Raw genomic sequence first — 57,671 nt, 5'->3', positions numbered from 1 at the left:
CCACTCAGGCTATCTACACCTATCTAGATGAGCATTGGCATTCCGACGAGACTTGCCCAGCGTTATTAGAAAAAGCCTTCTTGGATGCAAATCAGGCGATTTTACAAGATCAAGCGAATCATCCAGAACGCTCAGATATGGGCACAACAGGCGTTGTAGTGATGTTTCGCCAACAGCAGCCTTGGGTCGCTCATGTGGGGGACTCTCGCCTTTATCGAATGCGAGGGGCAACTCTAGAGCAAATCACTGAGGATCATACTTGGGTGGCACGGGCGATGAAAGCCGGGGAGCTGACTTCCGAACAAGCTAAAATGCACCCGTGGCGTCACGTATTGTCTCAGTGTCTGGGTCGTAAAGATTTGCGTCTGATTGAGATCCAACCGCTGGATGTGCAAGCAGGCGACAGACTGCTGCTGTGTAGCGATGGACTTACAGAAGAACTCTCGGATCAGTTGATTGCAACTCACCTCAAGGTTACTTCCTTGGAAAAGGCAGCCGACGCCCTTGTCGAGTCCGCTAAAGATAAAGGGGGCAGAGACAATATTACAGTGGTGCTGGTAGCGATTGAGGGGGGCGACTGAGCAGGAATAGCGGTCAGGTGATTCCCCGTCCTTAAAAAACTCACGCCACCATCGCCTGCGGCTCCCTGCCCCTAATCCCCGCCAATGGGGATTAGCTGTCTCATTCCGTTGAGCGCTGAATAACTCGTTCGCAGAAAGGGAATAAGATCCTGGGTTTTTCAAATTTTTCCTGAATTAAACGAAATCCCTCTAGGTTAGACAAAACGTTAAGGGAATCAGATTCACAACTGAGCGATCGCATTTTAGACTTTAGACTTTAAACAGTCCTAGTAGCAATTCTTTAGAGTCCCTTGAGACGTCTTCTTTTTCTCACGGAACGGTTTCCCCCAGATATTGGTGGGTTAGCGAGTAGCGCCGGACGCATCGCCGCCGCCCTCTGCCAGTTGGGCATTGAAGTAGACGTTGTGGCGTGGAGTCGTTACTTGCAACCGGGAGAAGTCCAGAGTTCAGACGTAGCTAGCAAGGCAACTGGGCACGCCGAAAGTCAAAATTTCCAAACTATCAAACATCTCAAAGTCTATCGGGTGGGGCTATATCGCCACTGGGATATGACGATGCCTCATACGCTTAACGTCCTCGACTGGCTGCATCAGTGCCGTGGGTACGATGCTGTTTGGGGGCACTATGTCTTCCCCAGTGGGTTCTTAGCTACTTGGTTTGCAGCGACAAATGGCCTTCCCAGCACGGTAAGCGCCCGTGGGAATGATATCGATCGAGCCATGTTTCCACCGGGAGATTTTGCGCGACTGCAATGGACGTTGTTAAATGCCCGTTTGATTACGGCGGTGAGTGCTGATATGGCCCGAAAGATTCAGCTACTCGCCCAGCGGGATAATGTGATGGTTTTGAAAAATGGCGTCAACGAGCGGGTATTTTCGCCCCCCATTATCGGCGCAACTCATGAATCATCCCTTCTGAGAGCATCTTTAGGCATTGCTCCTGATGAAGCGGTACTGGGATTTTCCGGAGAATTACGAGAAAAGAAGGGGCAGCAGTTTCTTCTGAATGCCTTAACAATAGTCCGCGCTCAGCGTCCTGCGTGTTTGTTAATTATCGGGGAAGTGCGGGCGTCTCAAGAAGCAGCACTACAACTGTATGCGACTCAGCATCCAGAAGACGCCAAGCGGGTGATTATTACCGGACATTTAGCGAGTCCTGCGGCGGTAGCGGGGCATCTGCGGCTGTGTGATGTCTATCTGCAACCTTCTGTATGGGAGGGGATGCCGAATGCGCTGCTAGAAGCGATCGCTTGTGGTTGTTGCTGTATTGCCAGCGATGCCGGTGGAATTCCAGAGGTGATTGAGCATGGGAAAAGTGGATTTTTGCTTCCTCGTTCCCAGTTACATCGACTGGGTGAGGCGGTGCTGGAGTGTTTAGATTTAGAGCCAAGTGCTAGGCGTCAGATTGGGATGGCAGGGCGCGATCGCATTCTCGCTGAATTTTCTCTAAAACATGAAAATCAGCGGCTTCAAACTGTTATCGATCGTTTAATCCCAATTTCCTCATAAGCTGCCACCAAAGCATCACCCGCGTGTTTCCAAGTGTAAGCATTTTCGATCTGCTGACGGGCATTCCTCGCCAAATTTCTTGCCAATTCTGGTTCTGTTTTCAACCTCAGTAAAGCATCTTTAATTGCCTTTGCAGAACCCGGTTTCACGAGTAGAAAATGCACCCCATCCTCACCCAATTCTCTCGCTACTGGTAAATCGCTAGCAATCACTGGCGTACCTGTCGCCATTCCTTCCAAAATCTTTAAAGGACAACAACCCTGAACCAGATTTCGGTCATTGGGCGTCAACGGAGCCAAAATTACATCAGATGCATGAATTTTTTGGACGAGTTCCGCTTGCGATACAGGGTCTAAAATCGTGAGAGACTCTGCTACTCCTAGTTTTAAAGCTAGCTGTTTTAAGGCTAAGATCTGAAAGTCGCGACCTTGTCCAAGGACTGTTAATTGAGTAGGAAAATCCCGGTCAGCAAGTGCCAGTGCTTCAACAGCAAGATTAATCCCTTGCCAAGGGGAAAACGTCCCAAAATATAACACCTGAAATCGAGGCTGAGTCTTTATTGAATCATTTTCAATCTGTAGGGGTGACGTTTCCTTGTCCTGATAGGGAAGATTTGGATACTCGGCATCCCTAAATTTTGAAGGACGATAAGTAAATATATCTAAATCAACTCCATTGGGAATGACGCGGATTTTTGAGCCGGGAACCCCTCTTGTTTGGAGATAGTCTCTGGTTACGGAACTAGGCGTTAAAATTAAATCTGATGCTTCTAAACAAATTTTTTCTTGCGCCTTTAATTTGTGCAATAATTCCCGATCTTCTGCCACTGCTGGATAGCGATATTTGAGTTCAATGGATGGCAATCCATTAACTTCAAAAATTAAATACTTACATAATTTTCCTTTGCTCAGGGCAATGGGAAATCCTTCATAAATAGAACGGATATGCACTGTCTCAAACCACTGATTCTGCCACCAATTGCCCAGCATCGCGCGAAAATAAAGCACTCGATTAATTAACGTATCTCCTAGCGCAGGTAACATGGATTGGATAACATGAGGTGATTCCCTCTGATTTACTGCGTAGGCTGTCGGGGAAACTGTCACTAGCTGAATGTCGCCAAAAGCATCTGCCAAAGCTTGAGTAAAAGCAGAAATATGAATTGCGGCTCCCTTGGGCGCTGGTACGGTATCAAAAGAAACGTAAACTATTCTAGAATCGTTCATCAACTAAACTATGACTCAATTTTGCCCTAAGATTCTAACTTTTTGTAACGATAATTACCACTTCCGAGAACGTATCTGTTATCAAAGCGTTTGAGTGTGATTTTAGGTAAGCGATCGCTACCTTCCGTAATTCCCGATTCATTGATATTGAATTTTTATTACAAATGTCAATAAATTTAGAAACCTTTCGCAAATCTCTGACTTATTCGGTGACGGCTGCTGTTTCTGATATTGTCAAAGACTTAAGGGAAATGGCAACCCTAGATAGAGCCTCGGAGGCAAAGCAAACAAAGTTTGGAAGTTTAGCAACCAAATGTGTTATTGGTGCGATTACTTCAATTGTTATAGCGTTCATTTTAATGATAGTTGTAGGAGAGATGGGAGATGGGATTCAATTATTTGGAAATATTGTAACTGTTTTCTTATTGTTTGTTGGATTAGGATGTACGATCGTAGCGATTTATGCAGGAATAAGGAGGAGTAAATATAGCCGATTAAATTTACCAAATCATCGCTATGCATTAACGGAAAAAATTTTGGAAATGCTGGAGCGAGATATGGATAAGGAAGCTAAGGTCAGTGTTCATTTAGATCTCAGTCCAGCCCATCAAAAATCTAAGCAGATTAAAACAGTTGCCCATCCCTCGAAATCAGGATTTAAAATAGATATTTTCCAAGATGATTGGCTAAAAATGGAAGGACAATTTTTAGATAAAACTCGTTTTGTATTAACAACTTCTGAGCTAAATCAGACCGCTTATGGATGGAAAACTTCTAGAAGCGGCAAATCAAAATACAAAACGAAATCGAAAGCCAAGGGATTAGATATCAGTCTGGATTTAACTTATCCGCAACGACGGTACGGGGCAATCAAAGTTCTGAACAATGAAGCTGTGAATGCAGTAAAAATTCCAAAACTGACTAAGGTAAAACGGATGAGAGTGACGGATAAGGGAATAAACTTAGTCGTGAAAATGCCACCTTCGATGCCTTGGAACGAAGAAACATTATATCAAACTATCACGATGATGTTTCTCAGCCTGTATCAAGTTCTAAATTTAGCTCGGATGTTATCTAAGGCAAAGTAAGTAAAAGTAAAAACATATTTAGTTTGTTTGCAAAAATCCGGAACATTAATTATGCAAACTGTTACTAGATAGAGAAAGGATTTTGGTGGAAACTTGAACAATGAATAACATGAACAGAACATTTTTTTCCGGCTTAGCTTTGGCAGCGGTAATACTGCTAGGTTCTTGTAGTAATTCTGTTAAGCAGGCACCAGAAGTATCTACAACATCTAACCCGCAAACATCTCCAATTACTCAAAATAATTCGTCAGCGGTGACGACTAATACAGAGAAGATAAAATTTAAGCAAGAGGGGGGTGCGGAAGATTTTGCCCTGAAACCAGAGGCGGATGGGGCAAAATTGCTTGATGGAAAGGACAAAGAATTAGCTCGATTTAATGTTGATGGTGGGGGAAAAGTAAAAATCAAGAATCCTGCCGATCAAGTTTTAGGCTACATTGTAACAAAAGAGGGTTACTGGAAGATTGAGAATGCAGATCAAACAAAAGAATTGTATGTTTTGCGAAGACAGAATGATGGAGATTACAAGTTAGAAGATGCGGCAGATAAAGAAATTTACAGGATTAAGGCGCGAGATTACGGTTTTGAGGTTGAGTCACCGGATAAACAGTCGCTTTACAAGGTGAAAGTAAAGAATGGTAAAACTTCTCTGATAAATGCAGCGGACAAACCAGTTTTTTCTACAAAATCTCAGGTAAACCCAGCTGCGATCGCTAGCTTCGGATTCGACGTTTTAAGCAAAGAACAACAAGCCGCTTTAGCTTATGCAGTTAATCGTTCGGGAGGGAAATAATCCTTGCAAATTCAACTGAGTTGGATAGATCTAGCCACCGGCGAAAGACGAGAACCCATGTTAGAAACGCCTGTCGCCTTGGGTCGAGAATTTGCCTCAATGCCGCAGGAAATTGATGGTAATCGGGTTGCTAGAATTGTGCTAGCCAACGAGCAAGTGGCTGAATACCATGCTCTAATTGATGTAGCGAATGGCGAGTTAATCGTAGTCGATCAAAATAGCAGTACTGGCACCTTAATTAACAGCGTCCGGTTGCCCAGTAGTACGCTAATAGATGGCGATCGCTTGCAAATTGGCCCCTACGAAATTCAACTCAATCCCAGCAGCAGTCAGGCTACCAGTTCATCGGGGATGGCTGCAAGTGGAGAATGCGATCGTATGGTGGGATTTCTCTTCAAACGTCGCTGCGGACGCACTACAAACATTGGCTGTCCTTATTGTAGTTACCCAGATAATAACCCCTATTACTACGATTATTCCTATTACTCTGGATATGGTAACTACAATCGCGGTTATTGGGGCAGCAACTACTATGACAACCGCGATCGCTATGATTATGACCCGGACACTGGCAATGTCGATTTCACCGAAGCAGACAATATGAGTCTAGAAGGAGAAATGGATGCCGATTTTGAGATGGATATGGGGGCAAGTTAAATTTTTAACGCAGAAGTACGCCAAGGATAACGCAGAGGTACGCTAAGAAAAAAGGATTCCTTAGCGTACTTTTGCATTTACCTTTGTATTCTTTGCGTTGAAAACTCCGAAAATGTCAACTTGGTTAATTTATGCTTTGGGAGGCGGTTGGGGACATCTTACCCGTAGCTTATCTCTCGGACGAATGGCTACCCGTTACCATAACGTCAGAATTCTTACGAATAGCCCTTATGCAACTTACTTGCGCGGGGAAGATTGCGATGTGCAAATCATTGCACCTGACGCTGGTTTTGGGGCGACTTGCGAACAAGTGCGGGATGTTTTATTAAACACCCGTTACGACTGTTTAATTGTCGATACTTTTCCTCGCGGGTTGGGTGGTGAGTTGGCAGATATTTTGCCCCAGTTAAAGCACATTCCCCGAATTTTAGTTCACCGCGATATCACCCCAGCTTATATTCACCGTTTTGAGTTGCGTTCTTTTGTTAAAGAAAACTTTGATGCGGTTATTGTGCCGGGAGATGGAGAAGATTCGCCGCTAGCAGATTTACCAATTGTCTATTACACCAGTCCCTGGTTAATTCGCAATGCTGAGGAACTGCCAGATAGAAAAAAGGCGCGATCGCTACTTGGTCTTGATGCTTTGTGTCATAAACCTGGCGATTGTAAGTCGCAGCTACACAAACAAACCCCACCAGCGGAGGTTAGAAAAAAGATTATCCTTGTCTGTGCCGCCGGACAAGCTTCCGAATTATCTTTCTTTGGTAAGTTATCAACTCACCTAGATGCAGCGTTTCCAGAGGCAGCGGTGCGTGTCTTAGCACCTGTCTGTCCAGATGGATGTCCGCCGCAGTTGTGGGTGTCTCACTCGCCAGGAATCGAATGCCTCCTAGCGGCTGATGTCGTTGTCGGCGGCGCTGGTTATAACACGGTTTATGAATGTGCTGCGGTGGGCGTCCCGTTAGTCGCTTTTGCCTTTAAGCGACTATATGACCGTCAAAAAGTTAGGGCTTTACGATGCGCCTACTGTGTTGAAGAGATTGAGGACGCGATCGCGACTGTGGCAATGCTGCAAAATCAGGTATCCAATCGCCCTGCGGATTATCCTAATGGTGCTGTAGAGGCAGTACGGCTAATTGAGAAACAATTTACCTGAACGCACAGATTTCCATTATAAAAATATACTATCAAAAAATCATTTGTACAAGCTGCTTTAGGTAATTTAAAGCCTAAAAAAGCCTTAGCAAAAGATTGTTAAATTCAATTCTTAAGCAACCAGTTCTGCTTGTTAGACAACTGAGTATAAAGCTATTAAGTATCGCTGTATACATTTATTTGATAATTCTTAAGTTAGATGAAGTTTCTGGCAGTTGTAGCAAACTGGGTAATAAATAACCATAAACCATTAACAACCATGAAAACTAACGAAGCAACCAATCGTGGGGCTACCACTGAGCAAGGTGAAAGCAAACAGGAGCTTAATCAAAAAACCTCTAAGCAATTTCTTATCAGCACGACAATCGGAGTATTAACAATTCTCGTAGTTGCTGCAAGTTATTATTTCGGACTCATGGGATCTTAATGCTACTGAGGAAGGTGGATCAAATCACTTACACTCATTCCCATTCTGGAGGGGATGGCAGCGCCATCTCCCTATGCAAAATGGGAGGTTAATTAAATCCCGTTCCTTATTCAATGGAAGCGCTTGTTGCTTCTCGTTCCAAGCTCAGCTTGGGAACGAGCAATTTAGCCGCAGCTTTCCAACTCGCTAAATCGGCAAAAGAGCGATCGCGATAAACTCCATATCGCTCCTGCTTATTGCGAATCCGAGTCGGCAGTTCCGGCAAAATTCCGAAATTAGGCGGCATTGGTTGAAAATGCTTTGATGACGCCGAACTAATAAATTCAAACAACGCCCCCATCATCGTCGTTCCTGGTAGCGTTAGCGGATCTTTGCCCAAAGCCAGCCGCGCCGCATTCGTCCCTGCCAGCCAGCCACCCGCCGCCGCTGCCGTATAGCCCTCAGTCCCCACCAATTGCCCCGCCGCTAGCAACGTGGCGCGTTTGTGGAATTGCAAAGAAGGTTTTAACAGTTGGGGCGCATTAATAAACGTGTTGCGGTGCATCACGCCCAGCCGCACAAACTCAGCATTTTCCAACCCTGGAATCAGATGAAACACTCTCTTTTGTTCGCCCCAGCGCAAATTCGTCTGAAATCCTACCAGATTCCACAACTGCCCCGCCTTATCTTCTTGACGCAACTGCACCACCGCATAAGGACGTTGCGACTGATTTTCTGGGGCGCGGAAATCGCCTTTACGGGCATCAAACAATCCCACCGGCTTTAACGGGCCATAACGCATCGTATCTTCCCCCCGCTGCGCCAGTTCTTCAATCGGCAGACAAGCTTCAAAAAACTTAGCCGTTTCCCGCTCAAAGTCTTTCAATTCGGTTTGTTCAGCCTTACAAAGTTCCTGCCTAAAGTGGAGATACTGCTCCCGATTCATCGGGCAATTGAGATAAGCCGCGTCTCCCTTGTCGTAACGAGAAGCCAAGAAAGCCACATCCCGATTAATCGATTCTCCCACCACAATCGGGCTGGCGGCATCGAAAAAGCTCATGTATTCCATGCCCGTGAACTGCTGCAAATCTTCAGCCAAATCGGGACTGGTGAGCGGGCCACTGGTGAGGACGACAATGCCTTCTGTGGGGATTTGGCGCAATTCACCGCGTCGTAACTCAATCAGGGGATGATTCGCGAGGATTTCTGTCAATTCGCGGCTAAATACGCCCCTATCCACCGCCAAGGCACCCCCAGCGGGAACCGCGTGTTCGTCGGCTTTATTAATAATCATTGAGCCGAGACGACGTAATTCTTCATGCAAAAGACCGGCTGCGCGATCGCTCGACATTGCCCCAAAGGAATTACTGCACACCAATTCTGCCAGGTGTTCGGAGTGATGGGCGGGGCTAAACCGTAACGGTCGCATTTCGTGCAGCACCACTGGCACACCCGCATTCGCAATTTGCCACGCCGCTTCCGTCCCCGCTAAACCACCACCTATCACCTGAATCGGCTGTTTTTCCATTGTTCTTATTCCTTGGCTAATGGCTAATGAGAGTGATGAGTTACAAGAAAATTCTTGAATTCACAACTCATAACTCAGACACGATTAATCGCGTCTCCCTTAAAACTTTTTACCAATTCCCAATTACCTTTTACTCAATTATCTGAATCAAACCTTCAACAACTGCGCGAGATTTCCTGGCACTGGCAATAAAATGCTCACTAAAAGCGCCAAAACTAACAATCCCCAGAAATCGCGCTTGTTGTCAAGTTCGCTCACATCATTCAGCGCCGGTTCATCAGAAACTGGCATCAAGAATAAGAATATTGCCCAAATAAACAAATCTGGCTGAACAAGAGACAATCCCAGCATCAACAGTCTGCTAATTTGACCAATCATCGCCCCATTTCGTTGCCCAAACATGGCATGGACAATGTGACCGCCATCCAGATGTCCTACCGGCATCAACTTAAACGCTGTCCAGATAAAACCGATATAAGCCGCCACTCCCACTGGGTGAAGCTTGATTGCCGTGTTTGCTGTCAGTTCAGATCCCAGGGCCCCTTTACTTAGCAAAGTTAATAACAGGGAAAACCGGGGATTCAAAGAAGTGAAGTTTAAGATACTCGACTGCTCCGACACAGCAACCACATCCGAGTGCGCTAATCCCCAAAACAATAGCGGTAACGTCACCAAAAAACCAGCAACGGAACTAGCAATGCCCAAATCGAATAACGCTTTGCGACTGGGTACGGGCGATCGCCGCCCAATGAACGCTCCAAATGTGCCCAAGAAAAAAGGAACGGGGATAAAGTAAGGCAGCGTGGTGCGAATTTTGTAATATTGGGCACTCAGGTAATGACCGAGTTCGTGGATGCCTAAGATAGCCACCAATGCCAAAGCATAGGGCAGTCCTTTTAACAGCAAAGCTGGGTTAGATTGCAGTGCGGCGTTAGAAACTTCTGAAATTTCCACCCCAACTAAAGTAGTGGTAAACAAAGTTACAAGCAGCAGCCCTAAGGCTAAAGCCGGTCGTTTTAAAGGTTCGGTTTGCTGCTGTGCCTGCGAGTGAGCTTGGGGATTGGGAACCAGTGCGAAGAACGGACTCCCATTCAAACCTTCTTGAAAGACAACAAAGAAGCGATCGCCAAATAATTTCTCAATATTCTCCCGAATTGTCTGGTACGCCACCTCCGGATTCGTTCGCAACTTCCCGCGACAAATCACCGCTTGGGGTCGGTAATCGATGTTTTGGAGGTAATAGATAGACCAGGGAAAGCAATTGCGAAGATTTGTTTCCTCCGTTTTATCAATCGGACGGACGGTACTCCCTGCATCGCCCGCAGAAACAGGCTGTACCTCAGATGGATTCTGAGCTTGTTCCGCCACCATTTCTTGCGGTTTTGGCGGCGGGGTAAAATCTCGACGCCCCCACTGAATCAGCAGCCAGTACAATATCGGGCAAATGATAAACGGGGCAATCTCCAAAGCTGGCGGCATTCGCTTATCTTCACCGTAGACCAAAATCCAGGCACTCCAAATGAATGCCGGTGTCATCATCACCATCCACAAAAGCCAGATTGGGGTTCGGGTGATGCTGGCAACACTGCGCTTCACGATGAAGTAAGTAAACAGTCCTAGTAACAGTAGGAGCAACCAGAGTTCCATGATCTAAATCTGAATTGGTCTACAGGAGAATTAACTGGCTAGCAATTAGCCATTCCAGATTGGCAATTAACGTGCCAGCCAATTGCTTAAAAGAGCAAAGTGCAAGCAGATTCTCCAGAATACAGCGCCACCATCCCGACTTATAACCCCTCGAAGGAACAGCCGCATCCAGCACGTAAAACTTCAACTGGCTGTCCTTGACACCATCCTTAACACCATTTGTGCATCTCCACCCAATCGGGACACATCGGATGGAACACCCCATTCCATTGTAGAAAACCCAGGGGATATCCCGACCGATTGTTTTGAAGGTTTGCCGAAAACAAAGTCGGGAGTCGCTAGATGTCGCTAGATTTTATTTATTCTTTGCGACCGATTCTCCCTCACCCCTTCACTTTGGATTTTGGGCTAGAAGATAAACCACGAATACCGTTCCCGCATCTACCTCTGAATGGAAGCTAATCGTGCCGCCATGCATCTCCACCAACTGGCGAGTTAAAGCCAATCCCAACCCAGTCCCTTCGTGCTGCCGATGCAGAGAGCTATCAATTTGTTGAAACGCCTCAAACAAAAGATGCTGTTTCTCCATCGGAATCCCAATTCCCGTGTCTGCCACCTCAATCATCGCCTGGTTACTTTCACACTGCATCCGCAGCCATACCTCACCCCCTGGTGGTGTGAACTTTACCGCATTCGAGAGTAGATTCAGCAAGATTTGCCGCACGCGCCGTTCATCCCCCCAAAATTCATCGGTGGGAGGCAACTCAGCGAAATCCCCTGTTAGCTTCACCTGTTGGACTTGAGCCTTTTCTTGCAGCAGTTCCAAACTTTCAATCCCTACCTGACGCAGAGAAAACTGACTGAGGGTTAAAGACGCCTTACCGGATTCAATCTTAGATAAATCGAGAATATCGTTAATCAGCTGCAACAGGTGCTGTCCGCTATTGTGAATAATCTTGAGATATTCTTTCTGTTTTCCGCTCAGTTCGCCAAAATACGGTTGCATTAAAGCGGAGGACATCCCAATCACAGATGTGAGCGGTGTCCGCAATTCATGACTCATGGTTGCTAGAAACTCAGTTTTCGCCTGAGAAGCTGCATTCGCAGCAGTCAAGGCATCTTGCAACTGCTCGGTTCTCAGAGATAGCGCCTGCTTCGTCTCCACTAGCTCCGTAATTTCACGGAAAGTCCCCAAGCAAGCATAAACCTCACCATTAGAGTGCTTCAACGGCACTCTGGAAGTGTCGAAGTGGTGAATCCCATCTGGGAAAACTAGGGTTTCCTGTTCGTGTAGCGTTTCTCCCGATTCAAAAACCCGCAAATTTTGTTTGGCAAACGACTTAGCAATCAGAGGCGGGAAGCATTCTAGAATCGACCGATCCTGAACGGCATATCGGTTGTCAAACCCCATCCTTTGAGCAAAAGCATGATTGCAAAAGCGCAGACGCAGATTCTCGCGCTCGACCACAAAAATGTAGTCTGGGTGAGCATCAAAGAAACTTTCCAGCTCAGCGGTGCGTTCTCGTACCAAGGCTTCTAGGGTTTGGTTTTGCGCCTGAATTTGTTGGTAAAGGGTTGCTTGGTAGATAGCGATCGCTAGTTGGTCGGCAACGGTCGTGATAAATCTTAACTCCGACTCGTGCCAGTAACGGGGAAATTGATCCTGAGCGAAGGTTAAGCAGCCCCAAATCTTTTGCTGTCGGTGAATTGGCACCATTAACCAAGCGCCCGGATATTTTGCCGCCAAAGAGCGATTCATCGGGTCATCCACTAAGCGCGTATCGCTCACCTGGACAACCTGTAGATTTCGCAGCGTTCTGGAACAACAGTTTTTTTGATCGGGAACGATCAAGTTCATGGCTGTGAGGATATCAGCATGAGCGCGATATTCAGTCAGCGGCTTCCAACACTGCTGTTCCTCTAAATACTGAAAAATCAAACATCGATCTGCCACCAAAAGATGACCCAGTTCCAGCGTCACCGTTTCAAAGATATGGGACAGTTCTAAAGAGGCCCGGATTTGGGCAACCAGCCGATTTAATAGCGCCGCATGAGTAATTCGTTCCTCCGCTTGCTGGTAAAGCGTCGCCAGGTTGTGTCCTCGCTCTACCAATTGCAGCGCCAGATGCAGTAATTGCCGCTCTCCCGGTTGCCACTCCCGCTTCTCATCCCATTGCTCAAGCAGTAGCAAACCAACCAGTCCAGACGCACCGTGTAGAGATGCCATCTCTCGCGGCTCGATTTTCTGCGGGTGTGTATGCAACCAGGTCAAAAAGATAGATTCGGCAGCCGTTGAGCCAATGTTTCGCTCAGTTGCCCAAGGATTGCCCTGATGATGTTTGAGAAGGCACTGTTCGATGTTTGCCCATTCAGGATCGTGAGTTTGCCGAGCCGAAAGGGGGATAGATGAATCGTGGGCGATCGCACTCCACAAGGTACGCTCATCTTTGGCGCTATAGAACGCAATTAAACACCGACTAACCCCAAAAGTCTCTTGAATCAACACCGCCGAACGCTGCAAAATTACCTGCGCTCCCTGGCTTGACCAGCTAATTCGTAGCAGTTCTTGGAGTAACTTTTCTGGCTGTTGCCAACTCGGCACTACAGCCTGGGGAATGGGGGGTTGGACAAGGTGCGCCTGGATTCCCGGCTCCCTCAACAAGGCGGTTTTAATCTGAATGTCGGTTGTAGGATTGCCGATTAAACTCGCCCCAGCACTGCTACAAGCATTTGTATCTGCTTTTTCTGGAGTCTGAGTGCTAATTTGACTGGTTAAGATAGCACTCACCAGCGTTGATGTGAATTCGCTCTGCAAAGCTGGGAGATTGGGTTGAGGGAACCAATCGGCAATGGCTCGCTCGAAAAGAGGGGAGATTTCTGGGGTTAAGTGCAACCCGCGAGAAATTTCGGCGCAAATACTGCCCACAATCGCCGGATCGAAGCCAAAACACAGCTCGTAAGGATTGGCGTTTAGTTCAGAATTCTCAGTGGTTTTGTAGCTGTGCAACATCACATTGAAGCGATCGCCCAGTCCCAAAATTACCAACGAGGGCACCTTGCTTTGAGTCTCTGGAGTTGAGCTAAGGGTTCGAGTTAACTTCCGCAGCTTCAACGAACAAGGCAACCATCTGTGTTGATTCTCACATTTATTCTCGCAATGGGTTGCTGATGGCTTCCCCATTGCCAGATTCAAAAAACAGTTGGGCGGGGTCAGCAGCTCCGGCAAGCCCAAAGCACCTGCTTCTGGGGATGCATACCCGCACCGCGCTCCTTTTGATTGTCTCTCCGGGCACAGGTCGCTCGGAGTAAAGTCAGACTTACCCCCGGCGATGAGTACCACTCTGGAATCTGGTTGTGAAGCTAAAAACTTCAGCAATGAGTGGGCAACAGATAAAACTGTTGACCGACTGATAGAGTATCTAAGATCGTTTGCCAGGAAAACCATGAGCGCGATCGCTATATTTAGGGGTAAAAACTCTCACCAGTGGTAGGCGTGCCTTAAAAATTAAGCAATCGCATGGGCCCGTGCGATCGCAGTTAAAACTCACTCAGCCTCAGATTTTTCTAGAATCTATTTCCACTCAAGCCGAGCATTGCTTGATTCCCAATTTACACTGCTCTTTCATTGTGGAATCAAACTTACTGCACTCGCTTCGGTAAATGCACTATTAAGTTTTATCTAGATTTTCTTTTTTTGCGATTTTGGTATTACTCACAACAGAAATCAAAGAACTGAAGGCTGTTATTATCAGCCGTTAGGCGATATCCGTTAATGTTTATAGTCGTTGTGTTCGGTGCGAAGCACGGACTAAGCACTAAGCAAGAATTCTCTCAATCCATCTGCCCCTGAAGCACCTGTGCCTCTTCAGTTCCTCAGTCCTAACTCCTAACTCCTCAGCCCTCAGCCCTAACTCCTCAGCCCTCAGCCCTCAGTCCTCAGTCCTCAGCCCTCAGCCCTCAGTCTTCAGTCCTGACTCCTGAATCAAGCCGCATCCGCAACGACCGCATTAGCGGTTAACACCTCCAACGCCGTTTTATATTGCTGGTCTGCTTCCGTACCCACCTGATCAAGCGTAATTGGCTCCAGAGGCACTTCCCGATCTGGCGTAATGCCAAGCTTGTTGATATCGTGATGGTTTGGCGTTTCGTACTTGGCAACCGTCACCGCCAATCCTGACCCATCTGAGAGGTCAAACAAAGATTGAATTAGGCCTTTGCCAAAAGTTCGAGCGCCTACCAATTGGGCACGACCATTGTCTTGAAGTGCCCCAGCCAGAATCTCGCTAGCACTGGCGCTTCCCTGATTCACTAAAACAACGAGAGGAGCGTGGGTAAGAGCTGGTGCAGACGCCTCAAAACTGCCCAGAATGCCTTGTCGGTTGACCGTATAGACAATCGTGCCTTCATCCAACCACATCCGCGCAATCTCAATGCCTGCCTGCAAAAGCCCTCCTGGATTATTTCTCAAATCGAGCAGATAAGCTTGTGCCCCTTGTTTCTCCAACTTGGTGACGGCATTCGCCAGCTCAGTTGGGGCATTGGCACTAAACTGACTCAGGCGAATGTAACCCACCGGGAGGCGAGAACTGCTGGAATCTAAGACTGCATAAACGGGGTTGAGGGCAATTCGCGATCGCACTAGGGTAATTTCTTCAGGCGTTTTTGTCTCCCGTTGCATCAGGAGCCTCACCTCTGTGCCCGCAGCGCCCCGCATCCTCGCGGCGGCTTCATCGAGGGTCAGTTGGGCACTCTGGATGCCATCAATTTCCAGGATGCGATCGCGCGATCGGATTCCCGCCTTCGCAGCAGGCGAACCGTCAATTGGTGCCACCACTTGCAACTCGCCCGTTTCGGCATCAAGGGCAATTTGCAGTCCCACCCCTTGAAGCTCTCCGGAAGTATTCACCTGTAAACTTCGGTACTGGTCGGGTTTTAAAAACCGCGTGAACGGATCTTCCAGAGTTTTGAGCATATTTTGAATTGCCGTGTAAGTCGCCTCACGATTAGACAGAGGCTGCTTGATCGCCTTCTGACGAGCCATCCACCAGTTTTGTTGATTGAAACTGTCATCCACGTAAGCATAGTTGACAATTCGCCATGCTTCCGATAAAAGCTGCTGTTCCTCCGTTAAAGCGATCGCTGGCGAAGTCCACCAACTTAACGTAAAGATAGTTTGTATGATTAGTACGAATACAACCCTTAACACTCGTTTGTGCATGACACAGAATCCCCCTTTCGGGCTATGTTACATTTTTTGTAGAGGCTACGCCTAGACTTCTCTCTATCGCGGTGTCTACTGATCCCCATTGCAGCTTCATGCCCCCGAAAAGAGCGGAAAACTGTCTCATGGGGTTGGCTCGTGTCAAAAACAGCAATAAATTTTTAGGAACTCTGGGTTCATGTTTTCTAAGCAGGTAACTGATTCAAAAGCCTACAACTGGTTTGAGGAGCGTCTGGAGATTCAGGCGCTTGCCGATGACGTCAGCAGCAAGTATGTGCCTCCCCACGTAAATATCTTCTACTGCCTGGGTGGAATTACACTGACTTGCTTTTTGATCCAGTTTGCCACTGGATTCGCCATGACGTTTTACTACAAGCCGACCGTCACCGAGGCTTTTTCCTCCATCCAGTACCTGATGACGGACGTCAACTTCGGTTGGCTGATTCGCTCCATCCACCGCTGGTCTGCCAGCATGATGGTGCTGATGATGATTTTGCACACCTTTCGGGTTTACCTCACCGGCGGTTTCAAAAAGCCCCGCGAGTTGACCTGGGTAACGGGTGTCACTCTGGCTGTGATCACCGTTTCTTTCGGCGTCACCGGCTATTCACTTCCTTGGGATCAGGTTGGTTACTGGGCCGTTAAGATTGTCTCTGGCGTCCCTGCTGCGATTCCCTTGGTCGGCGATCAAATCGTCGAGCTGATGCGCGGGAGTTCCAGCGTTGGACAAGCCACTCTGACACGCTTCTACAGCCTGCATACCTTTGTGCTGCCCTGGCTGATTGCCGTCTTCATGTTGCTACACTTCTTGATGATTCGCAAGCAAGGCATCTCTGGCCCATTGTAAAGAGTACTGAGTGCTGTAGAGACGGGATATCTCCGTCCCTACAGCAGGGCAGGAGATATCCAGCCCCTGTCCAGCGCCTAATGGGGAGAGGAGAGAAAGTGGGAAAGTCATTTTTCTTCCCTGCATTATCTATCTCTCTATTACCCCCTGACCACTTTGCCTCTTGCTTAGCTCAAAGCTTTCAAAACGCATAGGAGAACACATACAACAATGGGAACCCAAAAAAAGCCGGATCTAACCGATCCGCAGTTACGTGAAAAACTTGCCAAAGGCATGGGTCATAACTACTATGGCGAACCCGCTTGGCCCAACGACCTACTCTACATTTTCCCTGTAGTAATTATGGGGACGATTGCACTGTGTACGGGTCTGGCTGTGCTTGACCCAGCGATGATTGGCGAACCGGCAAACCCCTTTGCCACCCCTCTGGAAATTCTCCCAGAATGGTACTTCTGGCCTGTTTTCCAAATTCTGCGGATTCTACCCAATAAACTCCTGGGTATCGCCTGCATGGCAGGGATTCCTTTGGGCTTGATTCTCGTTCCCTTCATTGAGAACGTTAACAAATTCCAAAATCCCTTCCGTCGCCCAGTCGCCACGGCGGTTTTCCTGTTTGGAACCTTCTTTACCCTCTGGTTGGGTATCGGTGCCACCTTCCCCATTGACAAATCTCTGACATTGGGTCTGTTTTAAGACAATTATTTGTTACCTTTGACGCCTGTGGGTTTCAAAAGCAGTGCTTTTGTGCTGCTTTTGAAGCATCTACAGGCGTTAAGTATTATCTGGTCGCTTCCGAAAAAGCAAAGTATAAAAGAACATAGGATGTAGCTGCCTGAACCCAACTCCAGCCCGAACGCAACATTAAGTGGTTAAACTCGACTCATGGCAAAGACAGCGCTAATTACAGGAATCACTGGGCAAGACGGCTACTATCTCAGCCGTTTACTCTTGAAACGGGGTTATCGGGTGGCTGGGTTGGTACCGCTGCACCGCCAATCCAGTCTGGCTAAACTGGGTTCCCTCGCCAGCCAAATTGAGGTTTGTGCGGTTGATATGAGGGATAGCGCGACTCTGTTGGAAGTAGTGGAACAACTACAGCCTCAAGAAATTTATAATTTAGCCGCTCCCAGTTTCGTCCCAGATTCGTGGCAAGACCCGCTGGGAACGCTGGACTTGGTAACGGGTACGGCGACCAGGCTGTTAGATGCAGTGCGTCTGGCTGGATTGAACACGCGGTTTTATCAAGCCAGCAGTTCCGAGATGTTTGGGCAGGTGGATCGGTCGCCTCAAGATGAGAATACACCTTTTCGTCCGATGAACCCTTACGCAGCGGCAAAGTTGCACGCTCATTGGACGATGGTACATCACCGACAGCGCTACGGTTGGTTTGCCTGTAGCGGTATTTTATACAACCACGAGTCATCGAGACGACCTCCAAATTTTGTCACGCGGAAGGTGTCTTTAGCGGCAGCATCGATTAAATTGGGATTAAGCGATCGCCTGGAAATGGGCAACCTGGACGCCAAACGCGACTGGGGTTATGCTGGCGATCATGTGGAAGCAATGTGGCGGATGTTGCAGGCAGATGAACCAGAAGACTACGTGATTGGGACGGGTCAGTTACACAGCGTTCGGGAATTGGTGGCGACTGCTTTTGAGTGTGTGGGGCTAGATTGGACTCGTTATGTCGTTGTCGATCCCAAGTTTCTGCGATCGGATGAACATTTCCATCTGGTGGCAAATCCAGAAAAAGCCAAGCGCCAACTCAACTGGGAACCGCAAGTTAGCTTCGAGGGTCTTTTGGAAAAAATGGTGTTGAAGGACTTGGAACGTTTACAAAGTGCTGAGGTGCCGTCCATCGCCCAGATGGAACAAAACTCCTAAAATTCAGGGATTATTGAAGTGGGAGAAAAGATAGATTATTTAGAGCCGACTGTTAAACCAGTCGCAAACCATATATTTATTTTTCTGGAAGTTTTTGGATGCGAAGGGGGCATCCAATCCTACGTTAAGGATATTTTGCAGTCTTATACCTCATTGGGAAATCAAGCCAAAGGCGAGGTATTTTTGCTACGGGATGGCGTTGGCTGCCCAAATCCCTTTGAGGGAAAAAACCTCAAATTTCATTATCTCAAAAACCAAAATCCCCAAAAGGGACGCTTAAGGCTAGCAACTTCACTGCTAGCTTGTCTGTTACAACGCCGTCCCCACCATGTTTTTTGCGGTCATATTAATCTGTCACCCTTGGTAAGGCTGCTATGTCAGCCGCTGGGGATTCCCTATACGGTGCTGACTTACGGAAAAGAATTTTGGGAACCCTTAGCCAATCAAGAACGAAGGGCACTCAAGCAGGCGGAGGGAATTTGGACAATTAGTCGCTATAGCCGCGATCGCGCCTGCGCGGTGAATGACCTAGACCCTAAGAAAGTGCAAATGCTACCCTGTGCGGTGGATGGGAATTACTTTACTCCAGGCCCCAAGCCACCCGTATTGATCGAACGGTATAATCTTGGCGGTGCCAAAGTTTTGATGACTGTAGCGCGGCTGTGGTCGGGCGATATCTACAAAGGCGTAGACGTTACCATTCGAGCCATCCCTGCGATCGCTCAAGTATTCCCAGAAGTCAAATATTTGGTGATCGGTCGCGGCGACGATCAACCCCGACTAGCACAGCTTGCCCAAGATTTAGGAGTTGCCGACCGGGTTATCTTTGCTGGGTTCGTTCCCACCGAAGACCTGGTAGACCATTACCGCGTCGCTGATGCTTACATCATGCCTTCCCAAGAAGGCTTTGGCATTGTCTATTTAGAGGCAATGGCTTGTGGCATCCCCGTCCTATCCGGTAACGATGATGGCTCTGCTGACCCCCTTCAGGATGGACGTTTAGGCTGGCGCGTCCCCCATCGCAATCCAGAAGCCGTGGCAAATGCCTGTATTGAAATCCTCAAAGGGGACGACCAGCGCTGCGACCCTCAGTGGTTGCGAGAACAAAGCCTCGCTTTGTTTGGAAAAGATGCCCTTGCCCAGCAATTAAAACAGCTGCTTGTTTGAATTGAATGCGATTAGGCACGTTTGAAAATCAATACTGAACGGCCTCTGTTCTCAGAGAGAATCGATTCTGATTTAGGATGGAAGTAGTCCATACTACCTTGCTTTTGTTGGAGACTGCCGTGAACCAGAACAGCCCCAATTCCTTTCAATTCAAGCTTTCTGGCGTCGGCTCTTGGCTTACCCTGGTGCTAATCATTTGGTTGCTAGGGTCGATTGGGCTTGGCTGGTTGGTGAAATCTTTTCTGATTCTGATAGGTTTAATCCTCGTTGCACCAGTCCTTGCTTTCCTAGGCTTTCGCTGGTGGTTGCAACGCAACCTCATTGCCGACCAATGTCCCGTCTGTAGCTATGAATTTACAGCTTTGAATCGAACCGAGTGCCAGTGCCCCAATTGTGGCGAGTCGCTCAAAATCGAACAGGGACACTTTAACCGTTTGACGCCTCCCGGAACGATTGACGTTGAAGCCGTTGAGGTATCCGCCCGCTCTCTGGAAGACTAGAAAAAAATCAAGTGATTCGTCACTCGTTTTTGATTAATTACGACTGACGAATGACCGATTATTTATTCTGTCCAGTAATCGATAGAGTATAAGGATGGGTGCCACCCGCGCGATCGCCGACATAAACGTTATAATCCCCCCGAAGCCAAACTCCTGAAATCTCCGGCTTATCTCCAGAAACACTATCTGCCAACACGCAGAATCGTCCTCCTGGGCCATCAACCAGAAGCGTAGGCTCGCCACTGCTTTGGATACTCAACCGCAAGTAATCGATCCGATCTGCCGTTACCCGAACAACTTGATTCGGGGTTTGGGAGATATAACCGCAATTACTACTTGTTTGACCGCCAGAAGCCCCGTTGAGGACGACCGGATCGTTCGACAACTTCGACGACAGTTCTAACACTGGGGCATCACTACGAGCCGCCCCAGCGCCTGTTAAGATTAACGCCAAGGTTGTGGGAATAACTATCCATTTGCGAAGCATCTTCATTTCGTCATCCCCTTGCCTTTTTAAGGAAGTCTTACTATAAGTGTCCTACAGAAGTAAATAAAGGTGTTTCGAGTGTGTTCCTTTTCTTAAAGTGTCACGTATCTGAGAGGGCGCTAAAATTTCTTCTTTTTTAAGTCATGGTGTTGCTAAAACAAACTTTTGTTTAAATCACCAAGACAATACATGCTTGACTGTCAGTTTTTCATTTGTAACCGTCATTTTCGTCACTCACTATAAAAACAAAAGATGAATCCTCAAGAAAATCAAGACTGGGAGCGTAAACTCCAAGAACTAGATGCTCAAATCAATCAGAGCAACCCTCCCGCGCCAATGATAGAAACCGAACCGGGGAAACCTCTCCAGGTTCAACCTAAAGAATCTCAATCAATTCAGTCTCTGTTCAACAAAATTGCTAACTGGTTTCAAGGGCTTCCTGGTGCTGGTAAAGTTGCTGTTGTCGCCGTCGCGGCTTTGGTTGGTTTTGGGCTAATCAGAAGCGTTTTGTATCTAGTTGCATCCCTGATTAGTCTCGGCATCTTGGCAGGGTTAGTGTATTTGGCGTACAAACTGTTTATTGCCCCCAAGTCCCCCGATTAGCAAGTCTTAATTTTTTGGGTAGCAATGAGGACTATGGACTCCGGACGGGTATAGTCGTCTAAGGACGTAGGGCAGGTTCATTACTAATGCGGCTCTTTACCAGCAAAATAAGGGTTGCCTGCCCGGACAAAATTTGCTAGAAGCGAACAGCTAACTGCTATTTGTGGAATGCTCGAATGGCTACCCAAAGCGTGAAAAAAAGCTCGAATCGCAAAAGCCCGTCTTGGCGGATACAGATGCACCGACTACCACTGGGTACCCGACGGGGTGCTGCCACGATTGTGGAAGTCTCGTTGGTGGTTGCGAGTGCTTTAGTTCCCTATAGCATCGGTCTTGCCGCCAAGTTTTGTACGAATGCTGGTGCGTGTGTCTCTCCGGAAACCGTTCCTCTCAACCCAGTGCTAGCAACCACCGAGGATGCGATCGCTCAAACGTTGGCAATTCCCCGGCGCGCAAGCAACCAACGGGTTGCTCCACTCACCAATTTGTTTTGGTGCGGGGCGCTGGTGGCTCCTGTCCTGGTCGTAGGCTGGCAACTGTATAAATTGGGAAAAACCGGACAAACCTCGCCCAAGCGCTGGCTAGGCGTCCAAGTCGTGCAAGAATCAGGCGACCCGCCAGGATTGATGCGCGCGATTTGGAGAGAGGGAGTCGGCAGGTGGGGATTGCCGCTTTCGACGGCTTATCTGATTTGGCGCTACAGCGGTGCTTTTCCGGATTTGGGGATTTTGCTGGGATTGTCTGCTTTGATGTGGCTGGGGGAAAATGCGATCGCGCTGTTCAATCCCGAACGTCGCACCTTGCACGATAGAATCGCTGGAACCTTTGTCATCGATGGAGCCAGGGCTTTTGTACCCGATCGGTCGCGGAATGCTCCTCAGTTAAACCAATTGCCGGGAACCGAACAGCCAGCGAAGCGAGCAAGGGAAACCATCACAAGCATTGCCCTGACTTCTCAATCTTCCAAACCCTCTTCCAAGCGATCGCTGCGTCTTTGGGATTGGATGCGCCAAAACCCCAGTCTGACGCTGATAATTGTCGGCTTTTCTTGCATGAGTGCTGTCTTGGGAACCTTCGTCGGCACTCAAATGTACATTCAAAGTCAGGCAAATTGGCGCTCGTCCAAGCAACAGAATAACAAAGTGTTTTTGGCGCTGGTCGAGCGGTTAAGTCAATCTTCCCCTAACCAATTAGAAGAACGACGGAGTGCTATTCTGGCGCTGGCAAGGTTGGACGACTCGCGGGCGATTCCCTTCTTAGTAGATTTGCTGGGTCAAGAAAGGGTACCTGCTTTGATGGAGACAATTGGGCAAACCTTAGTCAGTACGGGTCCGGAAGCTTTACCCTACTTGCAGCGCTTAAATCTTTCCCTGCAAAAGGACGAAGCGCTGCTGCAAGGGAGTGGATTCGTAGAGCGACAGTTAATAGCAAGGCGACTGGTGGGCACTCAACGCGCGATCGCTAAAATTCTCAGCATCTACCCCACTCAAGTCCACAAGGTCGATCTCAGTCGCACCGACCTCGCACAGGTGCGCCAAGAGCCTGCTCCATTTACTCTGGTTCTAGACAAAGCTGACCTTTCTGGGATTCTCTTCAAAGGAGCCTCCCTCACAGGTGCCAGTTTACGGAATAGCCGCTTCTTGGGTGCCGGTGAGGATGGGCGTCTGGGCACCTTTGACGATTGGATTACCGACTTCAATGGAGCCGATCTTAAAGAAGCGAACCTCAGTGGCGCTCTTTTGAGCCGTGTCCCCCTGAATCGCACCAACCTAATCCGTGCCACCTTGAATCGGGCTAATTTGTCCCAGGCTCAACTCGTGGGTGCAAATCTCAGTAGTGCCAAGCTAATTGGTGCAGATTTGCGTCAAGCCGTCTTAGAAAATGCCAGCCTGACGGGTGCAGATTTAGCCAATGCCAACTTTACCCAATCCAATCTCTCTAGCGCCCGTCTCGGACAAGTTAGCGCTGTCGGGGCTAAGTTTCCCTTTGCGCTGCTGACGAACTCCAACTGGCAAGGAGCAGACCTTTCGGAAGCAGATTTTCGGAACGCCAATCTCCAAAAAGCCGATCTCAGCGCCACCAGACTGGTTGGTGCCAATCTCGCTCAGGCTCAGCTGCAAAATGCCAATTTACAAAACACAAATCTGAGTGCGGCAGACCTGCGCGGGGCGAATTTAGCAGGAGCTAATTTGAAGGGGGCAACCTTTGCCGCCCCAAAACCCGTGCAGTCGGATCAATTCATTCAAGAGGCACCCAATGCCGCATCCTTGGCTCGTGTTAAGGGCGTCGATTTTTCTCAAGCCAAGAATTTAGATGCCAAGCAAATTGACTTAATTTGCGACCAAGGAGGGCGTCATCCTCGCTGTCAGTAAATCAGGCAGAAGGGCACCTAGAAACCGCAAGATCCAGCGAGCAGGAAAGTGCTCTAGGGTAGATTGGGCATATGAACCAATTCCAGTTTGATCCCATCGGGATCGGCAAAGAAGACAGCGTAGTAGCCCGGTGCATACTGGTTGTATTCGGCTGGCGGATCGAGGACTGTAGCGCCTAGTTCAAGAATCAGGTTGTATAAGTTATCTACCTGTTCGCGGCTGTCGGCGTTAAAGGCAAGATGGTGTAGTCCTGGCGAGTAGCGATCGTGTAGTTTGTTCGGGGAATCTGGATTCGCGGCATAAATCAAAATTGCCCCGACATCCTTTGACCACCACATAATAAACTCATCATTTTTCTCCACCTGCTGGTAGCCCATGAATTCCAAAATTGCGTTATAAAACGGTTCCGATCTCGAGCGATCGCTAACCGTCAAGCTTAGGTGATTCAAGGTACCAAGGGTCATACAAGTTTACCCTGTTTCGGAAGAACAAATGTATTATAAACTCCCGTTTTGCAAGTTGGTTCAGAGCAGGAAATCCAATTTTTAGCCAGGAGCCGAAATTTTGTATGCTGTTACACATCAAAAATATATAAGTTTTGATCCCTATCTACCGAAGGGCAGGCAAAAAAAGAATTCTTTTTTTACTGTTTAATTAGCTTGATGCGATCGCATTTAAAATACCACGAGTCCCTTAAGCCAGTTCATGGTGTCAAATGAAGCTAAGCTTCTGCATGATTGTTAAAAACGAAGAATCGTCTTTACCACAATGCTTGAATAGTGTCAAAGATGTGGTAGATGAAATGGTGGTGCTGGATACCGGCTCCACTGACAAAACTGTTGAAATTGCCAGAGAATTTGGGGCGAAGGTTTATCACTTTGAATGGTGCAATGACTTTTCAGCAGCGCGGAATGAGTCGTTGAAGTACGTTCAGGGAGATTGGGTGCTGGTGCTGGATGCGGATGAAGTGCTGACACCGGAAATTGTGCCGCAGATGAAGCAAGCGATGGAAAGCGATCGCAACCTCGTTATCAACCTAATTCGGCAAGAAGTCGGAGCATCCCAATCGCCCTATTCCCTGGTTTCTCGTCTATTTCGCAATCACCCAGACGTGCGCTTTTCTCGTCCTTACCATTCCCTAGTGGATGATAGCGTTGCCGAATTGTTGCAGAGAGAACCCCAGTGGCAGATCGTTTCTCTGTCGGATGTCGCAATTTTGCACTATGGCTATCAACCGGGAGCGATCGCATCTTTAAACAAATTCGATAGGGCACAGGCGGCGATGGAAGGCTATCTGGCAAGCCATCCCAACGATCCCTATGATTGTTGTAAATTGGGGGCGCTTTATATAGAAACAGGGAAAATTAGTAAGGGAATTGGAATCCTAAAGCGCGGCTTAAAATCAACACAGATGGATGCTTCTATTTTATACGAGCTGCACTACCATCTGGGCAATGCCTATATTCGTGTGAACGATCTTGCACAAGCAGCGACACACTATCAAGTCGCCATTCAACAGCCAATTCTGCCCAAACTTAAACTAGGGGCTTATAACAATTTAGGCAACTTGTTGATAGCATCTGGGGATTTTACTAATGCTCAAAAAGCTTATGAAACTACCTTGCAGATTGACCCTAGTTTTGCGGTCGGAAAGTACAATCTAGGCATGGCATTAAAAGCAATGGGGCGTTTGCCGGATGCGATCGCTGCTTACCGCCAAGCGATTCAACTGAACCCAGACTATGCAGAGGCGTATCAAAATCTGGGAGTTGCCCTGTTGAAAATGGGGAACGTAATCGAAAGTTTAGAAGCATTTGGGAAAGCGATCGCCCTTCACGAGCAACACAACCCAGAGGAAGCCGCTAGACTCCGCCAAGGATTGCAAGAAATGGGGTTCCAGGTTTAATCTCATCTCTAACCCGACTGAATACCATCGTGGATAACGCTCTGCCGCTTAGTCTGATAAACCCGTATCGGTCGGTCAATACCTTTAAAACGGTACTCTCCCATCGGAAACAAATCTTTCGGTTGACTGAGCAAAGAATAGCTGGCTTCACTCACAACACATTCACCGGGGGGACAAATTCCTTCCATGCGGGAGGCAAGATTAATCGTAGCGCCTAAGACGGTATAGTCTACTCTCTGAGAGCTGCCCACATCTCCAACCACCGCTTTACCGCTGTTAATCGCTATCCGCAATTGCAGCGGTTGTTGAAAGAACTGACGAGCATTCAGACGCTCCAGACGTTCCAGCATTCCCCAAGCGGCGGCAAAAGCTCGGTCGGCATGATCCGGCTGGGGTTCTGGAGCGCCAAAAAATGCCATAATGCAATCTCCAATAAATTTATCTAGCGTTCCTCTGGCGGCAAAAACTTCTTTGAGCATCTCCTCAAAGAAACTATTGAGCAAATCGGCAATTTCTGTCGGAGTTAAACGTTCCGAAAGCGCAGTAAAGCCAACAATATCGGCAAAAAGAATGCTGATTTCGCCTTCTGTGGGGGTAAGACGACCGCCTTCTAATCCTCCTACATTCATAATATGCTGCACAACTGAAGGAGAGTGATAGCGTTCTAATCGGTGTCGAATGTTGGCTTCGCTTCTGAGTTTCTCTGCTAACAGCCAACGTTGCACCGCCGACGCCACCAAATTCGCTAAAGCTGAAAAAAAGCTGAGGTCTTCATCTCCTCCTTTGTTCCAATGGGTAAAAGAAAGATGGGCATCGGCATAAAGAACGCCGACTACCTGATTTTCATCCCACAGAGGAACCGCTAGAGCGCTGCGAATGCCTTTGGCTAAAATACTATGTTCGCCTTCAAACCGTTCATCCATCTGGGCATCAGCAGTTTTAATCGCGACTTTATCCGTAAATACTTTTTGACAAATGGTGCGGCTAATCCAACTGCCATCTGCGGCGAGATTTTCCTGCTGAGAAATATCTCTCGCTGCTGCTTGAAGTAATTCAAGTTCCCCCGAACAATCGACATCAATCAACAATGCCAACCGATCGATACTAATGAGATCGCGGAAAACAATTTCTTGTATCTGCTGGAAAATTGCTTCGATCGATTCGGCAGAATTCAGACATCTAGCGATATCAACCAAGTCTTTCAGCCGAGCGATCGCTTTGTGGGGATTCGCAATATTACTCCCTTCATCATCCGCTTGTATCCATTGCTGTTGCAGTTCTTTGGCATTGCGAAGAATCGTCACTTCTTCGGGGATCGGATCTGCATTGATGGGATTGAGTTGAGTTTTTTGTTGAGGAGAACTGGCTAAAAGAACGTGGATGAAAACATGACCCATCTGAATAACATCCCCATGATTCACTCTTTGGGGCGCTGCTAGCAGACGGTCATTTAACCGCGTTCCGTTTGTGCTATGCATATCTTCGACTACCCACACGCCATCCGGTGTATTTAACAACCGGGCATGACAGCGGGAAATTTCAAAATAAGGCAAGTACAGATCGCATTCTGGCAAACGACCAATAATAAATTCCTCTTTATCCACCGTGACGGTGCTTTCAGCATTTTCCTCAACTTGTAGGCGCAGCTTGAGTTCAGCCATGACTCTAAACCTCCTTGAACCAAGGCGAACAAGGCTTGCTAAAACTCCTGGACAAAGCAATAGTCAAAGAAAGCACCCACAAATATATGCGTTTTCCCGGCAATTACTGCCACCATCTTAACTCTGACGAAATCCTTCGACAGATGATACGCTGTGTTGCCATAGGTCGCAACGACCGGGAAATCGCACCCAGCTCCTTTTCGGTTAACCTTCTGCTCAACCTCTTGCCACCTCTGGCTAACCCACCCCGATACGGGGAAGGTGAGGAATAAATTTTTTGGGCTGGTGAGCAGAAGCGATAAACTCCTCGATTTCGTCGTCGAGAAAGGGTTTGGCTTGGTCTTAGCCGAAAACTCAAAATCCGCCCTTTCGCTCCACTAAAACTCAGAGGGGAGCCAGCACTTTAATGCCGCTTGGTTTGATAAACTCTGACAGGTCGGTCTATGCCTTTGAAATGGTGTTCTCCTACCGTCTGCAAGTCTTGGGATCGCTTCAGCAATGAATACGTGGCTTCACTGACGACACATTCACCAGGGGGGCAGATTCCTTCCATGCGGGAGGCTAGATTAATCGTTGCTCCTAAAGCGGTATAGTCTACTCTTTGAGAGCTACCGACATCTCCAATCACGGCTCTACCGCTGTTGATGGCAACTCGAATTTGCAGCGGTTCGCGCCAGACTCGAGCGGCATTTAATTTCTCTAGACGAGTCAGCATTCCTTTGGCGGCGACGAAAGCTCGGTCGGCATGATCCGGTTGAGGTTCAGGAGCGCCAAAAAATGCCATGATGCAGTCTCCAATATACTTGTCTAACGTTCCTCCGGCAGTAAAAACCTCCTGTAGCATTTCCTCGAAGAAATCATTGAGTAATTGGGCAATTTCTGTAGGACTCAACCGTTCCGAAAGGGCGGTGAAGCCAACAATATCGGCAAAGAGAATGCTGATATCAACCTCAGCAGGCGTGAGACGACCGTTGTCTAAGGCCCCTAAGGTCATAATGTGCTGTACAACGGCAGGGGAGTGATAGCGCTCTAGTCGAGTCCGAATGGTTTCTTCGTTTCTCAGTTTCCGTGTTAACAGCCAACGTTGGACTGCGGATGCGACCAGATTTGCTAAAGCCGAAAAAAAGCTGAGGTCTTCCTCGCCTCCTTTCGTCCAATGGCTAGAGGAAAGATGAGCATCGGCATAAAGAACACCGACTACTTTATTTTCATCCCAAAGCGGGACGGCGATCGCGCTCTTGATCCCTTTGACTAAAATGCTCTGTTGCCCCTCAAACCTTTTATCCATCTGGGCATCAGCGGTTTGAATTGCGACTTTCTCGGCAAATACCTTTTGACAAATGGTGCGGCTAATCCAACTGCCATTTGCCGTTAGATTCTGTTGTTCCAAAATATCTCTAGCGGCGGCATTCAGCAATTCCAGTTTGCCGGAACCCTCTACATCAATTAACAATGCCAAGCGCTCAATGCTTTGAAGTTCGCGGAAAACGACTTCCTGCACCTGGTAGAAAATTGCTTCGATCGATTCAGCTGCGCTCAAATTCTTGGCGATATTCACTAAATCTTTGAGCCGAGCGATCGCTTTTTCCTTATTGCTAACTACGTCTAGCGTCCCTTCCGCTTGTATCCACTGCTGTTGCAGCTCTTGAACATTGCGAAAGATGGTGGTTCCTTGAGCCACGGGTTCCACCAGCTGTGTTAGATGGGGTTGAGCAGGATGGCTCAAAAGAATATTCAGGCTAATATCTCCCAGCCAAAGAATATCGCCGTGATTTACCTGTTGAGGCGAGATGACAGGGCGTTCATTCAATCGCGTTCCGTTTTTGCTGCCCATATCCTCAATTGTCCACGCCCCAGAAGGCGTTTTCAAAAAGCGGGCATGACACCGGGAAATTCCCTCGAAAGGCAAATGCAAGTTGCATTCTGGCAAACGACCGATCGTAAATTCATCCCGATTCACCGTAATCGTTCTTTCTGTATCTCCCTCTCGTAGACGCAGATTGAGTTCAGCCATGACTCCTATCCCTTTTTGAAGCGAAGCGAACGAGGCGTGCAAAAACTCAGCAAAGTAAGGGGCTTTTGATTGGTTTCCCTCACTTCCCCTCAAGGTTATGGCATTCTCAAAGGCATTTATGCAACCCTGCCCAAGCTACACGCTTAGGGCAGCTTAATCGGCAAATCGTTTGAGTTTTAGCGTTAATGCCTCTGCGCCCTTCAGCCTTACCTTATATAAATGGGGGGTCATACCCCTCATTCCTTGAACAACAGTATCATAGTATTCGCTGGTTCCCGATGTCAGGTCGAGGTTTTAGCGAGACCGTCGAAGCCTTGACAACTGGGCACCAGAGAAGACGCGAAAGTGCGGTTTTCATACGCAGTCAATCAAGAGTGCGGCGGGAGAGAGCGATTCCCTGAAAGGGGGTAGCTCTTTCATCAGATATGCAATCCGTGCATATCTGATGAAACATCCGGAAAACACTGCTTCCTTTTTGGAAAAACTCAATTATGTTAAACGGTTTACCTCAGCTCAGGGCAGCGACACCATGATAGGCATATTACTAGACCAGCGCTACCAGGTGATCCAGGCGCTAGGCCAAGGTGGATTTGGTCATACTTACATTGCCCAAGACACTCGCCGACCTGGGAACCCTACCTGCGTTGTTAAACACCTCAAACCCGCGACTAGCAATCCCGAATTTTTACAAACAGCGAGACGCCTGTTTAATAGCGAAGCCGAAACTCTGGAAAAGTTGGGGAACCACGACCAAATTCCCCGGCTGTTAGCTTACTTTGAGGAGCAGGAAGAGTTTTACTTAGTGCAGGAATTTATCGACGGACAGCCTCTAAGTGTAGAACTGCCACCAGGACAGCAGTGGAGCGAAAGTCAGGTGATTCAACTGCTGTCTGAAGTATTATCTATTCTGGAATTTGTACACGAGAACGGGGTGATTCATCGGGATCTCAAACCGGATAATTTAATTCGCCGTTCTTCCGATAAGAAGTTAGTTTTGGTAGATTTTGGTGCCGTCAAACAGGTGCAGATGCAATCCGTCATCGCTCAAGAAGGGATGAATGAGACGGTTGCGATTGGTACCCCAGGCTATATGCCTAGCGAACAGGGACAAGGCAGACCCCGCCCTAGCAGCGATCTTTACGCACTGGGCATGATTGGTATCCAAGCCTTGACCGGGCTGAATCCCAGGCAATTAGCAGAAGATCCCGACAGCGGGGAGATTCTCTGGCGGCACTTGGCTCAAGTTAGCGATGGGTTAGCCGCTGTCCTGAGCCAGATGGTACGCCACTACTTCAAATTCCGCTACCAGTCAGCAACCGAGGCATTGCGATCGCTTGCTTCCCTAACCAATCCGAATTCCCCGGCAGCGATCGCCGCAGTCTTGGGACAGAAGGTGCGTGGTTACTGGAAAGACGGTTCCGTGTCGGCAAATAAGGCACTGCGCTCGCTCCAAGAACGCACCAATCCCCACGTCTCGCCCAATAACGCCCCTGCTCCTATTTCCACCCCGGCGATCGCGCCCCCTACGGACAATACCGTAACCATTGCTACAGGCAATTCATCGGAAAAGACAGTGGATTCTCCGGCTAGCGTCGTAGATGAAGCAACGCCTCCAACCGCGCCCGCCACGCAGAACACGGTGACAATTGCTCCTGGGAATCCCGCCCCAGCTCCAATTAGTTCGTCGTCCAGCCTAGATTCTGGACTTAAATCTCCTAACAAATTGCCGCTGTTAATTGGAGCAGGCACTGCTATCTTTGTGATTGCAATCGGGGGAATTTTTGCAAGTCGTCAAGTCCCGTCCTCTCCTGAAACGGCTAAAAATCAAATTACTGCGCCAGCTAAAAATGAAGTGAAAAACACTTGTGTTGTTGTTCTTAGTTCATCCAATGTCCGCTCTGTGGATGGACGAAAGAAAACAGGGGATGTTGTGAAAGCAGGAACCAAAGTCTCTGTCACTGGAAAAGAAGAAGGTGGCTGGATAGAAATTAATTCTCCAGTCTCCGGTTGGATTTGGAAGGGTCGGACAAAAAATACCTGTCCTTCTAAATAGGAATAGTTCTTACTCCAAGACATTTAATTGTCCGGAGCTTTTGCGATTCAGACTGGCGGCAATTCTAGGGGAATCGCACCTAATAAACCCGTGCGAAAATCATTTAATAGCTGTCGTGCTGTGCGCTCTACATCGCCTTTATGACGTTCATCTGCCACAGCTTGTAGATATTCGTCGCCTGCAAACGAAGTGGGATCTACTCCATAGCGAGACTGTAAAGACTTCAATAGAAATAAATCGGCATCGGGGGCGTTGAGCGTTTTGAGCAAATCGACTAACGCAGATGCCACTCGTTGATTGTCGTAAGACGCCTCACCAATATCATCACAAATCGCCAACTTGAAGGCAGCAGGCTGATTTTCTAATTTGGAAGGCAAAACGCCAGGGGCATCTAAAAGTTCAATCTCATCGGAAATGCGTATCCAGCGCAGCTGGCGCGTTACACCCGCACGACGGGCGCTTTCTACCACTCGCTTTCCTAATAAACGATTAATCAGCGCCGATTTGCCCACATTGGGAAACCCAATCGCAACGGCACGGACTGGACGAGGAAGCATCCCGCGATCGCTTCTTCGTTGATTCATCTCTACACCCGCTGCCTGCGCCGCCTGTGCCACTGCTGCAACACCCTTCCCATGCTGGGCATCTGTGAAGTATGGCGTTTCCCCCCGATCCCTAAACCACTCAGTCCACAGTTGCCGGACTGCGGGAGAAATCATATCCGTGCGGTTAAGTACCAATACCTTTGCCTTGCCGCCTATCCACTCTGGCACGCGGGGATGGTGCGTAGAGATGGGAATTCGGGCGTCTCGCACTTCCAACACCACATCCACACGCTTGAGCTGTTCTTTAAGCGCTTTCTCAGCCTTGGCAATGTGTCCGGGATACCACTGAATTGAAGGAGTCGTCATAAGATTTTAGATTTTAGATTTTAGATTTTAGATTTTAGATTGAATCTAAAATCCAAAATCCAAAATCTAAACTTTGACTAAGGAACAATCAATACCGGACAAGGAGATAAATTAATTACCCGGTTCGTGACGCTGTCAGTCATGCCTTCTTCAGTCAAACCCAGCCCTCGACAGCCCATCACAATTAAATCAGCGTCAATTTCGTCAGCAACATCGCAGATGGTAAAAGCTGGTTTGCCTTGACGCTCAATCGTTTGAGACTGGATGCCTTGATCGGCAAATAGATTTTGAGCTGTTTTGAGCAGTTCGGCGACTGCTTCTGGCGATGTCATTGCAGCATCTGAATTGAGCGGCGACACCTCTGGCTCTTGGCTGGGTTCTTCTACCACCGAAAGCAAAATTAATTTACTACCATACTTTTGCACAACATTCACAACGACATCAGCCGCTTCGCGCGCTTCTCGACTTTGATCGACAGGAAACAGAACAGTCTTGAACATGGCACGCTCCTGTAGAAACCCCAACTCTTGTAAAATGTGGACGGCTAGAGAGCTAGAAATAACCTTACCCCTGCATTTGGTTTGGTCTATCTAGCTTTTGAGGGAAAAGGGCAAACGACCAGTGACACGCGGTTGCTAGTGAAGAGTATAAAAAGACGCAATTAGGAGGTTTACGCTGTGTCCAAGAAAACTGTAGCAAATTTATCGGCATCCGATTTATCCGGCAAAAGGGTACTGGTACGGGCGGATTTTAATGTACCGCTGGACAATGGCAACATTACTGACGATACTCGCATTCGGGCAGCTCTGCCGACAATTCAGGATTTAACTTCCAAAGGCGCTAAGGTAATTCTGTCTAGTCACTTTGGGCGTCCCAAAGGTGTCGATGATAAATACCGCCTGACGCCGGTGGCAAAGCGCCTGTCTGAATTGCTGGGTAAAGAAGTTGTCAAGACTGACGACTGTATCGGTGATGATGTCGCTGCCAAGGTGGGGGCGATGCAAGATGGCGACGTGCTGCTGCTGGAAAATGTCCGCTTCTACCCGGAAGAAGAGAAGAATGACCCAGAATTCGCTAAAAAACTGGCTTCAGTTGCCGATTTATATGTGAATGATGCGTTTGGAACAGCTCACCGCGCTCATGCTTCTACAGAAGGTGTAACCAAGTATCTCAGCCCATCGGTGGCGGGGTACTTGATTGAAAAGGAACTCCAGTATCTGCAAAGCGCGATTGAAAGTCCTCAGCGTCCTTTGGCAGCAATTATCGGGGGTTCCAAGGTTTCTAGCAAGATTGGCGTCATCGAAACGCTGCTGGATAAGTGCGATAAGCTGATCCTGGGCGGCGGCATGATTTTTACCTTCTACAAGGCTCGTGGGCTAAGTGTCGGTAAGTCGCTGGTGGAAGAAGATAAGTTAGAACTGGCGAAGTCTTTGGAAGCTAAGGCGAAAGAGCGTGGGGTTCAACTGCTATTGCCAACAGATGTCGTCGTTGCAGATAATTTTGCGGCTGATGCCAATGCTCAAACGGTTAGCATTGACGCCATTCCCGATGGTTGGATGGGTTTGGATATTGGTCCCGACTCGGTGAAATTCTTCCAGGAATCGCTTGCTGATTGCAAGACGGTAATCTGGAATGGCCCGATGGGAGTATTTGAGTTTCCGCAATTTGCCAAGGGGACAGAAGCGATCGCGCGGACTCTTGCCGATCTAACTAAGAGCGGGACGACTACCATTATCGGCGGTGGCGACTCGGTGGCAGCCGTGGAACAGTTGAACTTGGGCGAACAAATGAGCCACATCTCGACTGGCGGTGGCGCTAGTCTGGAGTTGCTGGAAGGGAAGGAACTTCCTGGTATTGCGGCGTTGAATGATGCCTAAGTTCTAAGAGTAAACAAATAAAATTCTTGTAGAGACGCGATGAATCGCGTCTCTACGCTTTTTCGGGTATATTGCTTCGCTGTCGTCCTCAACAGAGCGATCGCGTTTGTTGGGAAAGAGAGTGCGATCGCTTGTATTCAGTATTAAGTGAAATAGAGTGGACACCTGACGGGGTGGTAGCGAAACGGTAGCGCTTAGAGCGATCGCTAGCTAAATTGGAGTACATACGGCGCTAAGGAACCAAGGGCGAGATGCTGCAAGCACAGCAGGTATTGCAAGGGCGTTATCAACTTCAAGCGAAATTAGGACAAAATGCTGGGCGTCAAACCTGGCTAGCAACTGACATTGAGGCATCACCGCCACAACAAGTCATCGTCAAACTGCTAGCCTTCAGCCCCCAGATGCAGTGGGACGAATTCAAGTTATTTGAGCGTGAAGCGCAAGTTCTGAAAAATCTCGATTACCCCAAAATTCCCCAATATCGAGATTATTTTTCCCTAGACAAGCAGGTTGGCGCTGGTTTGTGCTGGTTTGGATTGGTGCAAGAATACATTCCCGGTGCCTCCCTGCAAGAATTATTGAAACAGGGCAAACGCTTTACCGAAGCTCAGGTGCGGCAGATTGCCACCGAGGTGCTGAATATTCTCATCTATCTGCACGAGTTAAGCCCGCCGTTGCTGCACCGCGACATCAAGCCCAGCAACTTGATTTGGGGAGAAGATGAACAAATTTATCTGGTGGATTTTGGTGCAGTTCAAGATTCTGCCGTGGCGGAGGGAGTCACCTTCACTGTGGTGGGAACCACTGGCTATGCGCCCCTAGAGCAATTTTGGGGAAAGGCAGTTCCGGCATCCGACTTGTATGCGCTGGGGGCAACTTTGATCCATTTGTTAACCGGCATCGCCCCGGCAGATTTGCCCCAAAAGAATTTACGGATTCACTTTAGCGACAAGGTTAGCCTTAACTCCAATTTTGTCCGGTGGATTGAAGCGATCGCCGAACCCGATTTAGAGCAACGATATCGCACTGCCCGTCAAGCACTGGAAGACCTTAAAGCCAATCGTTCTCTCAACGCTCTCCTGCAACAAATCCGTCAGCCTGTTGGCAGTCGCGTTCAGCTTTGGAAGTCTTCTACCCAGTTAAAAATCAAAATTCCTGGGCGGGGAATATTGCTACTTACAGACATTCTCACCTTTACAGGGAAATTGATGCTAGTAGCGACCTCTGTCATCTCTCTATTTCTGCTAGGTTTATTGCTGTTATGGCTAGGTTTCTTAACATTTTATATGCTCTTGTCCTTGTTGTCATCGATTCATTTAATATTTTCGTTGATTTTATCCATTCTATCAACACTGTTTTTGGGTCGGCTATGGATGAGCGTACATAATGAATTGTGGAAAATTCCAGCCGATTTGAAATGGCCCATACTCAATTATTGGGGAGATTATTGTATCGAATTCTATCAAGATAGCTTTGTAATAAAAAGGCAATTGTTTGGGTTGAAATATCTTAGCCACCAGGGAAAAATTTCTAGCATCAAAAATGTTGAAGCAATTCCTTTAGAAGGAGTCACTCTCGAAACTGGCTTGCTGAAATACTGTTTCGCTCAGAACCTGACTGAACCTGAACGTAACTGGATAGCTCGACAGATCCAAGACTGGCTGAGATAGGAGCGAATGACCAAGAGCCATCCCAAACTAGCTATTCGTAATCCTTCAATCCTTCAATTAGCAACTAATTAAGTAAAATCATCATGCTGCAAGCAGAAAAGATATTACAGGGGCATTATCACCTCACACAACAACTGGGACAAAATGCAGGGCGTAAAACCTGGCTGGCAGAAGATTTAGAAGCCGAACCCAGCGAATCGGTAATTGTTAAATTGCTAGCTTTCAGTCCTCAAATGCAGTGGGAGGAACTCAAGCTTTTTGAACGGGAAGCTCAAGTTTTGAAAAACTTAAACCATCCCAGAATTCCAACCTATCGAGATTATTTTTCTCTCGACGAACAGGCGGGTGGCGGCTTACCTTGGTTTGGATTAGTGCAGGATTACATTCCCGGCAGTTCCCTGCGTCAGCTATTAGATAAAGGCAAAAAATTTACACCAGAGCAGGTACGCTATGTTGCCACGGACATCCTAGAAATTCTAATTTATCTGCACGAATTAAGTCCGCCTGTATTACATCGAGACATTAAACCTAGCAACATAATTTTGGGGGAAGATCGGCAGTTTTATTTAGTTGATTTTGGTGCGGTTCAAGACCGCGCTAAGGCAGAGGGTGTTACCTTTACTGTGGTAGGAACCAGTGGCTATGCGCCGCCAGAACAGTTGTGGGGACGTGCAGTTCCATCATCCGACCTTTATGCGCTAGGAGCCACCCTAATTCACTTGTTAACTGGAACGCCGCCTTCTGAGTTACCGCAGCATCAGATGCGGATTCAATTTAGCGATAAAGTCAGCCTCAATCCCAATTTCAGCAGTTGGATTGAGAAGCTTATAGAGCCAGCTCCAGAAAAACGATTCAGCACGGCACGCGAGGCACTTGAAGCTTTGCAACAAGTGGAAAGTTTTAAAAGCTCCGATAGCGAAACAGAGGCTCAGGCAAATGGCAATTCGGTTCGTTATGGTCGTTTAGCACTTTCAACTGCGCTGCCATTATTTACTTTTATGGCTCTCATCGCGGCTATTGCTCTGCCAAGTTTTTTTACCAAACGGGCAATCATTGAAAAATCCGAAGCAAGACAATCTGTTGGGACGATGAATCGTGGTCAGAAAGCTTATTTCATAGAAAACAATGAATTTTCTAATTCGGTTGAAAAACTAGGAATTGGCATGAAAACTCAGAAAGGAAACTACGAATATGCAACTCGTGTGCTGGCGAGTAAAGCTGCATTTAACTACGCAATACCCCATCGTAATAACAAAAGCTATGTTGGAGGTGTGTTTATAGTACCTGCAAAATCCTCAGATGCTGTTAAGGGCAAGATGAAAACAATAGCAATTTTGTGTGAATCTAATGCTGTTGGTGCTACCAAACTACCAGAGCCAATTTATAACAATGGCAAACCAGCCTGTCCTGCGGGCACACTAGAGATACCAAAAGAGCAGATAGGAAGGTAGATAAGGGCGCTGTGACAAGATGAAAAACCGAATTATCAGTATACGTGAAGGCAAATACTAAGTTTCTAAATCCCTCATCTCAGCTTTCTACGGAAAATAACGAATAATGCTGCAAGCCGAACAGATATTACAGGGGCGTTATCAACTCAAACAAAGATTGGGACAAAATGCGGGACGACAAACTTGGTTAGCGACGGATATTGAAACTGAAGAAAAAAATTTAGTCGTTGTCAAACTCCTCGCATTTGGCGGCGAGGTACAGTGGGACGATCTCAAACTGTTTGAGCGAGAAGCACAAATCCTTAAGCAGTTGAATCATCCCCGAATTCCTAAATATGGGGATGATTTTTGTATCGATGAGCGATCGCTCTGGTTCGGGTTAGTCCAAGAACACATCCCCGGTACCTCTCTGAAGGAATTACTCGTACAAGGGAAAAAGTTCACTGAAAAGGAAGTCCGTAAGATTGCCTCGGAAATTCTGAATATTCTGATTTATCTACACGAGCTGAGTCCCCCAGTCCTACACCGAGACATCAAACCGAGCAATTTAATTTGGGGTGATGACGACAAGGTATATTTGGTTGATTTTGGAGCGGTGCAAGATAAAGCCGCGAAAGAGGGAGCTACCTTTACCGTCGTCGGAACTTACGGCTATGCGCCGATGGAACAATTTGGCGGAAGGTCTGTTCCAGCTTCAGACTTGTATTCCCTGGGAGCCACTTTAATTCATTTGTTGACAGGTACGGCACCGGCAGATTTGCCTTCTCGGAACTTGCGGATTCAATTTTCTGAACAGGTGAGCATCAGTCCCCCATTCATTAGCTGGATTCAAAAGTTAACAGAACCAGCTCCAGAGGAACGGTTCGCGAGTGCAAAATCTGCCCTGAAAGCGCTTAAAGAAGGAACAAGAATTAAAACTTCAACGGGTATCCAACCTTCAAAGCAACCAACCCTGGTCAATAATTCTGGGCAAGGCGGTTTATTGGATGAGACAGTACCAGTACCTGATGAAATCAAAGGTTGGAATTGGGGCGCATTTCTGATGCCTTATCTATGGCCTTTGAGCAATCATGTTTGGATTGGACTTTTAGCCTGGATACCGAGCATCGGTTGGTTGATGGGGTTCGCCCTCGGTTCTAAGGGCAATGAATGGGCTTGGAAAAGTAAAAAATGGCGGAGTATTGAACAATTCAAAGCCCATCAAAGAGGCTGGGCGATCGCGGGATTATTTATCGGGATACCGATGGCTTGGGCATATATCTGGATACTCACCCTTTTTCTCCATGCCCTCTAAAAACCTCACCAAGATCGCGTTGTTAGCTGAGTGCATAATCAGGGTTCAAAGGAATTGAAGCATTGACTAAGGACAATAACGGGCCAGTTTGCTCCTGTCCATTCGTCGCCAAATCGCTATGGCACAGATAAATTCGCTCCCCCACTCGCCCCAGTAAATCCAGCAAAATCCGCCGCAGTCTTTGCTCATCTGCTTCTTGGGTATCTTCTTCGGTTAGCGCCTCTCCCGACCAATCCTTGAGAAACAAGGGGGCACCGTAGAGAGTGGCAGCACCGCCTTTTGACCAGAGGTGGGAACCGGCATCGAGCCAAAATTGCCAGCGGTGAAAGCGACGAGCTGCCCGATATTGGAAGATGGTTGCCAAAGTCACGGCGTGACGGTCAAGACCGAGGGGGCGCACGGGATAAGGGTTCGCGGTGACAGTACCGCGCCGCAACAAGCAGATAAACCGATCGATCGTGGTGTGATCTGGGGTTTCAATGCGATCGCTCTGCCGCAGCCGTCCATCGACTTCCCAGTAGTGTTGGGCGGTTTCCATCAGTTCGCGTAAGGCGGCTAGCTGGTCGTAGGGGAGATTGCTGCCTTTCCACAAAAACTGCTGAATTGCCCGGTCAAGCAAGGCGACGCAGTTGGGAATCAGACGCTGTTCCAGCTGACCTCGTTGCACTTCTAGCCACTGCAAAATCTCTTCATAAGCAGCACAGGCTGAGTGCCCTAGCCGATCCCAGCGGGGGAAATACGTCACCGGCAGCAACCGGGGTTGCTCTGGATCGGGGGAATAGCAGTAATCGGCTAATAAACCCGCCCTGACTGGGTCAATCTTGAAGGATGAAGGATGAACGATCGGGGATGAATGGGTGCTACCTCCTGACTCCGGACTCCTAAATCCGGACTCCTGACTCAGTACTACCAGCATTTCCGCCACGGCATCCCGGTCTACCAGTCGCCCCAAGCCTGGATAAACGAGCGCCAGCAGCGTCAGCAGCGCCCGGATCGTGGGGGAAGCATTCAGGGGGCGCTGTTCGCTCAAGGTTTGGACGGGGATATCCTGGCTGCTGAGGATTTCGATTAAGGTATAGCGGGCGATCGCATCCAAACCAGGGGCAATCACTGCCACGTCCTGAGGCTGCACCTGTCCGCTGTGTATCGCCTCTGCGATCGCTAAAGCGGTTTCTCGCAACAACTGAGCGCGGGATGTGGTTTGAATCAACTGTACCGACTCTGGTAAGGTCAACAGAAACATGGGGTCGCTCACCGCTTCCACCACCGGCTTTCCGTAAAGTGCCGCCACACTGCTCGGTTCCTGGCTCAAAGTTTCTACTTGACAGCGCCACTCCAGACTGGCTAGATAATTTGGATCGGCGTTCAAACCGAGTCGCACTGCCCCATCCGGATTATAGGTAAAGGCTCCGGCTGCTCCTTTATCTAAAAGGAAGTTGAATAGATCGCAGGCGATCGCTGGATAATCATCCACATTATCCGCCAGTACTCCCTGATACCGGCGAATCAAGTGCTGCTGATAAGCTTCGTCTGGCAGTAGATAACGCCAATAAAGTTCGCAAATAATCCCATAGGTCAGCAATCCCCGGTCTAAACACCATTGCCGCCAATCAATCAGCAATTTTCCGATTTTCTCCCAGTCCGGGCGCTCCACTACCGGATCGTCGTCCCTGGCAAACCCTTGTTGATCTGCAAAACCTTGTTCGAGAAGACTGGGAATTTCCTCAATAGGTCGTCCTGCGATCGCGCACAGCTGCAACAAGTCCAGAATGCGACGCACCGAACGAGACTCGCTCACCCCCAAAAACTGAAGGCTACCATTATCCAACTCCGGACGCCACAACCGGGTGGCTAACTCCTGCTCAGTTTCTGGGCGCAGTCTAACTGGAAATTGTGCCCTAAGATTCAACCGCTGAATCAATAAAGGCCAAAATAAGATCGCCTCATCCTGAAAGAAACCCAAAGGCGTTTTAGATTGAATCGGATACCGCCCCTGTGTTGCTGTAGCCAAGCGGTCAGCTAATTCGCTCCGATTATCATCATTAGCAGCAAAGACTAAAATTGTCGGTGCCTGCTCCCGCCTTCCCGCCTTCCGACGCCAACCTCGCGGTTGAGATCCCCGTTCAACCCACTGGCAAAACAGGTTTACAAGGCGAGTTGTCTTTCCACTGCGAGTCGGCCCGACGATCCAGATGGTCTGCGATTGCGTTAACATTGCTAAACGCTGAGTGATACTTGTGTAATCGTTCGGTTTCTATTATGAAACTATCTTTCTTGTCACAGCTCCAATCTTACTTAGGAACTGCCAACCAGTGGTTTTCAGACACCCCAGAGAGAGCCTTGGATCGGGCATATAAGGCAGCCTTAATGATTAAGGCTTTGGAAGATGAACATTTTGACGGTAAAAAAATCTCCCCAGATTGCCAAAAATACCGTGAAAATGCCATGTCTTATTTTGAAACAAAACTTAGAAATTACTTAAAAACTGCTAAATTTGGGCTGGCAGAGTTTCAGGCTAGCGCTTCAATAGTGACTCGTTCTAATCCAGATTTAACGAGAAAAACAAAACTGACCGGAGCGCCAAATTTTAGACGAGAAGATTTTGAAATTCAAGATAAACAAGCCATAACTTTAGAAAAGCTTAAATTTATTGATGATGTTTTATCTAAATACAAGCCCGAAAAGGCTCGTTCTTCATCAGCCTTAGTACCCGTAGCCCAATCTAAGTCTGTAGAAGCGAACTTGAGAAATGTTGACCGGAATGAAGCCAAAAATCTAGTCAATCAGCCACCTTTGTTTCCTACAGACCAACGAGTGGCTGAGGAGGCTGAAACAATGACTGATACAACCAGTTTTGTGCCTCGTTCAATCTTGAGTACCCTGGATCGACTTAAGAGAAATTTTGATCCCAACTCTGAAGAAGAAGTTGTTCAAAGTTTTCGCACTTCCCAAACGAAAACCATCATTTCTATTCGGTTTATTTTAGTTTTAATCTTAGTTCCTTTATTAACTCAACAAGTAAGTAAAACTTTCTTTGTCGGACCTCTTGTAGATCGCTTCCGGGAGCCAAACAGAACTGAAATTTTCCTGAATGTCGATCTAGAAGAAGAAGCTTTTCAGGAATTGCAAAGATTTGAAGAATTACTAAAATTCAAAAGCTTAATCGGTGTAGCTCCTCAATTATCTAAGGAGGAAATGGAAGAAGAAGTTAAAGAGAAGGCATTAAAAATTGGGGAAGAATATAGTTACAGAAGTGCCAACGCTATCAAAAATGTTTTTGCCGATCTAATTGCAGCGGGATCTCTTTACCTTTTGCTGCTTAATAGCCAAAGAGAAATTGCAGTTTTCAAAGCTTTTATAGATGACGTAGTTTATGGTCTCAGTGACAGTGCTAAAGCTTTTATTATTATCTTGTTCACTGACATATTTGTGGGATTTCACTCTCCTCACGGCTGGGAAGTAATTCTGGAAGGAACGGCAAGGCATTTAGGCTTACCCGAAAACAGAGATTTTAACTTTCTATTTATTGCTACCTTTCCCGTAATTTTGGACACGATATTTAAGTATTGGATTTTCCGCTACTTAAACCGAATCTCTCCGTCAGCCGTTGCTACTTATCGGAATATGAATGAATAATTAAAAATGCAAACTTAAAAATTAAAGAAAAGAGATTCTTTCCACCACTTTTAATTTCTAATTTTTAATTTCTCTAGGGTAGTGGGGACGGCAAGGACTGCCCCAGCAGACCTGCTGGGGTGGAATGTTACCGAAAACGCTGCTACGTGCCCCAATCACAGAGTTCGCTCCGATTTCAACCCCAGGCGCAATAAAGCAATCTGTGGCAATCCAGACGCCGTTGCCAATCGTGATACTGGCTGTCATCAGCTTGAAAGCTGGGTCTTGGATGTCATGACTGCCGGTACAGAGGTAGCTTTTTTGGGAAATGACGCAGTGCTGACCGATCTGAATGCGGTCAAGGCTGTATAAAACGACATCATCCCCAATCCAGCTATAATCTCCGATTTCGATTTTCCAGGGATAAGTAAAGCGGGCGGTTGGTCGGATGACTAAGCCGCTGCCGATTTTTGCCCCAAACAGACGCAAAAGCCAGCAGCGGATACCGCTAGAGGGATGGGGAGTTAAGGGAAAGGCGATCGCTTGTACCAACCACCACAGCAAGACAAACCAACCCGGTCGTCCTCTGTCAAACCAGGATTGGTCGTAACGGCGTAAATCAACAAGAGATTCCGACGCGATCTCTGGCGGTTGTTCGCCTGGTTCCAACACCCTACACGCTTCCTTTTAATGAATCTGGCTGGGGTACGGGCTGGGGAGGCGCGGAGGAGGAAGCCGCTACGTTCAACTGACCGCCAAACTTCATCAATTCATAAAGTTTGATGCCAATTTGATACTCGTATTGGCTCATCAGCCGTGCATAGATGTATCCAGCTTTCCCATCCAAAAAGCCTCGCTGAATAATGTAAATCAAAATAAACCGAATCAACGGTTTCAATGGGAGGCGCACCCAAACTTTTTTGAGATACCGCTTGCGCTGTACCGCATCCCCAAACAAGTTAGCGCCAATCGTGCCGCTTTCGTCTTTGCCGGTCAAGATATTTAAATAAACGCGGGCTTCCCAGTTCGAGTAGCGGTTATGTCGTTCCAGCCAGTGGAATACGTCCCGAAAGTCAATGTGCAGCATATCGTTTTTCAGATAGCCAGATTTGCCTTGCAAAATGACGTGTTCGTGAACTTCGTTGTCGCCTGTGTTGCGAATTTCTTCTGTCCCCAAGTTTTCGTAGCGACCTGTTTTGTGCTTAAACAAACGCAGGTTCCAGTCGGGATATCTCCCGCCATGTTGAATCCATTTGCCGAGGAAAAATACTTTGCGGTTCAGGTAGTAACCTTCGTATTCGGGATTCTGAATGGCAATTGCAATTTCATCCCAGAGTTCTGGGGTAATGCGCTCGTCACAATCAACAATTAGCACCCATTCGTTATTAAACGGCAGATTGTCTAAAGCCCAGTTTTTCTTTTTAGGCCAGCGACCGTTGAAGTGAAATTGAACAACTTTTGCGCCGTAACTTTCGGAAATTTCAATCGAGCGATCGCTACTTTGGGAATCTACGACAAACACTTCATCAGCCCTGGCTACACTCTCCAGGCAAGCCGCCAGATTTGCTTGTTCATTTTTAGCGGGAATCAGAACCGAAACAGGAAGTTTGGAGGGTGTGGAGGTCATGACCGTGAAGGATGAAAGAACAATTAGAAATTAGCAATTAAGAATTAAAAATTAAGAATTTTCTTTTTCAATTTTTAATTCCGGCTCTGGATTTTGCACTTTGAAAGGAGCAGATAACATCCCTTGAATTGCTGCACTCAAATAACCCACCTGACCGTAGGCATACACGAGATTGTCGAACCGTTGGGCAGCATCACCAAAATATTTAACAGATTTGTAGAGACCTCGCACGAGTCGTTCGCCTCCTAACAATAGCTGGCGCGGTCCTGCCTTACCGGCGATTTGTTCGCGGTAACATTCACTGATGCCCTGCCACCAGCCTCGGCTCAAAAACCAAGCTTGTTCAAGGCGTTCGGGAGATACATTATGGGCAACCAAGGCGTCAGGCAGATAGGCAACTTGCCAACCTAATTTGAGTGCCCGTTCTGTCATGTGTAATTCTTCATTTGATAACAAATTTTTTCCGACTCGACCCAGATTAACATCGAACCCCTCAATTTGCTCTAAAAAGGTACGTCTGAGCGAGTAATTCAAGCCTCTGGGGGTCATACCAGGTTGTTTGATATAGACGATGGAATCTCCTAAATCGTATGCTCCCAAGCACCCAGATAGTCCAGGGGAAAGCCACAGAGGAGGCGTGATGCCATCGGGCCAGATTAAGGTAACTTTGCCACCCGCGATCGCTAGTTTTTCATTGCTTTGATAAGCATCATAGAGTGCCGACAGCCAAGACGGGCTAGCAACGGCATCATCATCTAAATAGGCGAGAATTTCACTTTTGGCTTCCTTGGCACCCGTGTTGCGGGCGACAGATAGACCCATAACGCCTTCGTAGACGTATCTTACCCCTGGTCGTGCTTTGACGATTTCGGATGTGCGATCGCTGGAGGCATTATCCACTACCACGACTTCAAAATCCGGAAAATCTTGATTCAGCAAACTATCAATGGCAGCACCTAAATACTGCTCTCGATTGTGAGTACAGATAATCGCAGAAACTTTAGGCTCTGTCATAAATTTGGGATTGGGGACACCTTAATTAAAAGTGCAAAATTACAAATTAAAAATCGCAGAAATTACTGATTTTCAATTTTGAATTTTGCATTTTTAATTCTCACTTAGATGACTATGTAGAACAACGAGTGTTTCCGCTAGTTGACTGAGGCGGGTTTCCAGATCCTCTTTGCGATTCAGCAGCAGGCGCAGCTTTTGATAACGAGCGATCGCGACACTCACACTCGGAATCTGTTCGGGTGGACAGGGACGCGACCAAAATTGACCATTCTCATCCATTCCTACCAGGCGGTATCCAGCCCGTGGAGATTCACAAGTCACCTTTTCATCGGGTTGATTGCACAGTTCTTCTACATAGTCCATCAGCTGGTGTACGGACTTGGCATGACCCTTGTCTACCACCTGACGCAGCGCCTCAACGCCAACCTCTGGTTCGCGGGAATGAGACTCTAACCAACCATCAACAATTGGCCCTTCTAGATAAATATCTTGAATTTGGCGCAAGGTTTGATGAAGTTCCTTCTGCCAACCTCCAACAATCGCTTCAATTTCTTGCAACAGGGTCATCGCCAAGGCAGGATTTGCAGCGTTCCGATGGTTGGTGAAACTGGGAGCTTTTAATTTTGGCAGGACGGGTGTCTTGCCAGATTGCTTTTGGTCAGAGAAAGCCTGTACGGTCATTGAAATTGAGCGATTGGCATCTGATGATGCCTCTGAACCCCACCCCTTCGGATCGGGCTGATCTTCCCAAGGGGACGGATTTTCTATGACAGGACTTTGATCAGCCAATCGATCCAGTGTTGTCTCAATCCGTTTTAATTCTGGTTTCATAGTTATCTGACGCCACTCCTGCAAATCAAACCTGTTAACTAACTGCCGCTAGAATCTCTAAAAGGTTGGGATTGGTGCTTTTCCTGGTATTTTTACTTGCTTTGTGTTTCTATGCTTTGTGTTTCTATTTTATTTGTTTATTTGTCTGGTAGGATTAACGGTCTCAATGCACAAAATGAAAATTTATGGGAAGCCTGACCGCTAGAATAACCCGGACACTGTACAGGTGGGTAAGATACAAATCCTGCCACTGTTGAATTTAACTTTAATGCACAACTCGCCGGAAACGGGTAAAAAAGTTCTTTGCGATCGCATCTGAATGACTTCTGTTAAGCATTTAATCTTAGTGACTGGTCCAGCCCGTTCCGGGAAAAGTGAGTGGGCGGAGACTCTGGCAATGCGTTCGGGTAAGCCGGTTATCTATGTGGCAACGGCTCACGTTGACCCCAACGATCTAGAATGGCTGGCTCGAATTGAACAACATCAACAACGACGCCCTAGGGAATGGACAACGCTGCAAGTGCCGCTAACACTGGCGGCAACGATTCGGGCATCTCAGAATTCTAGTTGTCTCCTCGTTGATTCTTTGGGAACTTGGGTGGCGAATTTTTTAGACCAAGACGATGAATCGTGGGAAAGGACGTGCCAGGAGTTGCTGGAAAGTTTGCAAAGTAGCGTCAGTGATGCGATTTTGGTGGCAGAGGAAACGGGGTGGGGCGTTGTTCCCGCCTATCCCCTCGGTCGGATGTTCCGCGATCGCTTGGGAAGGCTGGTGCGTCGAGTGGGCGCGATCGCTAACCCAGTCTACTTAGTTACTGCCGGTCACGTTCTCAACCTGAGCCACCTGGGAACGCCGTTACCAAAATTATCATAGGCGCTAGCATAGAAAGACTTAAAGGCAAACTGGCAATTGCGAATGACTCATTGCTAATTGAGAAAAAGCGAGTTGTTCATTACCCTATACCTATTACCATTCACTCCTTTGCTATGGCATCTCAACACCAAGTCAAACAGTATCTTGCTTATTGGTTTCAGTTAGGCAAAAAAGTTTTGATTCGGAATGGTCAAGAAGCGCTGCTGCCGCAACCCGTGATTCGGGGCGATCGCTACTCGCAAGAATTTGAAAACTGCTGGCAGCAAATCCTCTCGCCAGAGTCGGGGGACTGCTACTTAGAGGGTACCGCAGAACCAATTGCCCAGTTGCTGACACCAGCATGGGATGTGTCACCCTGTTCTCGTTGCACCATGCCCGTCCCCGTCCGGACTGTGGGAATGCCGCCTTTAGCGTGTCCCTGTAACGATCTCAGCGGCTGGCCCAACACAGAAGTTCCGCTACCGCGATCGCCCATCAGCAGTCAAAACCGTCTCGTTGAAATACGCGACCGGCTGCGGAACGCCAGCGGTCTGTAAACAGTAACAATGCACAATTAAAAATTAAAAAAGAGAATTTTTAATTTTTAATTCCTCTTCCCGCCGCCGAGGCACCTCATAATTTAGAAAATCATAAGCCAATTCCGTACTCGGAAAAATGGCACGCGCTTCCGTAAGCAGGTCATCCAGCACAATGGCATTACCGGGGGCATAGCGGGGACTGAAATGAGTCATGATCAAGTGCTTAACACCAGCAGTATGAGCAACTTGAGCCGCCATCGTTGAAGTGGAGTGCAAGCGATCAAAAGCTAGCTGGGCGTCTTGGTGGGCAAAGGTCGCTTCGTGAATTAACACATCCGCATCCTGCGAAAGTTCTACCGCCTCGTCGCAATAAACTGTGTCGGTACAGTAAACAATTTTGCGACCGATTTCTGTCGGGCCACACAGATCTGCCCCATGAATTTGCCGCCCATCTAGCAGCGTCACAGTTTCGCCACGTTTGAGTTGTCCATAGACCCGACCCGGAGGAATTGACAGGGCTGCGGCTTTTTCCACGTCGAAGCGCCCCGGACGGTCTTTTTCAGTGACTCGGTAGCCAAAAGCAGTGACGCGATGCTTCAGGGGACCACAGGTGACGATAAATTCTTCATCTTCATACACCACTCCAGGCTGTACGATGTGAACCTGAACCGGGTAGGAAAAATGGGTTGAAGAGTATTGTCTGCAAGCACGCAGGTATTCATTGAGACCGGGGGGACCGTAGAGGTCAATGCGTTGAACATTGCCAGCCAAACCACAGGTTGCTAAAAGACCCATTAAGCCGAATATATGGTCTCCGTGCATATGGGTGATAAAAATACGGTTCAGTTGACCGATTTTCAGGTCACTCCGTAATAGCTGGTGTTGGGTACCTTCACCACAGTCAAACAGCCAGAGTTCTCCTCGTTGAGGTAGCCGTAAAGCCACGCTGGACACATTGCGCGATCGCGTCGGTACACCGGAGCTTGTCCCTAAAAAAGTAATTTGCATTTTGGCAAGAAAACGGTCACAAAGTCTAGGAATTGCCTTCCGTAACTATCCTGACACAGCATCTGGGGAACACGCAGTTCCTCTGAAGACTCAGGATAAAAGTTCACAAGGTTTATGAGTAGCACTCCGGCAGCAAACATGGTAAATATATCCACCATAAGAAAAGTCAGTGGGTTGTGCCAATTTATAAGCGGATCAGCTCTCAAGGGTCTTGAACTAAGGAACGTGGATTAAATAACTGACACTCATTCATCTTCATGTAAGGGCTTTTTCTGTGCCATACCCATACGCTTTTGAATTGGGACTTAATAAATCCACCTTCCTAAGAGAAGTTCAAGGACGGGATTCTTGCTCTCATGCTCAATTTAAGTGGAATTTAATAATGACTATCCCTAGCACTCTATTTGGCATCGTGTGAGGAGATTTTAATAGATGGTAACTAAACAGCTCCTAGGCAAACAGAAATCCTTCATGCTTCAGACTTCTTGCTTCATCTTAGGCTTCGGGAAGGCGTCCTCCGGGCGGCTACATCCTTCTAAATGGTGGCTGACTTTTTTGTTGTGGCTCATGCTGGTTGCTCCTACGAAAGCGATGGAACTGCGCGTAGCGATTCAAGAAGGCGTCAGCAAGATTACCGTGGGCAGTTCCACCAAAGCCGTAATCCGCGATAGTGCCGGTCGAGTAGTAGGGCAAATGGCGGCAATGGATGGCATGGAAGCCCGTCCTACAGGCGGTGGCGTGGCGCTGGGCGGAGAGCAAAGCACGCAACTGATAGTGGAACCGACGGCTGGCGGTTATGTTTGGATCGGCGATCGCTGGTATCGGGGACGCACTCGATTGGTTCGCACCGGCAAAGGACTCACCGCCGTCAACCAAGTGGATTTAGAACAATATCTTTACAGCGTCTTAGGCTCGGAAATGAGTGCTAATTGGCCTCTGGAAGCCTTGAAGGCGCAAGCTGTCGCCGCTCGTTCCTACGCCCTGTATAAGCGTCAAACTGCTGGCAATAGCGTTTTTGATGTCGGCGATACCCAGACTTGGCAAGTTTACAAAGGTCTGGAAACCGAAGCCGAGTCAACGCAAATGGCTGTGAATGCCACGGCTGGGCAAGTTTTAACCTACAACGGTCAAATTATTCTTGCTGTCTTCCACTCCGCTTCTGGAGGACACACGGAAAATGTGGAAAATGTTTGGTCGGAACCCTTGGCTTACCTGCGCGGCGTTCCAGACTACGACCAAGGGACACCGGGCTACCAGTGGCAGAAAAGCTTCTCCCGCAACGAACTTAGTCGGCTTCTGGGTGTAAGCAATGTTAAATCTTTGATACCCGAACGGACTACCCCCAGCGGACGGATTATGACGATGAAAGTGGTTGGGAGTGGTAGCACGCGGCGGATGACTGGAAGTCAGCTGCGTCAAGCACTGAAGCTTAGGAGTACGTTGTTCACGGTTAGCTCCACAGGAACGGGTTTTCAGCTCAACGGTCGTGGTTTCGGACACGGTCTTGGTTTAAGCCAGTGGGGGGCTTACAATTTAGCTCAGCAGGGGACAAACTACCAGCAAATTTTGGGGCATTATTACCAGCGCACCGCGATCGCTAGCATGAAAGTGCAGTAGAGGCGGGGCTGTTACCTCCCCAAAGTCGCGATGAGCGAAGCGGTAGCCACCAAGTGACATCGCTTCGCTCATCCCGGAGCGATCACTCCTTGCTTTTCAGCTGACTTAATTAAACGCCAGAAGGATTGCTGTGAAAAAGTGGGAGTACCTCTTTGTTCGGTTTGACTACTTTGCAGGCGATCTCCGACCCAAAAGTGTCAACGAAAAAGACTTTCGAGATAAACAAGACATCCCACCTCTCCATGAATTATCCAATCAACTCGGACAGGAAGGCTGGGAATTAGCGGGGGTGAATTCCCATCCGGGTTATGGATATGGCTTCTTGATTTTTAAACGCCCCAAGGAATCTTTATGAACCGCTCTGGTTGAGGCGACGCTGCCATTCTGCATCAATCTTATCGGCTTGCTCGATCTCCTGTTCTATAAGCTCGGTTTCGGTCGTGTAGGCTAAATCCTCGCGACCGATTACTGTTTTCGCAGCAAATTGTTGAGCATAAGCAATTTTTTTCTGCAAAGCAGAATTCGCTTGATTCAAGAAGATAGCGCGTTCTTGTCGTTGTTGATTCCGGGCTTCAACTCGCTGATTTCTCCACTGAATCCAGAAATAGCGAATTAAGGGAATTGACAGGAAAGCGATGCCGTAACTCAGCAAAATCCAGTAAATTGACTGCACGAAGGCGATAAGTCCGCCGGATTGCGCTAATTGAACCCCTATCTCTCCCCGTAACAGAGAATTGAGAACTAAAGCACCGATAATATTCACGGCACCTAATCCCGCAGAGAGCATAATTTGTCCGCTATCGGCTTGGCTAAAGCGCCAAGGACGCTCTCGGAGATATGCACCCACTGGCTGCGAATTTCGCTCTTGCGCTGTAGTTTGTAATTCAGGGAAGTGATAGACGATTTCCCCGTCTGGGCTGACTTCTGGTTGCCCATTAAAACGAGTGAGGACGGGCAGCATATAATCTTCGTATTCTTTGCCCCAGCCTTTGCCCATGTCATCGAGATAAGGGGCGATTTGTTCGGCTGTCACCGCACCCTGATTATTGCGAATGACAGTGGCAATTTCTTGCCAGCGGCGTTCTTCTAAATCGGCATTGGGATTCCCATCGCCAAACAGGAAGGAGAAGACGGCTTCTAGGAAGTTCATCTGTCTCTTGCCTTCGGGGGATGAGACACGACGCCGTTCGTAGCGATCGCTATAGTCTGGATAGAAAAACCACCAGATGTCAGGGCCAAACCAGAAGCGGGGCATAAAAACCATACCGCCGCCACCGTGATGACCGCCGCCGGAATCATCGCTGTCGCGGCTGCTATTGACGGCGATTAGAATAACTGCGATCGCGACAAAAATTAGGACAATGGAAGCAATCAGGATAATCCCGAAGGAAATCCGGATCAGGTAAAACAAAACTTTCCAAATTTTTTCCCACCATTCCTTCAGTCGCAACCGCAAGAACTTATTGCGGAGAACTGTCCGGAAATTCTTAGGGAAAAGGTAGACTATCTCGCCGGTTTCTGCTACCTGCAAGTGTCCACCGGCGTCGGATGCCAGAGCGAGTAATCCAGCCTGAGCCATGTTGACATTTAACCCAGCTTGGGTTGCCACATCGCCAACCGTGACACGGTAGCCCAGGTGTTCAACTGCTTGCATGAGGGTGGGATTGGGAGCCATGTGCTTTCCTCAAGGACGGAGGCTACTATCACCAGTATAAAATTTTGGCAAATTCCAGCAGGCAGATTATGAAACCCAGAACTTGCGCGATCGCTCTTAACCTATTCGCTCTTAGCGTATGCCACCCTAAACCGAAGCGCCGCTTGGCAACGCTAACGTGGCTGTTCGCTCTCCTATTCTCACTTTTGGGATTAACCACACCACTCAAAGCAGCCAATCTGGAACACGTTCAACATTTGCTAAAAACTAAACAATGTCCTCAGTGTGACTTGAGGGGTGCTGAGTTGAGAGATGCGGACTTAAGGGCGGCTGACTTGAGGCGTGCTGATCTCGCCGGTGCCAATCTCAGTGCTGCCGATTTAAGGGGTGCCAATTTAGGGGGGGCGAATCTAGGCGGTGCCAGCTTGATTAATAGCGACCTTAGCGGTGCCAACTTGAGCGGCGTTAATTTGAATTTAGCCGCGCTGATTAAAGCCAATCTCACAGGCGCTAACCTTGCCGGTTCTGAGTTGACGATGGCGAAGTTACCAGGCGCTGATCTCACAAAGGCTGATTTGCGGGAAACTAATCTGATTAGTGCTGACTTGAGCAATGCCATTCTCCGAGGAACGGACTTGCGGGGGGCAGATTTGCGAAATGCTGATTTTGAGAATGCGCTTCTCGAAGGCGTCCAGCTCAATAGTGCAATTCTCCCAGATGGCACTTTGCATTATTAACCCCAACCATAGTCAAGGGTGCATTAGCCTTACATCTGAGCGATCGCCAAGCTTTAATTCCGTATATATAAGCGCACAGATTTCCATTCTCTAAATATACACAAGGACTAGTATTTATTTTGTATAAAATAATACGCCCCCTAAAAAAACACTGAGAAACTCTGTTGATTGAGGAAAGAACAACAAATGCGCGATCGCATTTGTTAATCTCAATCCAGTTGACTCCCAGAGCGCGTTAAATTAGCTTAAAGAGCATCACTGAGCGATAAACTGACCAGTCTACACTCTCCTAATTAGCGCAGCATTACAGAGCCGGATATGCCAAGAACGCAAAAAAACGATAACTTCATTGACAAGAGCTTCACGGTAATGGCGGATATAATCCTGAAAATCCTGCCTGCCAACAAGAAAGCAAAAGAAGCCTTCATCTACTACCGCGATGGTATGTCAGCGCAGGCAGATGGTGAATACGCCGAAGCTCTAGACAATTACAGAGAAGCCCTAACGCTAGAGGAAGACACTTACGACCGCAGTTATATCCTCTACAATATGGGGCTGATATACGCCAGCAATGGTGACCACGAGCAGGCTTTGGAATACTACCACCAAGCGCTTGACTGTAATCCCCGCCTGCCTCAAGCGTTGAATAATATTGCCGTCATTTACCACTTCCAGGGTGAAAAGATCAAGGAAGATGGAGATCCCGAAGCTGCTGAAGCTTTGTTTGACAAAGCAGGAGAATATTGGAAACAAGCGATTAGTATGGCTCCGAATAACTACATCGAAGCCCAAAATTGGCTCAAAACGACTGGGCGCTCTACGATGGATATCTTCTTTTAGGTAACAGGGAATAGGTAATCAACACAAGAGAAAAAATTACCTACTACCTACTATCCAATGACCAATTACCAATAAGCCATTACCACTGTTATGATTGACCGCGAACAAGTTCGCAAAGTTGCCCATCTAGCTCGCCTAGAACTGACCCCCGAAGAAGAAGCCCAATTTACAACCCAACTAGGCAGTATTTTGGAGTATTTTGAACAATTAAGCGAACTTGATGTCAGTGATGTGCAACCCACAACAAGGGCAATTGATGTCAGCAATGTGACACGCCCTGATGAACTGCAACCCTTTCCCAACCGGGAAGCTATTCTCACAGGTGCCCCAGATCAAGAGGGTGACTTTTTCAAAGTGCCAAAAATCCTCAGCGCTGAGTAAGGTACTCGCCCTATTTTGCACCTAAGACCGATGAATTTTAGGTGAGAACCTGAGCCAATAAGTGTGGGGCAATCTTCCTGGGGTTGCCCTTCATACTCTCAAAGGAGAACGTTATGGGTTTAGGTCTTTTGATTGATGGAAAGTGGGTTAGCGAACGAGAACAAGAAGACTCCCAAGGAAAATTTATTCGCCCATCAACAACCTTCCGCAACAAAGTTACAGCTGATGGTTCTAGTGGCTTTAAGGCTGAACCGGGCCGCTATCATCTCTATATTTCCTGGGCTTGTCCTTGGGCGCAACGAACCGCAATTATGCGCCAATTGAAGGGATTAGAAGATGTTATCAGTCTCTCAGTTGTGGCACCCGAAATTGCTCAAAGTAGTTGGGAATTCTCAGAAGAACCAGGTTCTATCCCCGATACGGTAAATAAGACTCGCTATTTGTGGGAAGTTTATCTTAAAGCGGATTCTAATTATAATGGGCGGGTGACTGTCCCAGTTCTTTGGGATAAAGAAACTGCCACGATTGTGAATAATGAATCCCGCGAGATCATTCGGATGTTTGATACAGAATTCGATGATTTCGCCAAGTCTGAGATGAATTTTTATCCAACAGAATTGCAGGAGGCGGTTGATAAGACGATCGATGCAATTTACCAACCGATTAATAATGGCGTTTATCGAGCAGGATTTGCGACTAGCCAAGCCGCCTACGATGAAGCGGTGACGGAACTATTCGATGCTCTCGATCGTTGGGAAAAAGTGTTAGCGGAGCAACGCTATCTGTGTGGAGAAAGCCTCACCGAGGCAGATTGGTGTATGTTTACCACTCTCTTGCGCTTTGATGCCGTTTACTATGTCCACTTCAAGTGCAATTTACGCCGGATTGTAGATTACCCCAATCTTTGGAATTACCTGAAAGACCTCTACCAGGTGCCGGGGGTAAAGGAAACCTGCAACCTCGACCATATCAAACGCCATTACTATAAAAGCCACCCGAAAGTTAATCCCACCAGAATTGTTCCAAAAGGGCCGTTAATTGATTTTGAGGAACCTCATAACCGCGAACAATTATCGCCTAAAGCTAAGGCGACCGCTGTGTGATTCTTCATTTAAAAAGCAAAGTGGATACTACCCACCTTGCTTTTTTTTTAACTAGGGTGAAAACGCAAATGCTGTAAGCATCTGAGCTTAAATATCACTTGATAATCCCGATTAAGGATTGAAAGAAGTCAGGGTAAGAAATAGCCGCGGCTTCCGCACGCCCAATTGTGGTAGTGCCTTCTGCATTAAGGGCAGCAATTGCTAAACTCATGGCAATTCGATGGTCGGTATGACTATCAACATCAGTGCCGATGAGAGGAGTGCCCCCCGTAATTTCTAACCCATCGGGTCTTTCTGTAACCTTGGCACCCATGCGGTTGAGCTGAGATGCCATAACGGCAATGCGATCGCTTTCTTTGACCCGCAACTCTGCTGCATCTCGAATTACAGTAGTTCCTTGGGCAAACACTGCCGCTACAGCCAAAATCGGAATCTCATCTATCAGGCGAGGAATTAGATCGCCAGCAATTTCACATGCTTTAAGGGCACTGGAACGTACCCGCAAATCTGCTACTGGCTCACCCGCGACAATCCGCTGATTTTCCATCTGAATGTCAGCGCCCATCCTCTCCAGAGCTTCTAGAATGCCGGTGCGGGTGGGATTGACCCCTACATTTTCCACGCACAACTCCGAACCCGGTACAATCGCCCCAGCAACCAGCCAAAAGGCAGCTGAGCTGATATCCCCAGGCACAACCACCGGCTGCCCTTGCAGCTTGGCTGAGCCAGTAATGGTGACGCTATTGGTTTCTGGATCGATGCTGAGTTCTGCCCCGAAAGCTTTGAGCATCCGTTCGCTATGGTCGCGGGAGAGGGCGGGTTCGGTAACGGTAGTTTGTCCTTCCACCATCAATCCAGCTAGGAGGATACAAGATTTGACTTGTGCTGAAGCAATCGGAGAGTGATAGTGAATCGGTCGCAGTTTTTGTCCTTGAATTGCTAGAGGCGCTAAAGAGTCGTTCTGACGTCCCCAAATTTGAGCGCCCATCTCTTGTAACGGTTTAACAACGCGAGACATTGGGCGCGAGCGCAGCGAGCTATCCCCCGTCACAGCAAAAAAACGTCCCGGATGAGAGGCGAGAAGCCCCAGCATCAGCCGCAAGGTAGTACCTGAGTTACCGGCGTCCAAGACTGAGGTTGGTTCTTGTAGGCAGCCGAGTCCGATGCCCTGAATTCGCACCATTTCCGTATTCAGTTCCGAAATTTTGGCACCCATCGCCCGAAAACAGCTAGCAGTGCTGCGGGGATCTTCTCCCAAGAGGAGTCCCTGAATGGTGGTTTCTCCTTGGGCGATCGCTCCCAACATCAAAGCCCGGTGGGAGATAGATTTATCCCCTGGCACCCGAATGCGTCCCTGCAAGGATAGCCCTGCTGCGGGATTCTGAATAATTAAACGATCCTGATTTTCAGTATTTTCTAGCGTGACAACTGCGGCTGGCATGAAGAGGGACTGGGATGAAGTTGCAAATAGTGATTCTACCAATTGCTGACACTGACGATAGCACTGGAGTTATAGCAATTCTCGATTGGGTTGCGATACATCTGTAGGGGCATGGCAATCAAAAAGCCCCTACCAAACCTTAGAACCGCAATACATTCCATCCAACTGAGAAGTGCTACAGTAACCACTTCAGTCCCAATAGCTACTTTTGAAAGCCTATTCCTATCTTCTTTTTACTCTTGCCCTTAGATTTTGATTTATTAACCTCTGCCAGCGCTTCCTGAAATAAATCATGTAAATGCACTGGCACACTGGCAATCTCCGGTAAATCAGGCTCTAACGCCTTGTTATATTCTTGGAGTAAAGCGTCTAAATCGCGGTCAATTTTCAATTCTGGACGCTGTAACACTGTTTTCAACAGCTTTTCCATTTGGGCTGGATAAGTTTCGGCTAAGCGATGCCAAATGAAGGCATTAATCGTCGAGTCTTCTAGATACTGACGAACCAGCTTCTCAGTGTTTTCAATGTTGTTCTGCCAGTCTTCTGCTTCTAGCATTGCCTTGAACCGGCTGTATGTAGGCAGAAATATTTGACCCCAACGAGGATGGGTGAGGGCTGTTAGCTGTTCGGCTTTCTTGAGATTTGCAGGCAACTCAACTTTAGGTGTCACCATCTTAGTTGGGTTTTTGCTGTCAAACATCTGAGCGATCGCTTTTGAATCGGCACCTGATTCTTCTGCGGCTGCTTTCATTTCCTCTTCTGTAACCCCAGCTTCTGCGGCTATTTCGGAGAGCGATTTATTTTCATCAATGCCTGCCGCTGCTAAGCGTTTCTTAGTTAGTAATTCCTGAAATTCTTCTATCTTCTTATTCATCTGGTACCCAGGCATTACGACTTCGTCGCTACCAAAAAAGCCCAGAAAATCTTGGTGATATTGTTCTACTGATTGCCACGCCAGTTCTAGAAGTTCTGGGGCATCGCTATAAAGCGACTTGTTGTAATTTTCCTTAAAATTTCCGATTGCCACCGCCAGCTTGGGTTTTCCTAATCTCCCCATTGGGATACAAGGGCCAGAAAACATCCAGACGCTCTCGATTACAGGTGCAATGCGAGTGAGTAAAATTTCTCCCTCTTTAAACCGGCTCATCTCCTGCCACGTTAGAAGCGTGTTTGGCTTGACGATGTAGCGCTTAGCAGTCAGCCAGTTCATCAACTCAAAGCCATCTGGTAAGACTTGGAGCGTAGCAAACAAGCCAATGAAGCTACACCGCCAGCTACCGACTAAGTTGCGATCGTTTTCGGACAATTCTGGCTGGCTCTCCAGAAACAAATCCAAAACGTCTTTATCCCCATCCCCTACTTTTCCTTCAGTCAAGAAGGTATCAATAATTAGGTCTCTTTGTGCAATATCCTGACGCTCTCGGTGTGGCTGAGCAGCGGCATAAGCTTCTAGCGATTGCGCCAGCTCTCCTTCCGCCTCCAAGACAAACTCAATTAAAGCTTGTTTTAATTCATGCGATCGCTCTAATATGGCATCCACAGCTCAATCTCTCGTTCAACAATTCTAGGTTAAAGGTTATTCAAGAAATTAAGCAAAAGTATTTATCCCCCAATACAAAAAGCAAAAAAGCTCTCTTGCATCATTATTCGGCAAGAGAGCTTTTTGATAATCAACCTGGCACTGAGCTATTTTCCCAGGCAGTCACCCACCGAGTATCTTCGCCGCAGTTGCGTTTCACCTCCGAGTTCGGGATGGAGTCGGTGTGGTTCCACAACGCTAGTAGCACCAGGAAAGAATGTGAGGATGAACCCTCAATACTGCATAGTAACGTTAGTTTAGTTTTAGGAGTTGAGGTCAAGCCCTCGGTCTATTAGGACGCTTCGGCTGCATACATTGCTGCACT

Annotated in this window: 51 protein-coding genes and 2 rRNA genes (2 of these 53 cut by a window edge); 30 read left to right on the top strand and 23 right to left on the bottom strand. The window is 47.8% G+C overall.

The window, feature by feature from the left end:
- Window positions 1-581 carry the 3' portion of a PP2C family serine/threonine-protein phosphatase gene (locus tag NC994_RS12215; RefSeq protein ID WP_190414405.1) on the top strand. The gene continues 148 nt to the left of window position 1, outside the view, so the window shows 581 of its 729 coding nt (coding positions 149-729); its start codon lies off the left edge, out of view; the stop codon is at window positions 579-581.
- Window positions 582-871: 290 nt separating this feature from the next.
- Window positions 872-2,089, top strand: coding sequence for a glycosyltransferase (locus NC994_RS12210; RefSeq protein ID WP_190433347.1), 1,218 nt, complete (start codon window positions 872-874; stop codon window positions 2,087-2,089).
- Here the strand turns inward: NC994_RS12210 and NC994_RS12205 are convergent.
- Window positions 2,050-3,315, bottom strand: a complete 1,266-nt coding sequence (locus NC994_RS12205; RefSeq protein ID WP_190433346.1) for a glycosyltransferase family 4 protein — start codon at window positions 3,313-3,315, stop codon at window positions 2,050-2,052. The genes NC994_RS12210 and NC994_RS12205 overlap by 40 nt on opposite strands.
- A gap of 164 nt (window positions 3,316-3,479) precedes the next feature.
- Here NC994_RS12205 and NC994_RS12200 point away from each other — a divergent pair, with 164 nt between their 5' ends.
- The 5 genes from NC994_RS12200 (at window position 3,480) to NC994_RS12180 (ending at window position 7,435) form a co-directional block, all read left to right on the top strand.
- Window positions 3,480-4,403, top strand: a complete 924-nt coding sequence (locus NC994_RS12200; RefSeq protein WP_206753512.1) for a hypothetical protein — start codon at window positions 3,480-3,482, stop codon at window positions 4,401-4,403.
- Between the two features lie 109 nt (window positions 4,404-4,512).
- Window positions 4,513-5,196 carry a hypothetical protein gene (locus tag NC994_RS12195; protein WP_199299499.1) on the top strand — a complete coding sequence of 228 codons (684 nt, stop codon included), beginning with the start codon at window positions 4,513-4,515 and terminating at the stop codon, window positions 5,194-5,196.
- A gap of 57 nt (window positions 5,197-5,253) precedes the next feature.
- Entirely contained in the window at window positions 5,254-5,853 is a 600-nt protein-coding gene (locus NC994_RS12190) for an FHA domain-containing protein (protein ID WP_348225582.1), read from the top strand.
- Between the two features lie 112 nt (window positions 5,854-5,965).
- Complete coding sequence (locus NC994_RS12185) at window positions 5,966-7,009, top strand: UDP-N-acetylglucosamine--LPS N-acetylglucosamine transferase (RefSeq protein WP_190433342.1); 1,044 nt, start codon at window positions 5,966-5,968, stop codon at window positions 7,007-7,009.
- 258 nt (window positions 7,010-7,267) lie between these two features.
- On the top strand, window positions 7,268-7,435 hold the full coding sequence (locus tag NC994_RS12180) for a hypothetical protein (protein WP_190414399.1): 168 nt from the start codon (window positions 7,268-7,270) through the stop codon (window positions 7,433-7,435).
- A 106-nt stretch (window positions 7,436-7,541) separates the two neighbouring features.
- Here NC994_RS12180 and trmFO read toward each other — a convergent pair whose 3' ends face one another.
- The 5 genes from trmFO to ctpA form a co-directional block, all read right to left on the bottom strand.
- A complete protein-coding gene (gene trmFO, locus NC994_RS12175) occupies window positions 7,542-8,942 on the bottom strand; it encodes an FADH(2)-oxidizing methylenetetrahydrofolate--tRNA-(uracil(54)-C(5))-methyltransferase TrmFO (RefSeq protein ID WP_190433341.1) in 1,401 nt (466 codons plus the stop codon).
- Between the two features lie 147 nt (window positions 8,943-9,089).
- The gene (locus NC994_RS12170) at window positions 9,090-10,589 is read right to left on the bottom strand and encodes a site-2 protease family protein (RefSeq protein WP_190433340.1); all 1,500 of its coding nucleotides are present in this window, start codon (window positions 10,587-10,589) and stop codon (window positions 9,090-9,092) included.
- A gap of 19 nt (window positions 10,590-10,608) precedes the next feature.
- Entirely contained in the window at window positions 10,609-10,854 is a 246-nt protein-coding gene (locus NC994_RS12165) for a hypothetical protein (RefSeq protein WP_190414396.1), read from the bottom strand.
- Between the two features lie 126 nt (window positions 10,855-10,980).
- Entirely contained in the window at window positions 10,981-13,929 is a 2,949-nt protein-coding gene (locus NC994_RS12160) for an ATP-binding protein (RefSeq protein ID WP_190433338.1), read from the bottom strand.
- Window positions 13,930-14,571: 642 nt separating this feature from the next.
- The gene (ctpA, locus tag NC994_RS12155; RefSeq protein ID WP_190414394.1) at window positions 14,572-15,807 is read right to left on the bottom strand and encodes a carboxyl-terminal processing protease CtpA; all 1,236 of its coding nucleotides are present in this window, start codon (window positions 15,805-15,807) and stop codon (window positions 14,572-14,574) included.
- 181 nt (window positions 15,808-15,988) lie between these two features.
- Here ctpA and petB point away from each other — a divergent pair, with 181 nt between their 5' ends.
- The 5 genes from petB (at window position 15,989) to NC994_RS12130 (ending at window position 20,208) form a co-directional block, all read left to right on the top strand.
- A complete protein-coding gene (gene petB, locus NC994_RS12150; protein ID WP_190430667.1) occupies window positions 15,989-16,657 on the top strand; it encodes a cytochrome b6 in 669 nt (222 codons plus the stop codon).
- 210 nt (window positions 16,658-16,867) lie between these two features.
- Complete coding sequence (petD, locus tag NC994_RS12145; protein WP_190414392.1) at window positions 16,868-17,350, top strand: cytochrome b6-f complex subunit IV; 483 nt, start codon at window positions 16,868-16,870, stop codon at window positions 17,348-17,350.
- Window positions 17,351-17,539: 189 nt separating this feature from the next.
- Window positions 17,540-18,541 (top strand): GDP-mannose 4,6-dehydratase, encoded by a 1,002-nt coding sequence (locus NC994_RS12140; RefSeq protein WP_190433330.1) that lies wholly within the window; start codon window positions 17,540-17,542, stop codon window positions 18,539-18,541.
- Between the two features lie 18 nt (window positions 18,542-18,559).
- A complete protein-coding gene (locus tag NC994_RS12135; protein WP_190433328.1) occupies window positions 18,560-19,708 on the top strand; it encodes a glycosyltransferase in 1,149 nt (382 codons plus the stop codon).
- A 119-nt stretch (window positions 19,709-19,827) separates the two neighbouring features.
- Window positions 19,828-20,208: a hypothetical protein gene (locus NC994_RS12130; protein WP_190433320.1), complete on the top strand. Its 381-nt coding sequence runs from the start codon at window positions 19,828-19,830 to the stop codon at window positions 20,206-20,208.
- 58 nt (window positions 20,209-20,266) lie between these two features.
- Here NC994_RS12130 and NC994_RS12125 read toward each other — a convergent pair whose 3' ends face one another.
- Window positions 20,267-20,701 (bottom strand): hypothetical protein, encoded by a 435-nt coding sequence (locus NC994_RS12125; protein ID WP_190433318.1) that lies wholly within the window; start codon window positions 20,699-20,701, stop codon window positions 20,267-20,269.
- A gap of 246 nt (window positions 20,702-20,947) precedes the next feature.
- On the opposite strand from NC994_RS12125, the gene NC994_RS12120 reads away from it, so the two are divergent.
- Both NC994_RS12120 and NC994_RS12115 read left to right on the top strand, forming a co-directional pair.
- A complete protein-coding gene (locus NC994_RS12120) occupies window positions 20,948-21,298 on the top strand; it encodes a hypothetical protein (protein ID WP_190414387.1) in 351 nt (116 codons plus the stop codon).
- Window positions 21,299-21,474: 176 nt separating this feature from the next.
- Entirely contained in the window at window positions 21,475-23,670 is a 2,196-nt protein-coding gene (locus NC994_RS12115) for a pentapeptide repeat-containing protein (protein WP_190433317.1), read from the top strand.
- Between the two features lie 53 nt (window positions 23,671-23,723).
- Here the strand turns inward: NC994_RS12115 and NC994_RS12110 are convergent, their stop codons facing one another.
- Window positions 23,724-24,134, bottom strand: a complete 411-nt coding sequence (locus tag NC994_RS12110) for a VOC family protein (RefSeq protein WP_190433315.1) — start codon at window positions 24,132-24,134, stop codon at window positions 23,724-23,726.
- Window positions 24,135-24,385: 251 nt separating this feature from the next.
- Between NC994_RS12110 and NC994_RS12105 the strand changes: the two genes are divergently transcribed.
- Window positions 24,386-25,576: a glycosyltransferase gene (locus NC994_RS12105; protein WP_199299497.1), complete on the top strand. Its 1,191-nt coding sequence runs from the start codon at window positions 24,386-24,388 to the stop codon at window positions 25,574-25,576.
- An 8-nt stretch (window positions 25,577-25,584) separates the two neighbouring features.
- Here the strand turns inward: NC994_RS12105 and NC994_RS12100 are convergent, their stop codons facing one another.
- Window positions 25,585-27,237, bottom strand: coding sequence for an adenylate/guanylate cyclase domain-containing protein (locus tag NC994_RS12100; protein WP_190433310.1), 1,653 nt, complete (start codon window positions 27,235-27,237; stop codon window positions 25,585-25,587).
- Window positions 27,238-27,251: 14 nt separating this feature from the next.
- Here NC994_RS12100 and NC994_RS12095 point away from each other — a divergent pair, with 14 nt between their 5' ends.
- Window positions 27,252-27,509 carry a hypothetical protein gene (locus tag NC994_RS12095; protein WP_190414383.1) on the top strand — a complete coding sequence of 86 codons (258 nt, stop codon included), beginning with the start codon at window positions 27,252-27,254 and terminating at the stop codon, window positions 27,507-27,509.
- Window positions 27,510-27,640: 131 nt separating this feature from the next.
- Here NC994_RS12095 and NC994_RS12090 read toward each other — a convergent pair whose 3' ends face one another.
- Window positions 27,641-29,251 carry an adenylate/guanylate cyclase domain-containing protein gene (locus tag NC994_RS12090; protein ID WP_190433309.1) on the bottom strand — a complete coding sequence of 537 codons (1,611 nt, stop codon included), beginning with the start codon at window positions 29,249-29,251 and terminating at the stop codon, window positions 27,641-27,643.
- Window positions 29,252-29,780: 529 nt separating this feature from the next.
- Between NC994_RS12090 and NC994_RS12085 the strand changes: the two genes are divergently transcribed.
- Window positions 29,781-31,304: a protein kinase gene (locus tag NC994_RS12085; RefSeq protein ID WP_190433437.1), complete on the top strand. Its 1,524-nt coding sequence runs from the start codon at window positions 29,781-29,783 to the stop codon at window positions 31,302-31,304.
- A 47-nt stretch (window positions 31,305-31,351) separates the two neighbouring features.
- Here NC994_RS12085 and ylqF read toward each other — a convergent pair whose 3' ends face one another.
- A complete protein-coding gene (gene ylqF / locus NC994_RS12080) occupies window positions 31,352-32,215 on the bottom strand; it encodes a ribosome biogenesis GTPase YlqF (protein WP_190433307.1) in 864 nt (287 codons plus the stop codon).
- A gap of 77 nt (window positions 32,216-32,292) precedes the next feature.
- Complete coding sequence (locus NC994_RS12075; protein ID WP_190433305.1) at window positions 32,293-32,715, bottom strand: universal stress protein; 423 nt, start codon at window positions 32,713-32,715, stop codon at window positions 32,293-32,295.
- Window positions 32,716-32,892: 177 nt separating this feature from the next.
- Here NC994_RS12075 and NC994_RS12070 point away from each other — a divergent pair, with 177 nt between their 5' ends.
- The 4 genes from NC994_RS12070 to NC994_RS12055 all read left to right on the top strand — a co-directional run bounded on the left by NC994_RS12070 (window position 32,893) and on the right by NC994_RS12055 (window position 38,507).
- On the top strand, window positions 32,893-34,092 hold the full coding sequence (locus tag NC994_RS12070; RefSeq protein WP_190414379.1) for a phosphoglycerate kinase: 1,200 nt from the start codon (window positions 32,893-32,895) through the stop codon (window positions 34,090-34,092).
- A 251-nt stretch (window positions 34,093-34,343) separates the two neighbouring features.
- Window positions 34,344-35,762, top strand: a complete 1,419-nt coding sequence (locus NC994_RS12065; protein ID WP_190433303.1) for a serine/threonine-protein kinase — start codon at window positions 34,344-34,346, stop codon at window positions 35,760-35,762.
- Window positions 35,763-35,845: 83 nt separating this feature from the next.
- A complete protein-coding gene (locus NC994_RS12060; protein ID WP_190433301.1) occupies window positions 35,846-37,213 on the top strand; it encodes a type IV pilin-like G/H family protein in 1,368 nt (455 codons plus the stop codon).
- A gap of 106 nt (window positions 37,214-37,319) precedes the next feature.
- Window positions 37,320-38,507, top strand: coding sequence for a serine/threonine-protein kinase (locus tag NC994_RS12055; protein WP_190433299.1), 1,188 nt, complete (start codon window positions 37,320-37,322; stop codon window positions 38,505-38,507).
- A 22-nt stretch (window positions 38,508-38,529) separates the two neighbouring features.
- On the opposite strand, the gene NC994_RS12050 is transcribed toward NC994_RS12055, so the two are convergent.
- On the bottom strand, window positions 38,530-40,722 hold the full coding sequence (locus tag NC994_RS12050) for a recombinase family protein (RefSeq protein ID WP_190433297.1): 2,193 nt from the start codon (window positions 40,720-40,722) through the stop codon (window positions 38,530-38,532).
- A gap of 44 nt (window positions 40,723-40,766) precedes the next feature.
- Between NC994_RS12050 and NC994_RS12045 the strand changes: the two genes are divergently transcribed.
- A complete protein-coding gene (locus NC994_RS12045; RefSeq protein ID WP_190433295.1) occupies window positions 40,767-42,143 on the top strand; it encodes a proton extrusion protein PcxA in 1,377 nt (458 codons plus the stop codon).
- Between the two features lie 57 nt (window positions 42,144-42,200).
- Here NC994_RS12045 and hpsU read toward each other — a convergent pair whose 3' ends face one another.
- From hpsU to NC994_RS12025, 4 genes are all read right to left on the bottom strand, one after another.
- Entirely contained in the window at window positions 42,201-42,794 is a 594-nt protein-coding gene (hpsU, locus tag NC994_RS12040) for a hormogonium polysaccharide biosynthesis acetyltransferase HpsU (protein WP_347276568.1), read from the bottom strand.
- 1 nt (window position 42,795) lies between these two features.
- Entirely contained in the window at window positions 42,796-43,749 is a 954-nt protein-coding gene (locus tag NC994_RS12035; RefSeq protein ID WP_190433293.1) for a glycosyltransferase family 2 protein, read from the bottom strand.
- 51 nt (window positions 43,750-43,800) lie between these two features.
- Window positions 43,801-44,763 (bottom strand): glycosyltransferase family 2 protein, encoded by a 963-nt coding sequence (locus tag NC994_RS12030; RefSeq protein WP_190430416.1) that lies wholly within the window; start codon window positions 44,761-44,763, stop codon window positions 43,801-43,803.
- Window positions 44,764-44,856: 93 nt separating this feature from the next.
- Entirely contained in the window at window positions 44,857-45,594 is a 738-nt protein-coding gene (locus tag NC994_RS12025) for a hypothetical protein (RefSeq protein ID WP_190430415.1), read from the bottom strand.
- Window positions 45,595-45,913: 319 nt separating this feature from the next.
- Between NC994_RS12025 and cobU the strand changes: the two genes are divergently transcribed.
- Together cobU and NC994_RS12015 are read left to right on the top strand one after the other, a co-directional pair.
- Window positions 45,914-46,468 carry a bifunctional adenosylcobinamide kinase/adenosylcobinamide-phosphate guanylyltransferase gene (gene cobU, locus NC994_RS12020; RefSeq protein ID WP_190433291.1) on the top strand — a complete coding sequence of 185 codons (555 nt, stop codon included), beginning with the start codon at window positions 45,914-45,916 and terminating at the stop codon, window positions 46,466-46,468.
- Between the two features lie 113 nt (window positions 46,469-46,581).
- Window positions 46,582-47,004 carry a hypothetical protein gene (locus NC994_RS12015; RefSeq protein ID WP_190430414.1) on the top strand — a complete coding sequence of 141 codons (423 nt, stop codon included), beginning with the start codon at window positions 46,582-46,584 and terminating at the stop codon, window positions 47,002-47,004.
- Between the two features lie 24 nt (window positions 47,005-47,028).
- On the opposite strand, the gene NC994_RS12010 is transcribed toward NC994_RS12015, so the two are convergent.
- A complete protein-coding gene (locus NC994_RS12010; protein ID WP_190414364.1) occupies window positions 47,029-47,994 on the bottom strand; it encodes a ribonuclease Z in 966 nt (321 codons plus the stop codon).
- Window positions 47,995-48,465: 471 nt separating this feature from the next.
- Between NC994_RS12010 and NC994_RS12005 the strand changes: the two genes are divergently transcribed.
- Window positions 48,466-49,611: a SpoIID/LytB domain-containing protein gene (locus tag NC994_RS12005; RefSeq protein WP_190433435.1), complete on the top strand. Its 1,146-nt coding sequence runs from the start codon at window positions 48,466-48,468 to the stop codon at window positions 49,609-49,611.
- A gap of 130 nt (window positions 49,612-49,741) precedes the next feature.
- Window positions 49,742-49,966 (top strand): hypothetical protein, encoded by a 225-nt coding sequence (locus tag NC994_RS12000; RefSeq protein WP_190430413.1) that lies wholly within the window; start codon window positions 49,742-49,744, stop codon window positions 49,964-49,966.
- Here the strand turns inward: NC994_RS12000 and NC994_RS11995 are convergent.
- Window positions 49,961-51,286, bottom strand: coding sequence for a hypothetical protein (locus NC994_RS11995; protein WP_190433289.1), 1,326 nt, complete (start codon window positions 51,284-51,286; stop codon window positions 49,961-49,963). The two genes, NC994_RS12000 and NC994_RS11995, sit on opposite strands and share 6 nt — an antisense overlap.
- A 68-nt stretch (window positions 51,287-51,354) precedes the next feature.
- Between NC994_RS11995 and NC994_RS11990 the strand changes: the two genes are divergently transcribed.
- The 4 genes from NC994_RS11990 to NC994_RS11975 all read left to right on the top strand — a co-directional run bounded on the left by NC994_RS11990 (window position 51,355) and on the right by NC994_RS11975 (window position 54,326).
- Window positions 51,355-52,002, top strand: coding sequence for a pentapeptide repeat-containing protein (locus NC994_RS11990; RefSeq protein ID WP_190433286.1), 648 nt, complete (start codon window positions 51,355-51,357; stop codon window positions 52,000-52,002).
- A 318-nt stretch (window positions 52,003-52,320) separates the two neighbouring features.
- Window positions 52,321-52,842: a photosystem I assembly protein Ycf3 gene (locus tag NC994_RS11985; protein ID WP_190430410.1), complete on the top strand. Its 522-nt coding sequence runs from the start codon at window positions 52,321-52,323 to the stop codon at window positions 52,840-52,842.
- A 90-nt stretch (window positions 52,843-52,932) separates the two neighbouring features.
- On the top strand, window positions 52,933-53,223 hold the full coding sequence (gene gatC, locus NC994_RS11980; protein ID WP_190414356.1) for an Asp-tRNA(Asn)/Glu-tRNA(Gln) amidotransferase subunit GatC: 291 nt from the start codon (window positions 52,933-52,935) through the stop codon (window positions 53,221-53,223).
- Between the two features lie 113 nt (window positions 53,224-53,336).
- The gene (locus NC994_RS11975; protein ID WP_190433284.1) at window positions 53,337-54,326 is read left to right on the top strand and encodes a glutathione S-transferase family protein; all 990 of its coding nucleotides are present in this window, start codon (window positions 53,337-53,339) and stop codon (window positions 54,324-54,326) included.
- Between the two features lie 94 nt (window positions 54,327-54,420).
- Here NC994_RS11975 and aroA read toward each other — a convergent pair whose 3' ends face one another.
- From aroA to NC994_RS11955, 4 genes are all read right to left on the bottom strand, one after another.
- Window positions 54,421-55,767, bottom strand: coding sequence for a 3-phosphoshikimate 1-carboxyvinyltransferase (gene aroA, locus NC994_RS11970; protein ID WP_190433282.1), 1,347 nt, complete (start codon window positions 55,765-55,767; stop codon window positions 54,421-54,423).
- Between the two features lie 202 nt (window positions 55,768-55,969).
- Complete coding sequence (locus tag NC994_RS11965) at window positions 55,970-57,307, bottom strand: hypothetical protein (protein WP_190433280.1); 1,338 nt, start codon at window positions 57,305-57,307, stop codon at window positions 55,970-55,972.
- A gap of 133 nt (window positions 57,308-57,440) precedes the next feature.
- A 5S ribosomal RNA gene (rrf, locus tag NC994_RS11960) occupies window positions 57,441-57,558 on the bottom strand.
- Between the two features lie 60 nt (window positions 57,559-57,618).
- Window positions 57,619-57,671 (bottom strand): 23S ribosomal RNA (locus NC994_RS11955) (it continues 2,835 nt past the right edge of the window).

Source organism: Trichocoleus sp. AS-A1, from assembly GCF_039962015.1.
In the GTDB taxonomy this organism is placed as follows: Bacteria; Cyanobacteriota; Cyanobacteriia; order Cyanobacteriales; family FACHB-T130; genus FACHB-T130.
This window is presented reverse-complemented; position numbering and strand designations above follow the sequence as displayed.

Coding starts and splice junctions, on each gene's coding strand:
- NC994_RS12205 (WP_190433346.1), bottom strand. CDS start 3,315: ATGAACGATTCTAGAATAGTTTACGTTTCTTTTGATACCGTACCAGCG.
- NC994_RS12200 (WP_206753512.1), top strand. CDS start 3,480: ATGTCAATAAATTTAGAAACCTTTCGCAAATCTCTGACTTATTCGGTG.
- NC994_RS12195 (WP_199299499.1), top strand. CDS start 4,513: ATGAACAGAACATTTTTTTCCGGCTTAGCTTTGGCAGCGGTAATACTG.
- NC994_RS12190 (WP_348225582.1), top strand. CDS start 5,254: ATGTTAGAAACGCCTGTCGCCTTGGGTCGAGAATTTGCCTCAATGCCG.
- NC994_RS12185 (WP_190433342.1), top strand. CDS start 5,966: ATGTCAACTTGGTTAATTTATGCTTTGGGAGGCGGTTGGGGACATCTT.
- NC994_RS12180 (WP_190414399.1), top strand. CDS start 7,268: ATGAAAACTAACGAAGCAACCAATCGTGGGGCTACCACTGAGCAAGGT.
- trmFO (WP_190433341.1), bottom strand. CDS start 8,942: ATGGAAAAACAGCCGATTCAGGTGATAGGTGGTGGTTTAGCGGGGACG.
- NC994_RS12170 (WP_190433340.1), bottom strand. CDS start 10,589: ATGGAACTCTGGTTGCTCCTACTGTTACTAGGACTGTTTACTTACTTC.
- NC994_RS12165 (WP_190414396.1), bottom strand. CDS start 10,854: ATGGGGTGTTCCATCCGATGTGTCCCGATTGGGTGGAGATGCACAAAT.
- ctpA (WP_190414394.1), bottom strand. CDS start 15,807: ATGCACAAACGAGTGTTAAGGGTTGTATTCGTACTAATCATACAAACT.
- petB (WP_190430667.1), top strand. CDS start 15,989: ATGTTTTCTAAGCAGGTAACTGATTCAAAAGCCTACAACTGGTTTGAG.
- petD (WP_190414392.1), top strand. CDS start 16,868: ATGGGAACCCAAAAAAAGCCGGATCTAACCGATCCGCAGTTACGTGAA.
- NC994_RS12140 (WP_190433330.1), top strand. CDS start 17,540: ATGGCAAAGACAGCGCTAATTACAGGAATCACTGGGCAAGACGGCTAC.
- NC994_RS12125 (WP_190433318.1), bottom strand. CDS start 20,701: ATGAAGATGCTTCGCAAATGGATAGTTATTCCCACAACCTTGGCGTTA.
- NC994_RS12120 (WP_190414387.1), top strand. CDS start 20,948: ATGAATCCTCAAGAAAATCAAGACTGGGAGCGTAAACTCCAAGAACTA.
- NC994_RS12115 (WP_190433317.1), top strand. CDS start 21,475: ATGGCTACCCAAAGCGTGAAAAAAAGCTCGAATCGCAAAAGCCCGTCT.
- NC994_RS12110 (WP_190433315.1), bottom strand. CDS start 24,134: ATGACCCTTGGTACCTTGAATCACCTAAGCTTGACGGTTAGCGATCGC.
- NC994_RS12105 (WP_199299497.1), top strand. CDS start 24,386: ATGAAGCTAAGCTTCTGCATGATTGTTAAAAACGAAGAATCGTCTTTA.
- NC994_RS12100 (WP_190433310.1), bottom strand. CDS start 27,237: ATGGCTGAACTCAAGCTGCGCCTACAAGTTGAGGAAAATGCTGAAAGC.
- NC994_RS12090 (WP_190433309.1), bottom strand. CDS start 29,251: ATGGCTGAACTCAATCTGCGTCTACGAGAGGGAGATACAGAAAGAACG.
- NC994_RS12085 (WP_190433437.1), top strand. CDS start 29,781: ATGATAGGCATATTACTAGACCAGCGCTACCAGGTGATCCAGGCGCTA.
- ylqF (WP_190433307.1), bottom strand. CDS start 32,215: ATGACGACTCCTTCAATTCAGTGGTATCCCGGACACATTGCCAAGGCT.
- NC994_RS12075 (WP_190433305.1), bottom strand. CDS start 32,715: ATGTTCAAGACTGTTCTGTTTCCTGTCGATCAAAGTCGAGAAGCGCGC.
- NC994_RS12065 (WP_190433303.1), top strand. CDS start 34,344: ATGCTGCAAGCACAGCAGGTATTGCAAGGGCGTTATCAACTTCAAGCG.
- NC994_RS12060 (WP_190433301.1), top strand. CDS start 35,846: ATGCTGCAAGCAGAAAAGATATTACAGGGGCATTATCACCTCACACAA.
- NC994_RS12055 (WP_190433299.1), top strand. CDS start 37,320: ATGCTGCAAGCCGAACAGATATTACAGGGGCGTTATCAACTCAAACAA.
- NC994_RS12050 (WP_190433297.1), bottom strand. CDS start 40,722: ATGTTAACGCAATCGCAGACCATCTGGATCGTCGGGCCGACTCGCAGT.
- NC994_RS12045 (WP_190433295.1), top strand. CDS start 40,767: ATGAAACTATCTTTCTTGTCACAGCTCCAATCTTACTTAGGAACTGCC.
- NC994_RS12035 (WP_190433293.1), bottom strand. CDS start 43,749: ATGACCTCCACACCCTCCAAACTTCCTGTTTCGGTTCTGATTCCCGCT.
- NC994_RS12030 (WP_190430416.1), bottom strand. CDS start 44,763: ATGACAGAGCCTAAAGTTTCTGCGATTATCTGTACTCACAATCGAGAG.
- NC994_RS12025 (WP_190430415.1), bottom strand. CDS start 45,594: ATGAAACCAGAATTAAAACGGATTGAGACAACACTGGATCGATTGGCT.
- cobU (WP_190433291.1), top strand. CDS start 45,914: ATGACTTCTGTTAAGCATTTAATCTTAGTGACTGGTCCAGCCCGTTCC.
- NC994_RS12015 (WP_190430414.1), top strand. CDS start 46,582: ATGGCATCTCAACACCAAGTCAAACAGTATCTTGCTTATTGGTTTCAG.
- NC994_RS12010 (WP_190414364.1), bottom strand. CDS start 47,994: ATGCAAATTACTTTTTTAGGGACAAGCTCCGGTGTACCGACGCGATCG.
- NC994_RS12005 (WP_190433435.1), top strand. CDS start 48,466: ATGCTTCAGACTTCTTGCTTCATCTTAGGCTTCGGGAAGGCGTCCTCC.
- NC994_RS11995 (WP_190433289.1), bottom strand. CDS start 51,286: ATGGCTCCCAATCCCACCCTCATGCAAGCAGTTGAACACCTGGGCTAC.
- NC994_RS11990 (WP_190433286.1), top strand. CDS start 51,355: ATGAAACCCAGAACTTGCGCGATCGCTCTTAACCTATTCGCTCTTAGC.
- NC994_RS11985 (WP_190430410.1), top strand. CDS start 52,321: ATGCCAAGAACGCAAAAAAACGATAACTTCATTGACAAGAGCTTCACG.
- gatC (WP_190414356.1), top strand. CDS start 52,933: ATGATTGACCGCGAACAAGTTCGCAAAGTTGCCCATCTAGCTCGCCTA.
- NC994_RS11975 (WP_190433284.1), top strand. CDS start 53,337: ATGGGTTTAGGTCTTTTGATTGATGGAAAGTGGGTTAGCGAACGAGAA.
- aroA (WP_190433282.1), bottom strand. CDS start 55,767: ATGCCAGCCGCAGTTGTCACGCTAGAAAATACTGAAAATCAGGATCGT.